General features: G+C 41.3%; 50 protein-coding genes and 1 tRNA gene (1 of these 51 running past the window's edge). 31 read left to right on the forward strand and 20 right to left on the reverse strand.

The window, feature by feature from the left end; all coding sequences use genetic code 11:
- Positions 1-359: 359 nt before the first annotated feature.
- The 8 genes from U3A58_RS16145 (at position 360) to U3A58_RS16180 (ending at position 8,938) form a co-directional block, all read left to right on the forward strand.
- Positions 360-2,786, forward strand: a complete 2,427-nt coding sequence (locus U3A58_RS16145) for a heavy metal translocating P-type ATPase (RefSeq protein WP_323825115.1) — start codon at positions 360-362, stop codon at positions 2,784-2,786.
- A 1-nt stretch (position 2,787) separates the two neighbouring features.
- On the forward strand, positions 2,788-2,976 hold the full coding sequence (gene ccoS / locus U3A58_RS16150; RefSeq protein WP_323825117.1) for a cbb3-type cytochrome oxidase assembly protein CcoS: 189 nt from the start codon (positions 2,788-2,790) through the stop codon (positions 2,974-2,976).
- A complete protein-coding gene (gene ccoN, locus U3A58_RS16155) occupies positions 2,969-5,095 on the forward strand; it encodes a cytochrome-c oxidase, cbb3-type subunit I (RefSeq protein WP_323825119.1) in 2,127 nt (708 codons plus the stop codon). The genes ccoS and ccoN overlap by 8 nt, the downstream gene beginning before the upstream one ends.
- Before the next feature lie 11 nt (positions 5,096-5,106).
- Positions 5,107-5,292, forward strand: coding sequence for a cbb3-type cytochrome c oxidase subunit 3 (locus U3A58_RS16160; RefSeq protein WP_323825121.1), 186 nt, complete (start codon positions 5,107-5,109; stop codon positions 5,290-5,292).
- An 88-nt stretch (positions 5,293-5,380) separates the two neighbouring features.
- Positions 5,381-6,322 (forward strand): cbb3-type cytochrome c oxidase N-terminal domain-containing protein, encoded by a 942-nt coding sequence (locus tag U3A58_RS16165; protein WP_323825123.1) that lies wholly within the window; start codon positions 5,381-5,383, stop codon positions 6,320-6,322.
- 51 nt (positions 6,323-6,373) lie between these two features.
- Positions 6,374-7,786, forward strand: a complete 1,413-nt coding sequence (gene ccoG, locus U3A58_RS16170) for a cytochrome c oxidase accessory protein CcoG (protein ID WP_323825125.1) — start codon at positions 6,374-6,376, stop codon at positions 7,784-7,786.
- A gap of 24 nt (positions 7,787-7,810) precedes the next feature.
- Complete coding sequence (locus tag U3A58_RS16175) at positions 7,811-8,236, forward strand: FixH family protein (protein WP_323825127.1); 426 nt, start codon at positions 7,811-7,813, stop codon at positions 8,234-8,236.
- The gene (locus tag U3A58_RS16180) at positions 8,237-8,938 is read left to right on the forward strand and encodes a sulfite exporter TauE/SafE family protein (protein WP_323825129.1); all 702 of its coding nucleotides are present in this window, start codon (positions 8,237-8,239) and stop codon (positions 8,936-8,938) included. It abuts the gene before it with no gap.
- On the opposite strand, the gene hemN is transcribed toward U3A58_RS16180, so the two are convergent.
- The 4 genes from hemN to U3A58_RS16200 all read right to left on the reverse strand — a co-directional run bounded on the left by hemN (position 8,935) and on the right by U3A58_RS16200 (position 13,205).
- Positions 8,935-10,293, reverse strand: a complete 1,359-nt coding sequence (hemN, locus tag U3A58_RS16185) for an oxygen-independent coproporphyrinogen III oxidase (protein ID WP_323825132.1) — start codon at positions 10,291-10,293, stop codon at positions 8,935-8,937. The two genes, U3A58_RS16180 and hemN, sit on opposite strands and share 4 nt — an antisense overlap.
- Positions 10,294-10,413: 120 nt before the next feature.
- Positions 10,414-11,457 (reverse strand): vWA domain-containing protein, encoded by a 1,044-nt coding sequence (locus U3A58_RS16190; protein ID WP_323825134.1) that lies wholly within the window; start codon positions 11,455-11,457, stop codon positions 10,414-10,416.
- The gene (locus tag U3A58_RS16195) at positions 11,438-12,334 is read right to left on the reverse strand and encodes a hypothetical protein (protein ID WP_323825135.1); all 897 of its coding nucleotides are present in this window, start codon (positions 12,332-12,334) and stop codon (positions 11,438-11,440) included. The genes U3A58_RS16190 and U3A58_RS16195 overlap by 20 nt, the downstream gene beginning before the upstream one ends.
- Entirely contained in the window at positions 12,327-13,205 is an 879-nt protein-coding gene (locus U3A58_RS16200; protein ID WP_323825137.1) for a DUF58 domain-containing protein, read from the reverse strand. Before U3A58_RS16200 ends, U3A58_RS16195 begins: the two co-directional genes overlap by 8 nt.
- Positions 13,206-13,311: 106 nt before the next feature.
- Between U3A58_RS16200 and U3A58_RS16205 the strand changes: the two genes are divergently transcribed.
- Together U3A58_RS16205 and U3A58_RS16210 are read left to right on the forward strand one after the other, a co-directional pair.
- Positions 13,312-13,662, forward strand: coding sequence for a DUF4296 domain-containing protein (locus U3A58_RS16205; protein ID WP_323825139.1), 351 nt, complete (start codon positions 13,312-13,314; stop codon positions 13,660-13,662).
- On the forward strand, positions 13,662-16,049 hold the full coding sequence (locus U3A58_RS16210; RefSeq protein ID WP_323825141.1) for an endonuclease MutS2: 2,388 nt from the start codon (positions 13,662-13,664) through the stop codon (positions 16,047-16,049). Before U3A58_RS16205 ends, U3A58_RS16210 begins: the two co-directional genes overlap by 1 nt.
- Positions 16,050-16,096: 47 nt before the next feature.
- Here U3A58_RS16210 and U3A58_RS16215 read toward each other — a convergent pair whose 3' ends face one another.
- The 6 genes from U3A58_RS16215 to U3A58_RS16240 are packed head-to-tail and all read right to left on the reverse strand — an operon-like array spanning position 16,097 to position 21,748.
- On the reverse strand, positions 16,097-16,585 hold the full coding sequence (locus U3A58_RS16215) for a hypothetical protein (RefSeq protein WP_323825143.1): 489 nt from the start codon (positions 16,583-16,585) through the stop codon (positions 16,097-16,099).
- A 57-nt stretch (positions 16,586-16,642) separates the two neighbouring features.
- Positions 16,643-17,263: an ABC transporter ATP-binding protein gene (locus U3A58_RS16220; protein WP_323825145.1), complete on the reverse strand. Its 621-nt coding sequence runs from the start codon at positions 17,261-17,263 to the stop codon at positions 16,643-16,645.
- Positions 17,264-17,265: 2 nt separating this feature from the next.
- Entirely contained in the window at positions 17,266-18,045 is a 780-nt protein-coding gene (lpxA, locus tag U3A58_RS16225; protein WP_323825147.1) for an acyl-ACP--UDP-N-acetylglucosamine O-acyltransferase, read from the reverse strand.
- Positions 18,042-19,436, reverse strand: a complete 1,395-nt coding sequence (locus U3A58_RS16230) for a bifunctional UDP-3-O-[3-hydroxymyristoyl] N-acetylglucosamine deacetylase/3-hydroxyacyl-ACP dehydratase (RefSeq protein ID WP_323825149.1) — start codon at positions 19,434-19,436, stop codon at positions 18,042-18,044. Before U3A58_RS16230 ends, lpxA begins: the two co-directional genes overlap by 4 nt.
- A 39-nt stretch (positions 19,437-19,475) precedes the next feature.
- A complete protein-coding gene (lpxD, locus tag U3A58_RS16235) occupies positions 19,476-20,498 on the reverse strand; it encodes a UDP-3-O-(3-hydroxymyristoyl)glucosamine N-acyltransferase (RefSeq protein ID WP_323825151.1) in 1,023 nt (340 codons plus the stop codon).
- 17 nt (positions 20,499-20,515) lie between these two features.
- Positions 20,516-21,748 carry an HD domain-containing protein gene (locus tag U3A58_RS16240; RefSeq protein ID WP_323825153.1) on the reverse strand — a complete coding sequence of 411 codons (1,233 nt, stop codon included), beginning with the start codon at positions 21,746-21,748 and terminating at the stop codon, positions 20,516-20,518.
- 59 nt (positions 21,749-21,807) lie between these two features.
- Here U3A58_RS16240 and porX point away from each other — a divergent pair, with 59 nt between their 5' ends.
- The 3 genes from porX to U3A58_RS16255 are packed head-to-tail and all read left to right on the forward strand — an operon-like array spanning position 21,808 to position 25,005.
- Positions 21,808-23,364 carry a T9SS response regulator signal transducer PorX gene (gene porX, locus U3A58_RS16245; RefSeq protein WP_323825155.1) on the forward strand — a complete coding sequence of 519 codons (1,557 nt, stop codon included), beginning with the start codon at positions 21,808-21,810 and terminating at the stop codon, positions 23,362-23,364.
- An 8-nt stretch (positions 23,365-23,372) separates the two neighbouring features.
- Positions 23,373-23,804: a tRNA (adenosine(37)-N6)-threonylcarbamoyltransferase complex ATPase subunit type 1 TsaE gene (tsaE, locus tag U3A58_RS16250; RefSeq protein WP_323825157.1), complete on the forward strand. Its 432-nt coding sequence runs from the start codon at positions 23,373-23,375 to the stop codon at positions 23,802-23,804.
- Positions 23,794-25,005 (forward strand): alanine dehydrogenase, encoded by a 1,212-nt coding sequence (locus U3A58_RS16255; protein ID WP_323825159.1) that lies wholly within the window; start codon positions 23,794-23,796, stop codon positions 25,003-25,005. Before tsaE ends, U3A58_RS16255 begins: the two co-directional genes overlap by 11 nt.
- A gap of 2 nt (positions 25,006-25,007) precedes the next feature.
- Here U3A58_RS16255 and U3A58_RS16260 read toward each other — a convergent pair whose 3' ends face one another.
- Positions 25,008-25,481 carry a response regulator gene (locus U3A58_RS16260; RefSeq protein ID WP_323825161.1) on the reverse strand — a complete coding sequence of 158 codons (474 nt, stop codon included), beginning with the start codon at positions 25,479-25,481 and terminating at the stop codon, positions 25,008-25,010.
- A gap of 569 nt (positions 25,482-26,050) precedes the next feature.
- Here U3A58_RS16260 and U3A58_RS16265 point away from each other — a divergent pair.
- The 5 genes from U3A58_RS16265 (at position 26,051) to U3A58_RS16285 (ending at position 32,809) form a co-directional block, all read left to right on the forward strand.
- Entirely contained in the window at positions 26,051-28,318 is a 2,268-nt protein-coding gene (locus tag U3A58_RS16265) for an Rv1355c family protein (protein ID WP_323825164.1), read from the forward strand.
- A 1-nt stretch (position 28,319) separates the two neighbouring features.
- Entirely contained in the window at positions 28,320-29,006 is a 687-nt protein-coding gene (locus U3A58_RS16270; protein ID WP_323825165.1) for a hypothetical protein, read from the forward strand.
- Complete coding sequence (locus tag U3A58_RS16275; protein WP_323825167.1) at positions 29,003-31,102, forward strand: sensor histidine kinase; 2,100 nt, start codon at positions 29,003-29,005, stop codon at positions 31,100-31,102. The genes U3A58_RS16270 and U3A58_RS16275 overlap by 4 nt, the downstream gene beginning before the upstream one ends.
- Entirely contained in the window at positions 31,095-32,180 is a 1,086-nt protein-coding gene (locus U3A58_RS16280) for a hybrid sensor histidine kinase/response regulator (protein ID WP_323825170.1), read from the forward strand. The genes U3A58_RS16275 and U3A58_RS16280 overlap by 8 nt, the downstream gene beginning before the upstream one ends.
- Positions 32,181-32,269: 89 nt before the next feature.
- Positions 32,270-32,809, forward strand: coding sequence for an inorganic diphosphatase (locus U3A58_RS16285; RefSeq protein WP_323825171.1), 540 nt, complete (start codon positions 32,270-32,272; stop codon positions 32,807-32,809).
- 20 nt (positions 32,810-32,829) lie between these two features.
- Here U3A58_RS16285 and U3A58_RS16290 read toward each other — a convergent pair whose 3' ends face one another.
- Both U3A58_RS16290 and U3A58_RS16295 read right to left on the reverse strand, forming a co-directional pair.
- The gene (locus tag U3A58_RS16290) at positions 32,830-33,288 is read right to left on the reverse strand and encodes a hypothetical protein (protein ID WP_323825174.1); all 459 of its coding nucleotides are present in this window, start codon (positions 33,286-33,288) and stop codon (positions 32,830-32,832) included.
- Positions 33,275-33,880, reverse strand: a complete 606-nt coding sequence (locus tag U3A58_RS16295) for an acyl carrier protein phosphodiesterase (RefSeq protein WP_323825176.1) — start codon at positions 33,878-33,880, stop codon at positions 33,275-33,277. Before U3A58_RS16295 ends, U3A58_RS16290 begins: the two co-directional genes overlap by 14 nt.
- 63 nt (positions 33,881-33,943) lie before the next feature.
- Between U3A58_RS16295 and U3A58_RS16300 the strand changes: the two genes are divergently transcribed.
- The gene (locus tag U3A58_RS16300) at positions 33,944-35,875 is read left to right on the forward strand and encodes an AAA domain-containing protein (RefSeq protein WP_323825178.1); all 1,932 of its coding nucleotides are present in this window, start codon (positions 33,944-33,946) and stop codon (positions 35,873-35,875) included.
- Positions 35,876-35,890: 15 nt separating this feature from the next.
- Here U3A58_RS16300 and U3A58_RS16305 read toward each other — a convergent pair whose 3' ends face one another.
- Both U3A58_RS16305 and U3A58_RS16310 read right to left on the reverse strand, forming a co-directional pair.
- On the reverse strand, positions 35,891-36,610 hold the full coding sequence (locus U3A58_RS16305) for an endonuclease/exonuclease/phosphatase family protein (RefSeq protein ID WP_323825180.1): 720 nt from the start codon (positions 36,608-36,610) through the stop codon (positions 35,891-35,893).
- Between the two features lie 9 nt (positions 36,611-36,619).
- Positions 36,620-37,159: a DUF4924 family protein gene (locus tag U3A58_RS16310; protein WP_323825183.1), complete on the reverse strand. Its 540-nt coding sequence runs from the start codon at positions 37,157-37,159 to the stop codon at positions 36,620-36,622.
- Between the two features lie 214 nt (positions 37,160-37,373).
- Between U3A58_RS16310 and lepA the strand changes: the two genes are divergently transcribed.
- From lepA to U3A58_RS16340, 6 genes are all read left to right on the forward strand, one after another.
- Positions 37,374-39,167 (forward strand): translation elongation factor 4, encoded by a 1,794-nt coding sequence (gene lepA, locus U3A58_RS16315; protein ID WP_323825185.1) that lies wholly within the window; start codon positions 37,374-37,376, stop codon positions 39,165-39,167.
- A gap of 168 nt (positions 39,168-39,335) precedes the next feature.
- Positions 39,336-39,698 carry a four helix bundle protein gene (locus U3A58_RS16320; protein WP_323825187.1) on the forward strand — a complete coding sequence of 121 codons (363 nt, stop codon included), beginning with the start codon at positions 39,336-39,338 and terminating at the stop codon, positions 39,696-39,698.
- A gap of 86 nt (positions 39,699-39,784) precedes the next feature.
- A complete protein-coding gene (locus tag U3A58_RS16325; RefSeq protein WP_323825189.1) occupies positions 39,785-40,666 on the forward strand; it encodes a bifunctional 5,10-methylenetetrahydrofolate dehydrogenase/5,10-methenyltetrahydrofolate cyclohydrolase in 882 nt (293 codons plus the stop codon).
- A 125-nt stretch (positions 40,667-40,791) separates the two neighbouring features.
- Positions 40,792-40,875 (forward strand) — tRNA-Leu (locus tag U3A58_RS16330).
- Positions 40,876-41,209: 334 nt separating this feature from the next.
- The gene (locus U3A58_RS16335) at positions 41,210-41,752 is read left to right on the forward strand and encodes a DsrE family protein (protein WP_323825191.1); all 543 of its coding nucleotides are present in this window, start codon (positions 41,210-41,212) and stop codon (positions 41,750-41,752) included.
- 45 nt (positions 41,753-41,797) lie between these two features.
- Positions 41,798-44,314 (forward strand): hybrid sensor histidine kinase/response regulator, encoded by a 2,517-nt coding sequence (locus U3A58_RS16340; protein WP_323825193.1) that lies wholly within the window; start codon positions 41,798-41,800, stop codon positions 44,312-44,314.
- Here the strand turns inward: U3A58_RS16340 and U3A58_RS16345 are convergent.
- Positions 44,311-45,714 (reverse strand): sigma-54-dependent transcriptional regulator, encoded by a 1,404-nt coding sequence (locus U3A58_RS16345; protein WP_323825195.1) that lies wholly within the window; start codon positions 45,712-45,714, stop codon positions 44,311-44,313. The two genes, U3A58_RS16340 and U3A58_RS16345, sit on opposite strands and share 4 nt — an antisense overlap.
- Positions 45,715-46,342: 628 nt before the next feature.
- On the opposite strand from U3A58_RS16345, the gene U3A58_RS16350 reads away from it, so the two are divergent.
- The 5 genes from U3A58_RS16350 (at position 46,343) to U3A58_RS16370 (ending at position 52,467) form a co-directional block, all read left to right on the forward strand.
- Positions 46,343-48,226: an amidophosphoribosyltransferase gene (locus tag U3A58_RS16350; RefSeq protein ID WP_323825197.1), complete on the forward strand. Its 1,884-nt coding sequence runs from the start codon at positions 46,343-46,345 to the stop codon at positions 48,224-48,226.
- Positions 48,227-48,536: 310 nt separating this feature from the next.
- Complete coding sequence (locus tag U3A58_RS16355; RefSeq protein WP_323825199.1) at positions 48,537-49,589, forward strand: M42 family metallopeptidase; 1,053 nt, start codon at positions 48,537-48,539, stop codon at positions 49,587-49,589.
- 111 nt (positions 49,590-49,700) lie between these two features.
- A complete protein-coding gene (locus U3A58_RS16360) occupies positions 49,701-50,666 on the forward strand; it encodes a phosphatase domain-containing protein (protein ID WP_323825201.1) in 966 nt (321 codons plus the stop codon).
- 13 nt (positions 50,667-50,679) lie between these two features.
- Positions 50,680-51,582: a diacylglycerol/lipid kinase family protein gene (locus U3A58_RS16365; protein WP_323825202.1), complete on the forward strand. Its 903-nt coding sequence runs from the start codon at positions 50,680-50,682 to the stop codon at positions 51,580-51,582.
- An 81-nt stretch (positions 51,583-51,663) separates the two neighbouring features.
- Positions 51,664-52,467, forward strand: a complete 804-nt coding sequence (locus tag U3A58_RS16370; RefSeq protein ID WP_323825204.1) for a 3-keto-disaccharide hydrolase — start codon at positions 51,664-51,666, stop codon at positions 52,465-52,467.
- A gap of 101 nt (positions 52,468-52,568) precedes the next feature.
- Here the strand turns inward: U3A58_RS16370 and U3A58_RS16375 are convergent, their stop codons facing one another.
- Complete coding sequence (locus U3A58_RS16375; RefSeq protein WP_323825206.1) at positions 52,569-53,672, reverse strand: Gfo/Idh/MocA family protein; 1,104 nt, start codon at positions 53,670-53,672, stop codon at positions 52,569-52,571.
- Between the two features lie 138 nt (positions 53,673-53,810).
- Between U3A58_RS16375 and U3A58_RS16380 the strand changes: the two genes are divergently transcribed.
- The gene (locus tag U3A58_RS16380; RefSeq protein ID WP_323825208.1) at positions 53,811-54,368 is read left to right on the forward strand and encodes an aspartyl/asparaginyl beta-hydroxylase domain-containing protein; all 558 of its coding nucleotides are present in this window, start codon (positions 53,811-53,813) and stop codon (positions 54,366-54,368) included.
- 4 nt (positions 54,369-54,372) lie between these two features.
- Here U3A58_RS16380 and U3A58_RS16385 read toward each other — a convergent pair whose 3' ends face one another.
- The 3 genes in view from U3A58_RS16385 to U3A58_RS16395 are tightly spaced (each overlapping or abutting the next) and all read right to left on the reverse strand, a layout consistent with a single transcriptional unit that may run on beyond the window.
- Positions 54,373-55,143 carry a 3-ketoacyl-ACP reductase gene (locus tag U3A58_RS16385; protein WP_323825210.1) on the reverse strand — a complete coding sequence of 257 codons (771 nt, stop codon included), beginning with the start codon at positions 55,141-55,143 and terminating at the stop codon, positions 54,373-54,375.
- On the reverse strand, positions 55,140-56,585 hold the full coding sequence (locus U3A58_RS16390; protein WP_323825212.1) for an oxidoreductase: 1,446 nt from the start codon (positions 56,583-56,585) through the stop codon (positions 55,140-55,142). Before U3A58_RS16390 ends, U3A58_RS16385 begins: the two co-directional genes overlap by 4 nt.
- A protein-coding gene (locus U3A58_RS16395) for a glycoside hydrolase family 88 protein (protein ID WP_323825214.1) crosses the window boundary here: on the reverse strand, positions 56,582-57,671 show its 3' portion. It continues 290 nt past the right edge of the window; the window shows 1,090 of its 1,380 coding nt (coding positions 291-1,380); its start codon lies beyond the right edge, outside the window; the stop codon is at positions 56,582-56,584. The genes U3A58_RS16390 and U3A58_RS16395 overlap by 4 nt, the downstream gene beginning before the upstream one ends.

Raw genomic sequence — 57,671 nt, forward strand, 5'->3', positions numbered from 1 at the left:
AAGCATAAAAATCGGTCAGTACGCATAGGAAAAGAATCAATGAAGTTTACTTCTCTCATCTGTACTCTTAATACCTTTATTTTTTTTGAATGAACTTGATGAAGCGTTTAACAGCCCTTGGATGGTTAGTTTGTTATCAATTCAAAGTTAAATTCTATCTAATAAACCTGATTTTTGTCAGCTTTTTATATGCATTTGCTCAGTTGGTGGGCTTTTCCATTAGTATAGTTTTGCGGTCGGAAATGAGAGGCAAATATGAGTTAGTGAATGTTGACTTAATCTCCTATTAATAGGAAACCTCTGCAATCTAAAATCCTTTCTCCTAACTTATTGATAGAAAATTTAGTAAAATTTAAGGTATGAAGCCTGAAATAACTCCAACGCGCGATGTATCATGTTTTCACTGTGGTGAAGACTGCAATGAGTTGGTGATTCTAACTGATGATAAGAATTTTTGCTGCCAAGGCTGCAAATTGGTTTATGAGGTGCTTTCAGAGAATGATCTGTGCAATTACTATGATATTGCTAATCATCCTGGAGAAAGTCAACGGAGAAAGGGGCTCCAATCCAATCGATTTGACTACCTAGATGATACAGAGACTGTTAAGAGTCTTTTGGATTTTCAAAATAAGTCTGAATGTCATCTTACCTTTTATATTCCAATCATTCATTGTGCATCCTGTATTTGGCTGCTAGAGAATCTCCATCAAATACATTCAGGCATTTTTTATAGTCGTGTTGATTTTCTTAAGAAGAAGGTTCAGGTTAAGCTCGTTCCTGATAAGATCAGCATAAAGGAATTGGTGAGCCTTCTCTCTACGATAGGCTATGAGCCCCAAATCAACCTTTCTAATCTTGATGAAAAGCAAGTGGTGGGGCTGGATAAGCGCTTAATCCAACGGCTAGCCGTAGCTGGATTTTCCTTTGGGAATATGATGCTATTCAGTATTCCTGAGTATTTCTCTGAGGCGAATCTTCTTGATTCATCTTTTCGTGGATTGTTTAGTTATCTAAATGTGATTTTGGCGATTCCAGTAGTTGTTTATTCAGCAAGTGACTACTATCTCTCGGCATGGAATTCACTAAAGCAAAAGCAAATTAACATGGATGTTCCTATCGTTCTGGGAATCTTCGCGCTTTTTGTTTATTCACTTTGGGAGATATTTGCATTTCAACGTTCCGGCTATATGGACAGCCTTGGCGGACTTTTGTTTTTTCTATTGCTAGGGAAAATTTATCAACAAAAAACCTTTTCAACACTTGAATTTGATAGGGATTACAAGTCTTATTTCCCAATAGCTGTTACCAAAATTGTAAAAGACCAAGAGGCTGTAGTTCCTCTGGCAAAGCTCCAGGTTGGGGATGTGATTCTGGTTAGGGATGAGGAATTGATTCCCGCAGATTCTCTTTTGATGAGTTCCTTGGCAAATATTGACTATAGTTTTGTGACGGGGGAGGAAGTTCCTGTGCCAAAGCAAAAGGGTGAATTGGTCTACGCAGGAGGCCGCCAAAAAGGAGATGCTGTGTTATTGTCTGTTCAAAAACTTCCGTCTCAAGGGTATCTAACTGATTTATGGAATAGTGAGTCTTTTGCAAAAGGAGAAGGAAGATTACTGGAATCTTTGTCTACCAAAATTAGCTCGGTATTTACATGGTCTGTGCTTACTATTGCGCTGGTAGCATTTTCTTATTGGGCGTTAGTAGATTTTTCTATTGCGATTAAAGTATTTGCCTCAGTTCTCATAGTGGCTTGTCCCTGTGCACTGGCCATGTCTACTCCTTTTACATTAGGAAACGCACTTCGTATTTTTGGTAAGAGTAAGTTTTATCTAAAGAATGCAAGTGTAGTTGAGCGGCTAGCTTTGATTGATACCGTGGTATTTGATAAAACCGGCACACTTACAGATCCTGCAAATGCCAAGATTAGCTATAGGGGAGAAGAGCTATCTGAAGAAACTATAGCGCTGTTGAAAACTATGGTAGAGCGATCCACTCATCCGCTCAGTAATCGAATTAATCATTGGCTTGGTAATCAAAAAGGAAGAAAGCTTGAACAAGTGAGCGAAATCCAGGGTGCTGGAATTAGTGCGATTTTTAAAAATCAAGAATTTAGACTAGGTTCTAAAGGGTTCACGGGGTTTACAAGTAGCATCGAAAGCAGTAATGGTAACATCGTTTGCCTGACTGTGGAAGGTCAGGAGTTAGGATATTTCCTGATCGAATCCGGTCTTCGCGACAAGGCCGCTGAAGTCATGGATCAGCTTAAAGCGGATTATGAGCTTCATGTTTTATCTGGTGATTTTTCACATGAGCAGTCATACCTTGAGAGAAAACTTGGAAAGGGCATTAAATTTAATTTCAAACAAAGTCCCGGTAATAAACTCTCCTATTTAAAGGAATTGAATACTACCCACCATACCTTAATGATTGGAGATGGTCTCAATGACGCTGGAGCCTTACAAGAGAGCGAAGTAGGTGTAGCTATTTCGGATCGAGTAAGTCACTTCTCACCAGCTAGTGATGCTATTATGGATGCTGCAGTATTTGGGATGATTCCTGATTTTTTAAGTTTTGCAAGATCCAGCAGGCTTATAATTAAAGCCAGTTTTATATTAAGTTTATTATATAACTTACTTGGGCTTGGGCTTGCAGTCCAAGGACTGTTGAGTCCTGTGATATGCGCTATATTGATGCCGCTAAGTAGTGTCTCTGTGGTTCTCTTTACCACGCTGACCACGAATTTTGTAGCCTGGAAAAAAGGTCTGTTAACTTCAAAAGTAGTATAGTGTGGAGGTTATTTTTCTATTAATTGCAATTAGTCTGATACTGGCAAGTACGTTTTTGTTTCTGTTTTTCAAGGCAATGAAGGATGGCCAATTTGATGATAATTATACTCCTTCAATAAGGATTCTATTCGAAAACACTCCGAAAAAACCAAAAAAAGATCAACCATCAAAACCTAAATCCAATGAATGACACTACTCTGGAGAGGTTCCAATATGACAATAAAATTGTCAAGTATTTTGGAGCAGCGACGATTATCTGGGGCGTAATAGGGATGCTAGTAGGTGTACTTGCAGCGACACAGCTTTTCTTACCTGAAGCCAATTTGGGCAATCCCTACACTACATTTGGGCGAATAAGACCACTTCATACAAACGCGGTAATTTTCGCTTTTGTGGGAAACGCAATCTTTGCAGGGGTGTATTATTCCATGCCAAGGCTGCTGAAGGCTCCAATGTGGAATAAATCACTTAGCTGGTTTCACTTCTACGGCTGGCAATTGATAATTCTTTCAGCAGTTTTGACTTTGCCGCTAGGGCTAACTAGCTCTAAGGAATATGCGGAATTAGAATGGCCAATTGATATTGCAATTGCAATTGTCTGGGTGGCCTTTGGAGTCAATATGATTGGCACTATTCTCACCAGAAGAGAGCGTCACATGTATGTGGCTATTTGGTTTTATCTCGCATCATTTATTACGGTTGCCGTTTTGCACATTGTGAACTCCTTTGCACTTCCGGTTTCTTTCTTGAAAAGTTATTCTGCTTATGCAGGTGTGCAAGATGCCTTAGTTCAATGGTGGTATGGTCATAATGCAGTGGCCTTTTTTCTTACCACACCCTTTCTCGGATTGATGTATTATTTCCTCCCAAAAGCAGCAAATAGACCGGTTTATTCTTATAAACTCTCCATCATTCACTTTTGGTCTCTAATTTTCCTCTACATGTGGGCGGGTCCCCATCACTTACTTTATACTGCCTTGCCGGAATGGGCTCAAGTTTTGGGGACTGTTTTCTCTGTGATGCTCTTAGCTCCTTCTTGGGGCGGTATGGTGAATGGGTTACTGACTTTGCGCGGTGCATGGGATAAAGTGACTACTGACCCCGTTCTGAAATTCATGGTAGTAGCAATCACTGCTTACGGTATGGCTACTTTTGAAGGCCCTATGCTTTCTTTTAAGAATGTAAGTGCTATAGCCCACTACACTGATTGGATCATAGCTCACGTTCACATAGGAGGACTGGGGTGGAATGGTTTCTTGACTTTCGGTATGCTTTACTGGATGTGGCCAAGATTATTTAAAACCACAATTTATTCGACTAAGCTGGCGAATACGCACTTCTGGCTCGGGGTGATGGGAATCATTTTCTATGCATTGCCGATGTATGTGGCGGCATTGACTCAGTTCTTGATGTTGAGAGAATTTGACGAGATGGGTAAATTGGCCTACGGTAACTTTCTGCAAACTGTAGTGGAATTAGTACCAATGTACATGTTGAGAGCATTTGGAGGATTGTTGTACGTAAGTGGTGCTATTCTGATGATGTACAATATGTTTAAAACTGCTCAGCAAGGGGTGTTTCAGGAAACTGAAGAAGATGCTGCACCTGCATTGGCTAAGAGCTATAATCCTGTGGGAGAATACTGGCACCGTGCATGGGAAAGAAAGCCAGTATTCTTCGCTGTATTGGCTACTATAGCCATTCTGATTGGTGGGGTAGTGGAGATTATTCCGACTATTTTGGTAAAGTCAAATGTGCCAACAATAAGCTCAGTCAAGCCCTACACAGCTCTTGAGCTTGAAGGGAGAGATATTTATATTCAAAACGGTTGTGTTGGCTGTCACTCCCAGATGATTCGTCCATTTAGATTTGAGACTGAGCGATACGGGGAATATTCCAAGGCCGGTGAGTATGTCTATGATCACCCATTCTTATGGGGTTCCAAACGAACAGGTCCAGATCTTCATCGAGTTGGGGGGAAATACCCGGACAGCTGGCATTATTTCCATATGGAAGATCCTCGCAGTATGTCGCCCGGCTCATTGATGCCTCCATATCCATGGCTTGCCACCACTGAATTAGATTATTCTGATTTGCCGGCAAAAATCAGGACTATGCAAAAGCTGGGCGTTCCATATCCTGATGGCTATGATCAGCAAGCCGCAGCCGACCTGGAAGCTCAAGCAGCACAGATAGCTACAAACTTGGAAGACGCTGGGGTAGCCGTCAAGCCAACTACAGAAATCGTGGCGTTAATTGCTTATTTGCAACGATTAGGAACTGATATTAAAGTCTCATCATCTAACTAACCGGAGAAACCATGTACAAAGAAGTATTAAGATCAATGGAAAATGTAGAGATATTCCCGATGATATCTCTGGTAATATTTGTCCTGTTTTTTATAGGGGTTGCTATTTGGGCGATGAGAGTTCCAAAGGAATATATTGACCACATGAGTTCTCTGCCAATGGATGATGACAATAAATTAACCGACTATCAGCCATGAAATCGAGCATGACGCAGACGTCACACGGTGAGATGATTATCCAATATGCGAGATTCCATGTGGCCTTTAAAAATCAAATTTTAAACACATGAAAAAATATTTATCATTTCTTGCTTTAAGTAGTCTTTTGATTTCTACTCCAGTTTTGGCCCAGGACGAATCTGTGACAGGAGGATTAAGCGATTTAGATTCTAATCAAATGGCACTTTTAATTATTATGGGTGTCATTATCGGAGTGATTATTTTGCTCTTGATTCTTATGATTTATCTGATGTCCTTTATTTCAGCCATTTTCCGAAAAGACAATCCTGAATTGGCAGAAGTACCAAGTTGGTGGGAATCGTTTAAGCAGCGGTTTGTAACTGGAGACATCAAAAAGGAGCAGGCAAAAGACAAGCTAATGACAGACCATTCGTATGATGGGATTCACGAGCTTGACAACTTTATGCCACCCTGGCTTCAATATGTCTTTACAGGGACGATTATTATTGCGCTGGTCTATTTTGGATATTACACCGTTTTGGGTCTTGGAAAGACAGGGGTAGAAGAATATCAAGAAGAAATTCGTGTCGCTGCAAATGAAGCAGAAGCACGAGGTGCTAGTGAGCTGACTTCTATAGATGAAACTAATGTGGAATTTGATGAGTCTGACGCAGCATTGAGTGCAGGAAAAACGATTTTTGAAGGGAATTGTGCCGCCTGCCATGCTGCCGATGGTGGTGGCGGAGTAGGTCCAAACCTAACAGATCCCTATTGGATACATGGTGGTGATATCAAGGATATCTTCAAAGTGATTAAATATGGCGTAATTGAGAAAGGAATGGTGCCATGGGAAGATCAATTGAACCCACAGGAAATTCAAGAGGTCGCTAGTTACATTCTAAGCCTTCAGGGAACGAGCCCCGCAGTGCCTAAGGATCCTCAGGGTGAATCGGTTACCGGAGATGGAAACGCTTCTACCTCTGGAGAATCTGAAGACTCAGATGACAGCACAACAGTGAAGGCAGATACCACAGCTGTTGCTGAATAAGTTCACCCTACCGGGAATCTTCTGATTCCCAGTAGAAAATAGCCTAGTATTATGGCAAAGAAGAACCCACATTTAAATCCTGATACTTTCAGAGATGCTCTAGCTACCGTCCAAGATGATGGGAAGCGGAATTGGGTTTATCCCAAGAAAGTCAAAGGTTTTTTTTACAAATACAGGACGTATGTATCCTGGATTTTATTGGCCATATTATTTGCTGGGCCATTTATCAAAGTAGATGGAAGGCCATGGCTTTTATTCAATATTTTTGAGCGAAAATTCATCATTTTTGGTGCTATTTTCTGGCCTCAGGATACGTATTTACTTATTTTTTTACTACTTATTTTCTTTGTTTTTATTATACTCTTTACGGTAGCTTTTGGGAGGGTTTGGTGTGGCTGGGCATGTCCTCAGACTTTATTTATGGAAATGGTCTTTCGCAAGATTGAATACCTTATCGAAGGAGATGCCAATCAGCAACGAGCACTAAACGAACAGTCTTGGAATCAAGAGAAAATCACAAAGAAAACAATCAAGATCACCATTTTCGCTTTAATCTCTCTCTTGATCGGTCATCTGGTAATGGCGTATCTGATAGGAATAGATCAAGTAATACAGATCGTTTCCTCTCCGCCTTTTGAGCATATGGCTGGCTTTGTTGGGCTTTTGGCATTTTCCGGCGTTTTCATGTTTGTGTTCACGTGGTTTCGTGAGCAAGCGTGCCTGGTAGTGTGCCCTTATGGCAGACTCCAAGGAGTAATGCTGGACAATAACTCCATCAATGTGATGTATGATTACATACGGGGAGAGCCTAGGGCACCAATTCGTAAGAATGCGGCTGAGAATATTGACAAGGGAGATTGTGTGGATTGTAGTCTTTGTGTACAGGTCTGCCCAACCGGCATAGATATTCGGAATGGGATTCAGATGGAATGTGTGAACTGTACAGCCTGTATAGATGCCTGTGATGAAGTCATGATTAAAGTAGATAGACCTATAGGTCTAATCCGATATGCATCAGAGAATAGCATCAAGCAGGGCTTTGAAAAGCTACTCACCAGTCGGGTCAAGGCTTATATAGCTGTTTTGATTTTGTTGACAGCAATTTTTGTCTCCCTGATTGCGACGCGGGATGATATTTCCGCCACGATCACTAGATTTCCCGGAATCACCTACCAAGAGCGGGAGGATGGTATGGTTACTAATCTGTATCAAATTACCCTGATCAATAAAACCTTTGAGTCGCAGGAAGTTGAGCTGAAGTCATTGACCGAAGGTATGGGAGTTGAGATAGTAGGGCAGCAGCATTTGGTGTTAGATGCACAGTCTAAATTTGAAGGTAGATTCTTTCTGGTAAAAAATCAGAATGAAGTAAGGGTAAATCAGGAAAAAGTGGCACTAGTACTTTTTCATAATGGAGAGGAAATTGACCAAATAGAGACAAATTTCACTGCACCTATAAAATAAAGCTAATTTCTAAAAACAGAAAAGATGGATTGGGGAAAAGGAATAGTACTTACGATTATAGGATTTGTGGCACTGATCATGACTATGGTGGTAATATCGGTGCGTATGGATGGGATTGAGTTGGTGACTGAAAATTACTATGAGGAAGAAATCAAATATCAAGACAGAATCGATGAATCGAATTCAGCTCTGGAGTTAGACAGAGAAGTGATCTTTTACGATGCTCCATCCAAAGTGATGCAACTTGACCTTCCGAATGGAACAATAGGTTCATTGCAGCTTTTTCGCCCTTCTGATTCGTCCTTGGATCAGAAAATCAACGTGGAAGTCACCCATTCAGGAAAGACGGAGGTATCACTAAAGGAGCTGAAAACAGGCTACTGGAAGATTCAGCTTAGTTGGACTGAAGATGGAGTTGATCATTATCAAGAGGAAGAAATCACTATCTAAATGCTTTGGACTGCCTTTTTACTTGGTTTTCTAGGCTCGTTTCATTGTGTTGGGATGTGTGGCCCGATTGCTATGGCAGTAGGAGGCAAAGGGAAATCATCATTCTTTTATCATAAAATACTCTATAATATTGGCCGTAGTATCACCTATGCCATTCTTGGTCTACTTGTGGGAAGTTTAGGTTTTTCATTATCATTAGTAGGAGTGCAGCAAAGTTTTTCAATTGCTATTGGATTACTGATCCTGATTTTGGCACTTAGTTATAAAAAAGCCGATCGATTCTTAACTATGCCAGCTCTTTCCGGAATCGTAAGTAGGGTAAAAAGACAGTTGAGCCGGTTTCTCAAAGCTGGTGGATCTTTTGCCTTTCTCGCCACAGGATTAGCCAATGGCCTTCTTCCCTGCGGCATGGTTTATATGGCTTTGGTGGCTGCTTTAGGTCTGCAAAGTCCGCTATTAGGAGCAACATACATGTTCTTTTTCGGGATAGGGACGATTCCGCTACTGCTCGGCCTGATGTACTCAGGCGCTTTGGTCTCCTTTCAATTGAGACAAAAATTTCAGAAAGCTATTCCTTATATCGGCGCGCTTATAGGCATCCTTTTTATTGTTAGAGGCCTAGGATTAGGAATATTTTTCAGTCCAGACCTTCAAGTGTTTGATTATGGGAATAAGCAGATTGAGATCACGATGTGTCGCTAAATCGTTTTGCTGAATAAAACTTTTTTGGTTCGATTTTCTGCCAGTCTGATATCGATTTGAGCGCAAATATGACGAACGAAACTCATTCCTTCTTCGCTCACTTTGATACTGGAATTACCTATTGATATCAGCCGATCCTGCTCCATTTCCTGTAGATTCCAAATCTGAGTTTCAGTAAACTTTTCCCAGATTTCAACGGGTATTTCAGCTTGCTTTTTACAGATTAGATCTAGAATGATCCGTCTTATCTGAATATCCAGTGCTGAAAGTTTATGTCCTTTTTGTAATGTCCAATTGGTTTTCAATGCTTCCGATTGATATTTTCCTATTCCTTTTTCATTTTGAGCATAGGCATAATAGATATCACTAATGCTGCTTGCTCCCAGCCCGATTAATAGTTTTGCAGGTAAGGTGGTATATCCCATAAAATTACGATGAAGGGTGCCTTCTATTTTAGCCGTACACAAGGGGTCATTTGGTAAGGCAAAGTGATCCATCCCAACTTCTTCATATCCCATTTCTATAAGCAAAGTTTTGCCCCTTTCGTATAATTCCCGCTTTCCTTCCTCTGAGGGGAGGAACTGTTCAAAGCTCTTTTGGGATGGAAATGCACTTGGCAAATGTGCATAAGAGTAAAATGCAATTCGATCCGGTCTTAATTCCCGGACCTTGCTGAACGTGTCATCCATGGTTTCCAGCGTCTGATGCGGTAGTCCATAAATCAAATCAAAATTGATCGAGGTATAACCTAGAATCCTGGCAGAATCGGTAGCGTATTTAACATTTTCCAACGGCTGAATACGGTGTATTGCTTTCTGAACTAGCAGATCAAAATCCTGAATACCGTAACTGACACGATCGAACCCCAAGTCTTTGAGTGTCTGGAGATGGGCATAGCTAGTATTGTTTGGATGACCTTCAAAGCTAAATTCTGCATGAGGCATACGTTCAGAGTCCTTGAGGATGCTTGAGATCAAATCATAGAGATGGTTAGGATCAAAGAAAGTGGGGGTGCCGCCTCCGAGATGGATGCCGGCGATTTTCGGCTTCTCATGGAATAAGTCAGTATATTTTTTCCACTCAGCCAATAGCGCCTGGATATAGGGAGCTTTTACGTTATTGTTTTTGGTTATCCGCTTATTGCAGCCACAATAAGTACAAAGGCTTTCGCAAAAAGGCAAGTGAATGTAAATAGATATGCCTTCTCCTACTCCGAAATCCTGAAAGGCCTTCTTTACAAGATCATCCCAATCATTCGTCTCCAAGTTGTTTTCCCATAGTGGAACGGTAGGATAGGAAGTGTATCTGGGGGCTTGGTGGTTGTACTTTTTAATTAATTCGGCTGAGATTTGCATAGAATTTTGCTTTGTGCAAATTAAGCCTGAATTGTAATTTCAGTAGATGATGATTGAAAGCCCAAAAGATGACAAAAATCATCCCCTTAGTATCCTAAAGCCTTGCGTGCTACATAGCAGTTAATCGAGCAAAAAGTTATTCAGAAAGCTGCTTTTCAGACCAAGCCAACCGAAGAATAGTATCATTCCCCAAAAGAGATAAATTCTATAGTAATCTGCGGTTTCCTTGTAGCGGTTTTCAATCACTTCAGTTTTTTCCAGCGTGTCAATTCGTTCGAATATAGACTCTAAAGTCCCGCCATCAGCTGCTCTAAAAAACTCTCCATTTCCGATTTTTGCAATTTCTCGTAGGGTAGATTCGTCCAAATAACTCTCTACCATTTGTGGTCTGCCAAAGAAGTCTGTGCCATAAGGCACTAAACCGTCTTTTCCCATGGCGATGGTATAAATCTTAATATCCAAGGCTGAAGCAAGGTTTGCAGCAAATAGTGGATCTACGTTGCCCGCATTGCTTTCTCCATCACTCAAAAGTATCATTACTTTGGAAGTTGACTCTGATTCTTTCATCCGGTTTGTACCCGCTGCCAGGGCTGAGCCTATCGCAGTTCCTTTGGCTTCCATCATGCTGAAGGAAATTTCTTTTACAAGGTCGGTGAGCAATTCATAATCATTAGTCAACGGGGCCAAAGAATAGGCCTCTCCAGCGAATACGACTATTCCTATTCGATCACCCACACGTCCATTGATAAATTCAATGGCTTTAACTTTTGCAGCTTCTAACCGGTTGGGGGTGAAATCTTGCAGGTCCATGGATTCCGAAATATCCAGTACAAGCATGATGTCTATGCCTTCGGTATATTGCTCTACGCGTTCATTACTTCGCTGCGGGCGAGCAAGTGCGACCACGAGCATAATCAGAAAGAGGTAAAAAAAGCCTGCAGGGATAAGTCTTAAATACGTCCAAGGATTGTTATTAGCCACTCGCTTGGGAAGGGAAAGCTCCAAAACCGGGTTTTTCAGGAACTTTACAAAGGTTCTGAAAAGTATGACAAGCGGAATTATCCAGATTAAATTGAGTAAAATCGGATTTTCCCATTCGTAGCTTTTGAAGGTCTCAGGCAGAAACCAGGACCAGCTAAAGAATTCAGACAGCTGCTCTCTCATGCTTGATTTTGGTTTGTTTTTCCTGGTAGTTGTGTCTTGCCACGTCTAGTAGATACGTAGTTGCTTCTTCACTTCTAGAAGACTCTCCTGCGTAGATGATCAAATCTATAGCTCGAAGTGCCTTGAAGATTTCTTGATTATCTAGTCGAATCCCTATTTCACTAGATGTCCATTCTTTTACGGGGAGCTTGGTGATGCTCTCCATATAGCCTTTCCAAAGTCCTATCACTTCATCGGCAGATTCAATTGATGGAGTTTCCGAAAGAATGGCCGTTTGGATTTTCCATCTTTTTTCAAACTGAGACCAGCGTCTCTTCTCTCGTCTTTCTTTCCAGTACTCTTGGATTTTGTCAGCAAATAAGAAGTAAAGCACTCCTGACAAAAGAAGAATTCCGCCAAGAATAATACCAGTGATTATCCAGTTGAAAGACTTTTCGAGTGGTTGGTAAATGTTATTCTCCTGAAATACAGGCGCTTCAGGGATACTGTCTAGCGTAAGGTTTAGCTTCAATTCCGCCTCAAGCGGGTAATGAACTATGCTATCGTATCTAGCTAGTTCATATACCGGCAAAGTCAAGTAAGAACTTGGATCCAGAGAGAAATTTGAGAGGTAATAGATGGCACTATCCTGAGTAACACTGTCCAGCGTATGGGATATGAATGTTTTCTTTTCCAATAAAACCAACGGAGCAAAATCGAATGTAGAATCCGGGAAGATGAGTTGTTTCGATGCTGGGTAAGTTGCTTTCAGTACATAGCCTACCCGCTCTCCTAGCTTAGCAGAATCTTGCATGAAATAGCCATCCACCCTGATCTGCTGCGCATTGCTCAGGAATGGTAGTATAAGAAAGAAAAGGAGTTTGAGCGTTTTAGCCACGTTTCATACTTTTGTTTCGGTACTTAAATAGCTCGAGAAGCGGCCCTATGATATCTTGAGTGGTATCTATAGCCAGGTAGTTTATTTGGTTCTTTTTGCAGATGTCCTTTAGATGCTCCCGCTCGGAGGTAAAGGTATCTGCTATTTTTTTAGAGAAACTTCCAAAGGCGGTGTTCACCCAGGTAGTTTTACCTTTTTCTTTGTCGAAGACAGGAATAATCCCCAAAGAAGGCAAAGCGGATTCGCGGGGGTCAGTGAGCTGAATAGCGACCACATCATGCCGCTCTGCAAGGGCTCTGAATGGACGCTCGTATCCTTCATCAATGAAATCGGAAATTATGACGATCACTGCTCTTTTCTTGATGAGATTCAGAGCAAACATAAACATGGAGTTCAGGTCTGTTTTCAGAGAGATGTTCTCGTGATCAAAGATTCCGCGGATCATTTTCACACCTTGCTTGGTACCTTTAGATGGAAGAATCATTTTTTCCCTTTGATCTGAATAACTGATCAGACCAACCTGACTTCCTTCAAACACTGCCGCAAGAGTCAATACACCGGCAATGACCTTGCCCTGATCGATTTTTTTATTGCCAGGCTGACCGATATCTTGGCTACCACTTATATCTAGGAGAAAGAAAACAGACTGTTCTTTGTCTTCACGAAAAGTTTTTACAAAAGTCCCGTGTCCCTTAGCAGATACTTTCCACTCAATCGTCCGGATATCGTCTCCATACTGGTATGGGCGGAGATCATCAAACTCCAATCCTGACCCTTTGAAAAGCGACTGGTATTCTCCTTGCAGGTGATTATTAGCCACCTTCCGGATCATGATTTCGTATTTTCTGAGCTTGCTGAATAATTCGTTCATGAATGGTGATTTGAACGTCCTAAGTTATGCTTCTAAGCTGGATTATAAAATTTCACTTACATGGAGGGTGAAGAGATTTTCCGTTAAAAAAACCTAATTTTGAACTGTGAAAAGATTACTGTTACTAAGTTTTTACATCCTCGCACTGGCAAGTTGTGGTGCTAGCAATAAACCGGAGGGGTTATTGCCTCGGGATAAGATGGTGGAAGTGCTGATAGATATCCATCTTACTGAGGGGCTTACGAGTGCCTTGCCTGTCGCTTATGATTCATCTAAAGTGTTGTATAATCTGCTGGAAAAAGATGTTTTTCTCAAGCATGATGTGAGCGATTCCGTTTTCACTCAAAGCATGTTGTATTACCTCCGCGATCCTGCAGAAATGGAGCGGATTTATTCCCGAGTGGTGGATTCTCTTATGGTGAGAGAGTCTTCCGACGGGTCGCTAGACCAATTCTAATGCTATACCCACGTAATCTCGAACAAAAAGTAAATTTTCTTAAAGTCAAAGAACTGCTCAAAGGGGAGTGCTCTTCTCCGCTTGGAATGCAGTATGTAGATCGTCTGGCGTTTTCCTCAGATTATAATTTGGTCACCAAATTACTTGATCAGACCGAGGAATTCCGCCAGATTTTGATTTCTGGTGAGTTTTTCCCCTCTTCCAATTTTACCAATCTCAATCCCTATTTAGAGAAAGCCAAGTTGGAGAATGCTTTTCTGGATGTTGCCGATTTTTATGAGATAAAACTTTCGCTGGATACACTCAGAGGCTGTATTTCTTTTTTTCAGAAAAGAGAAGAACAATATCCTGTTCTGAGCCAATTGCTTGGTCTGCTGATGGATCTTGACATGAGCCTGCTCAAATACATTGAGCTGATTATCGATGAGAAAGGCAAGATGAGAAGTAATGCAAGTAAGGAATTGCAGCTGATTCGAACTCAGATTCTATATGAAGAAAGCCGCTTGCGCAAAGTCATGGAGCGGGTATTCAAAGAAGCCAGAGCCAAAGGACTTACACCAGAGGATTCTGCGATTACGATCCGATCAGGAAGACTGGTGATACCTGTAGCAGCTGAAAATAAGCGTAAACTCCGTGGTTTTATCCATGATGAGTCTGCCACAGGGCAGACTGTATTCATGGAGCCAGAGGAAGCTTTGGATATCAATAATGAGATCCGGGATCTAGAATACATGGAGCGTAGGGAGATTATCAAGATCCTGATTCAATTGACTGATAAAATCCGTCCAGCTATTCCAGCGCTGAGAAAGGCTACCAATTTTCTGGGTTTGATGGATTTTATTCGTGCCAAAGCAAAATATGCGCAGAAAACAGATAGCTGCCGACCCGAGATCACTAAGGAAAGACAGTTAAACTGGACTAAGGCCAGACATCCAATTTTGGAAATGGCGCTGAAGTCTCAAGGGAAGAATATCGTACCGCTAGACGTCAAGCTGGGCGGTCACGAGCGCTTGCTAGTCATATCGGGGCCAAATGCTGGAGGGAAGTCAGTCACGCTGAAAACTGTGGCACTACTTCAGTACATGCTTCAATGTGGTATTTTGATTCCAGTTCACCCCGATTCTAAAAGCTCGCTCTTTGATAATTTTTTTATTGATATAGGAGATGAGCAGAACCTAGAAAATGACCTAAGTACCTATAGCTCTCACTTGATGAGCATGAAGTTTTTTTCGCTTTTTGCGAATAAAAAAACCATCCTCTTCATCGATGAATTCGGTACGGGTACAGAGCCGCAGTTTGGTGGAGCGATTGCCGAATCCATTCTTTTGGCACTTAATAGACTGGGCGCTTATGGTGTATTAACTACGCACTATGGGAATTTGAAGCAAATCGCAAACAAAAACCAAGGAATGGTGAATGGCGCCATGCGCTATGATGTGGACAAGTTGGAGCCACTTTATCAGCTTGAAATAGGTAAGCCGGGTTCTTCCTTTGCATTAGAGATTGCTTCCAAAATCGGTATTCCCAAAGAGATTTTGAAGTATGCCAAAGAGCAAATCGGGGAGGAGCGTGTGCGATATGACAGATTGCTGACGCAGGTAGAAAATGAGAAAAACCAATACTCCACCTTATTGGCAGATGTGAAAGCCAAAGAGCGTTTGCTGAAAACCCGCCTTCAGGAATATAATGAACTGAAAGAGACGATGGAGACGACCAAAAAGCGCTACCTCCAAGAGGCTAAACAAGAAGCGAAGCAATTGCTAGACCAGGCCAATAAAAGAATTGAGGCCACCATTCGTGAGATCAAAGAAGGCAAGGCGGAGAAGGAAGCTACGAAGCAGGTTCGTAAGGATCTGGAGGAATTCAAAGAAAAAGTCAAACCGGAGAAGAACATCTTCAAAAGTCCTGAGATAAAGGTTTTGGGAGGTAAGATTGCTGTAGGGGACTGGGTGAGAGTAAAAGACAATGGTGCAATAGCTGAAGTGCTTCAGGTCAAAGGCAGTGAAATTGAAGTTTCTATCGGAGAGCTCAAGTCAAAAGTGAAACTTTCCAGATTGGAGAAAATATCTCAAAGTGAAGTCAAAAAAGAAAAGAAAACAGCTGTCGCCAGAAGTGGATATAACACCAATGAAAAGATGATGGACTATTCGCCTAATCTAGATTTAAGAGGGATGCGAGGCGAAGAGATTCTCTCATTGATCCAGACTTTTATTGATGAGGGTTTTATGCTTGGACTGAAAGATCTGAGGATTGTCCATGGTAAGGGCAATGGGATTCTAAGAGATTTGACTCGTAATTTCTTAAGAGAAATGAGCCAAGTCCGGCATATGGAGGATGAGCATGCAGACCGTGGCGGAGCAGGAGTTACGCTAGTGACATTAAAATAAAAGGGGAGCGATTTCGCTCCCCTTTTTAGTTCAAGTGGTTTTTTGATCTATTGCTTTAGCAAGTTGAAAGTATAGCTACCGGCTACAGCCAAAATGCCATTAATTCTAGCTCCCGGAGCTGGAATAGTAAAGGTGAGGGTTAAATTATCATTGTTTTGAGTAAAAGAAATTTCTCTCCCAGCGGCTGGTTTGACGCCAGATAACATAAACTTATCGAAGTTGCTTCCCACAAAACTCCAGGTTCCAGAAGAATCGAAAAGGTCATTGTTGTTTTTAGAGGAGTAGGTTTTTGCTGATCCTGATTTCAATACCAATTCAAATCCAGCATACAAATCTGTAACCGCCACTCCGTCGCGCAATACAGAACCTCCTCCTGCTGTGCCCCAGGCTTGGGAGCCATTACCAGTCAAAGCCTCAGTTGCAACTTCCTGGGCGGTTTTTACAGGTGGATCTGGGTCTGGGTCGTCTCCACCACAGCTTTGCATTGCAATTAGGCCGAAAGCCAGAAGGAATAATCTAAAAAAAAGTGATTTCATGTGTTTACTAATTAATGCCAGACCTATTAAAGGTAGATATTTAAGTTTAAAGCTGTTTCACTTATAGTCTTCCAAGGCTATTTTTTGTTTACAAAAGTCATATTCCCGAGGCTCATTCGAGCAAACCACTATAATTCTACTCTTGCTATATTGGTCCATCATCTCTTGATACCATGCTATTCCTTTGCGATCAAGATTGGATGTGGGCTCATCTAACAGAATAAAAGGTACATCTGAGAAAAGGGCCAGACCGAGTTTTAGTCGCTGCTTCATTCCCGATGAAAATTGTCCTACTGGCTTAGAGCTATGCTGCGTAAGGTAAAGCTGTTCGATGATTTCCTTTGAGGAAATCCCCTGCAGCGGTTTTTTGAATTTGAAATGGAAATTGAGCAATTCTTCTAGGCTGAATTCTTCAGGAACTTCCATGTAGGGTGCAGAAATACACAAGTATGAAAACCAATCTGTTTCTGAGATTGATTTCCCACTTACTGTATAATCTATCTTTCCTGAAGTAATAGGAATTGCTCCACTCAGACATTTCAGTAGCGTGGATTTTCCTGAACCATTACTTCCGGTTATAGCTAAAGAATTGCCCTGAGATAGTTCAAGGTTTAGATTTTTAAAAACCCATTCGTATTGGAAGCGTTTTGAAGCTTCTTCTAAGTGGATTTTTAGCATAGTTAATTGATGTAGCCTTTCATCACGCCGCGTTCGGAAGAGCGAATGAAATTCAGAATTTCATCTCTTTCCTTTGTCGCAGGTAGGTTCACTTCGATTTCTTCCAGTGCCCGACTGTTGTTCATGCTATTGAGGAAAAGGTATCTATATACTTCTTGGATGTGGGCAATAGATTCACTTGAAAATCCTCGTCTTCTCAGTCCTAAAGAATTTACACCTGCGTAAGAAAGAGGTTCGCGGGCTGCTTTGGTGAAAGGAGGGACGTCTTTTCTGACCAAAGAACCACCTGAAACCATGGCATGCATTCCTATTTTTACAAATTGATGAACAGCACTGGATCCGCCGACAATCGCCCAATCATCAATGGATACATGTCCGGCGATTTGTACAGAATTAGCAATGATAACATGACTTCCGATCACACAGTCGTGAGCCACGTGCACGTAAGCCATTAGTAAGCAGTGACTTCCGATGACAGTAGTCTGCTTTTCTACCGTACCTCGGCTGATCGTAACGCACTCTCTGATCGTAGTATTATCTCCGATCATGACAGTAGAATCTTCCCCTTGGAATTTCAAATCCTGAGGAATTCCAGCTATTACAGCTCCAGGGAAAATCTTGCAGTTTTTTCCTATCGTTGCTCCTGAAAAAATGGTGACGTTTGGCCCGATCCAAGTATTGTCACCAATAGTGACATTCTCACCGATCATAGTGAAAGGATCTATGTGAACATTTTCTCCTATGGTTGCCTTTGGGTCAATATGGGCTAAAGTGCTGATCATGATTCTTTTCGAGTTATGCTTGCTGTCATTACGGCCTCACATACGAGTGTATTTCCGACATAAGCTTCACCACGCATTTTTGCTATACCTCTTCTTATTGGGGCCAAAAGTTCACATTTAAAAATGAGAGTATCACCAGGAAGCACCATTTTTCTAAACTTACAGTTTTCGATTCCCAGAAAATAAGTCCAGTAATTTTCCGGATCATCCACTGTACTCAACACTAAAATCCCACCGGTCTGAGCCATCGCCTCTACCTGCAATACGCCAGGCATCACCGGATTGGCAGGGAAATGCCCCATAAAGAAAGGTTCGTTGATTGTTACATTTTTTACTCCTGCTACTACAGTACTGTCTAGATAAATAATTTTGTCTAGTAACTGAAACGGATATCTATGAGGTAAAATGCTGCTAATCTGATTGATATCCATGACAGGAGGGAGTCTGGGATCGTAATATGGAATATGCGAAGTCCCTGACTTCTCCATAGCACGTTTTAATTTTTTTGCGAAAGCTACATTGGCTGCATGACCTGGTCTGGCTGCCAAAATCTGCGCTTTTAGCGGACGGCCAACTAGTGCCAAATCTCCGACTACATCTAGTAACTTATGTCTAGCTGGCTCATTGCGGTAGCGTAGATCAACATTGTTCAATATGCCTTCTTTCCTTACTTCTACTTTTGGCTTGTTAAACATCTTAGCCAAATTAACCAATTCTTTTTCTTCCACTATTCTGTCCACCACTACGATGGCATTGTTCAAATCCCCCCCTTTTATCAAGTTAGAGTTGTAAAGCATTTCTAACTCATGCAAAAAACAAAAAGTACGACAAGAAGCTATTTCTGATTTAAATTGGCCAATATCTGTGATAGAAGCATGCTGACTTCCCAAAACTGGTGAATTGTAATCCACCATCACGGTTACTCGATAGTTATCGGTAGGTAAAGCTACCATCTCTACTTCGCGGGCAGAGTCTTTGTATTGAATGCTTTCTTGGACTTCAAAAAATCTCCGAAGGGCATTCTGTTCTTCGAGTCCTGCTTCTTCCAGGACTTCGATAAACTGAATAGATGACCCATCCATTATAGGGGGCTCAGGGCCATCTAATTGGATCAGCACATTGTCTATCTCTAATCCCACCAAAGCGGCCAATACATGCTCTACTGTATATACCCTAGCACCATTTTGCTCCAAAGTAGTTCCTCGGGATACATCTACCACCAAGTCGCAATCTGCATCTACAGTTGGCCTGCCTTCCAGGTCAACACGTTGGAATTTATATCCGTGATTTGGAGGGGCAGGAAGAAATGTCATGTTAGAAATCACACCGGTATGGAGACCCACTCCGGATAATTCCACCTGTTTCTTAATGGTGTGTTGTTTTACTTTCATCTAATTTTTTGACCGTTCAGCAAGCTAAAGGCTGCAAATTTACTGCTTTTTTTCTAGTTCTCTTATGCGGTCTTCTATAGTACTTAGCTTTCTGAAAATAGAATAAGATTTAAGGAAGGTTTTCATATCGAAGCCAATGTATCCAAATAAGGTGGTGCCTGGTTTTGTAATGGACTTGCTTACACCAGTATTGGCGCCCACTGTTGTGTTATCTGCGATTTTTATATGTCCCACAATTCCTGCTTTACCCGCTATTACGCAGTTTTTTCCGATTATGGTGGAGCCTGAAATGCCAGTTTGTGAGGCGATGACAGTATTCTCACCTATGACCACATTGTGTGCGATTTGTACCAGGTTGTCTATTTTCGCTCCTTTTTTGATCAAGGTAGATCCCATCGTAGCGCAATCAATAGTCGTATTAGCTCCCACACTTACGTTGTCTTCCAGCATCACATTCCCAATTTGCGGGATAGCCTTGTAGCTACCGTCTTCTTGTGGCGCAAAGCCAAATCCATCTGAACCGATTACAGCTCCAGGATGAATTTCACAATTGTGACCTATAATACTGTCGGCATAGATTTTTGCACCGGCATGAATAATAGTATTGTCTCCTATCTGCACACGATCTCCTATGTATGCATGGGGATAGATCTTTACGGAATCACCGATGGTACAGCTTTTCCCGATATACGAAAATGCTCCTCGATAGGCTTGCTCCCCCATCTGAGAGCTTGGATCCATATAAGACGGTTCTTCGACACCAACAAGGCTACTTTTCATCATCATAGCATAAGCCTCAAGCAGCTTCGTAAAACCGATATATGCATCCGCTACACGGATTAGATTGGTTTTAAGCGTTTTGGTAGGATTAAAGTTATCAGAGACAATGACAGCGGTAGCCTCCGTGTCATAGATATAAGGGGTGTATTTTTCATTGGCCAAAAAACTTATACCTCCCTGCTTGCCCTCTTGGATTTTATCCAACCGGGATACTTTTTGCTTTTCGTCACCTTCTACTTTTCCCTGTAGGATTGCAGCAACTTGTCCGAGGGTAAATTCCATAAACAATATAAACGGAGTTAATAAGTTAAATTTAGGCTTTTGGCCTTACATACATAGTGTTTCTCTACGATTTTACTCATGACTTTTATATTCGGTAAGTCAGCTGCCTGAGCTACATCAATTACCTTTCCTTTTTTTGTGAGGATATTGATCCGATCTTTGGCTAGGTATCCATAGTTGCTCACAGCACCATGAGAAAAGAAATAATCCAAGTCTTCTGGGGGTATCTGTAGTCTGGAAATGGTCTTTTCTTTTAAATGCGCAATTTCCTCTACAGAAAATGGCTCGTTTGTTAAGGTGATCTTAAAAAGATTTCTAGTCAAAAACATCTGCGAAATATTTCTCAAGACATAATCCGGATGGTTTTTCCAAAACTTGACAGCACCCCAGATATCCAAATCGTCCATTTCGAGAAATAAGCGCAAAAGGTCTGGAGTAGTTTCGAAATCAGACAAAGCAGGGTCATTTTTCAAGAAGTAGTCAAATTCATCAGTCACTGTAAATTGATCTCCGGATTGCCGAAGGAATTTAGCTCGCTGAATAAGCTTAATCAGCATTTTCTCTGCACTGACGGTGGTCTTGTGAAGATAAACTTGCCAATACATTAGCCTCCGAGCGCTCAGGAAATTTTCGATAGAATAGATTCCTTTTTCTTCGATGACCACTTGATCATTTTTCACATCCATCATTTTGATGATGCGGTCCGCCCCGATAGTTCCTTCGGATACACCAGTGAAAAAACAATCCCGCTGTAAGTAGTCTAAGCGGTCAATGTCCAACTGACTGGAAACCAGTTGATGAAAGAATTTTCGCTCGTATTGATTCTTAAATATTCTTAAAGAAAGGTTGAGTTTGCCACCAAACTCCTGATTCAAGAGTTCTATAATCAATAGGGAAAGTGCTTCATGGGGCACGCCCTTGAGTAGGCTATATTCCAAGGCATGTGAAAAAGGTCCATGCCCAATGTCGTGCAAAAGAATGGCGATTAGTGCCGCTTCATATTCATCATCTGAGATTTCGGTGCCTTTTATTCGTAGATTGTCTAGCGTTATGCTCATCAAGTGCATTGCTCCTATCGCATGATGAAAGCGGGTATGAAGCGCACCTGGATAGACAAAATCAGTCAGGCCCAGTTGTTTTATTCTCCGCAATCGTTGAAAATAAGGATGGTCGATAATTGTAAAAATCAACTCGCTTGGGATGGTGATAAATCCGTAAACCGGGTCGTTTAGTATCTTCTGGCTTTTCAAGGAGGCCTTTTTTGTTTGGCTCAAAAGTAATTATAATTTTAAAAGAAACGGAATCTGATATGTCTCAAAAATTCAACATACTCTGGGCGGACGATGAAATCGACTTGCTCAAACCACATATTCTCTTTCTCGAACAGAAAGGATATGCCATCACCACGGTGAACTCTGGCGTGGATGCAATCGAAGAGGTAGAGCAAAAAAACTTCGATGTGATCTTTCTGGATGAAATGATGCCGGGGATGACTGGCCTAGAAACATTGCAGCAAATCAAGCAAATCAAACCTCAAGTGCCCGTGGTGATGATCACCAAAAGTGAGGAAGAGCATATCATGGATGATGCGATTGGAGGTAAGATCGCAGATTATCTGATCAAGCCGATTAACCCCAGCCAGATTTTGCTTTCAGTGAAGAAGCTTCTACAAAATAAGCAGTTGATAGACGAACGCACCACCCAGAGTTACCAGCAAGATTTCATGAATATCAGTATGGCTTTCGACGACGCTGAGGATCATCAAGATTGGGCCGATATCTACAGGAAGTTGACGTATTGGGAAATTCAAATTGATGATACTGAAAACAAAAACATGCTTCCTGTATTAGAATCGCAGAAAATTGAAGCAAATGCAAATTTCTCCAAATTTATCAAGGAGAATTACTTAGACTGGATGGATGAGAAGAATCCCGTCAAACCTCTGCTCTCTCATCAGGTGATGAAGAAAAAAGTTTTCCCTCAGCTCCAGGAGAAAAAGCCTCTTTTCTTTATTGTAATTGATAATTTCAGATTAGACCAATGGGAAGATATAGAGTCAATCATTGCACCTTATTTCAATATCAAGGACAAGGATACTTATTATAGTATTTTGCCTACTACTACGGCTTTTGCTCGAAATGCGCTTTTCAGTGGTATGATGCCCATGGATATGGCGAGGTTATATCCCAATTTCTGGGAAGACGAGGATACAGATGAGGGAAAAAATAATTTCGAGTACGAATGGGTGAAGATCAACTTAGAGAAAAACCGACTATCAATCAAGTCTAGCTATAACAAGATCATTCAAGCCCATCAGGGCAAGTCCGTTTTGGAGCAATTCCATACTTTTCTGCAAAATGACTTGAATGTATTGGTTTACAACTTTGTGGATATGGTTTCGCATGCTAGGACGGATATGAAAATGATCCGGGAATTAGCCCCTGATGAGTCCGCCTACAGATCGTTGACCACAAGTTGGTTTGAGCATTCCTCCTTGTTTGAACTGCTGAAAAAGATCCATGGTGCTGGCGCAGAAGTGATCATCACTACGGATCATGGTACGAAGCGGGTGAATAGACCCTATAGAATCATTGGTGATAAAAATGTGACCACCAATCTCCGGTATAAGCAAGGCAAAAATCTGAATTTTGAACAAGGGAAAGTTTTTGAGATCAAAAAACCTGAAGATGCCAAGTTACCTAGATTGAATGTCTCTTCTACCTATGTATTTGCCGTTGAAGATTATTTCTTTGCATACCCCAATAATTACAATTATTATGTGAACTTCTATAAGGATACCTTTCAGCATGGAGGTGTATCTTTGGAGGAAATGATCATTCCGATCGTTCATTTGTCACCAAAATAATTGAACATTTGTCCCAGTTTACCTACGAGCTTACTGATATTGAGAAGGCAGCGCAAGTTGTGATAAAAGTAGCAGCTGATAAAAAAGTATGGGTGTTTCAAGGCGATATGGGAGCTGGGAAAACCACGCTCATTAAAGCCTTGGCTAAAGCTTTTTCAGTCACAGATCAAGTGAGTAGCCCTACTTTTGGGATTGTCAATCATTATGAAAATCATGGTGGTGAGCTTTTTTATCACTTTGATTTTTACAGAATAGATGATCCCACTGAAGCCTTGGATATCGGAATAGAAGAGTATTTTTATAGTGGAAATTATTGTTGGCTAGAATGGGCAGAAAAAATTGCAGCATTTTTGCCTGAGAATTTTCTCCTTGTTCGGATCCACAATGATTCCGAAACACAACGAACCCTAACCTTACAACACGTCGAGAATGCCAGCTGAAATTGATCAACTTACTGCCGTGGGACTGATCCCAAAAGAAGCACCAGCCAAAGTGAGGAATAGAGATCACTCCTTGGTGATAGGATTGCCAAAGGAAGTCTCATCGCAAGAGAAACGAATAGTAATCACTCCTGAATCTATTGGATTGCTCTCAAACAACGGTATTCATGTGGTAGTGGAGGCAGGGGCTGGCTTACACTCCAAGTTCACAGATCAGGATTTTTCGGATGCCGGGGCTAAAGTCACTACTTCCAAAAAAGAGGTTTTTGAGTCAGAGGTAGTGCTGAAAATTGATCCGCCTACAGCGGAGGAGTTGAGCTATATGAGTACAGGGAGTTGTTTGATGTCTGCCTTACAGCTAGAAAACCAAAGTCAGGAGTTTATCCAAACGCTCAATCAAAAGAAAATTACCGCTGTGGCATTCGAATATCTGGAAGATAAAGTAGGAGGTATGCCCGTAGTTCGCGCCATGTCAGAGATAGCAGGGAGTACCGTGATGCTTATTGCAGCAGAATATCTTTCGAGCGAAAATGATGGAAAGGGATTGATAATGGGTGGGGTGACAGGAGTGCCACCTACTCAGGTTGTAATTATCGGAGCAGGTACTGTAGCTGAATATGCTGCGAGGACAGCATTAGGATTAGGAGCAAATATTAAAGTCTTTGACAATCATATTTACAAATTGCGAAGGCTCAAGCAACTACTTGGCCAGCAGATATACACTTCTACCATTGACAATTTTAGTCTGAATCAGGCACTATCAGAAGCAGATGTGGTAATCGGTGCCTTGAGAGCAGAAAAGGGTCGGAATAAAATTGTAGTATCCGAAGAAATGGTAGCCAATATGATGCATGGAAGTATCATTATTGACGTAGCCATCGATCAAGGTGGTTGTATTGAGACAGGAAGGATGACGTCTCATGATGCCCCAGTGTATCAGGTTCATGACATTACGCATTATTGTGTTCCTAATATTCCTTCGCGAGTAGCTAGAACGGCCTCTTATTCTTTAAGTAATATTTTCACTCCTATCATCCTTCAAATGGCAGACTTGGGTGGTGCCGAAGAAATGATTTTTAACTACAAATGGTTTTTGCGTGGCGTATATACTTACCGGGGAAGTTTGACCAATGCCTATATGGGAAGGAAGTTTGGTATCAGCCATAAAGAGCTACAATTATTATTGGCCGCCCGGTACTAGGATTACGAGAGAAGATTTTGTCGGAGGATAAACTCTAACTGATCATTAGCTTTGATTAGAGCTTTGGTTAATTTCTCGTTTTCTCGGCGAAGCTGATAGATTTCGTAAGCATTTTTGATGACAGTCCGTAGGTAATCTTCCTCCCAAGGCTTTGTTAAATAGTGATATACCTGCCCCTTATTGATCGCATCTATTACCGCTTGAATATCAGTGTATCCTGTAAGTAATATTCTAATTGGGCTTGGGTAAGTGGGAATAATTGACTCTAAAAATTCAACGCCGGTTTCCCCGGGCATTCTCTGATCCGTAATAATAATGTCAATATCCTCTTTCGAAAGAATTTCCCGAGCTATTGGAGCTTCAATTGCGAGGAAAATTTGATAGTCTCTTCTAAAAGTAGCCTTGAATGCCTGAAGATTATTTTCTTCATCATCGACATAAAGTATTTTGATTTTTTCTTGTGGCTTGGTTTCCATCTAACAAATTTGTCTAAAAACTATCGATACGCTACAATCAAATAATTTTTTTTCATAAAAAAAACTACTATCGTCCGTGATCAAAAGTTGGTGTAACAATATACTCTAAGAATTGCACAATGCGAAAGGGAGGAAGCTAACAAAGCTATCTCATTTTTCTGAGTTGTAGATTCGGCTATAAATCAACAACATAAAGCAATTTAAAGATAATTTTTTTGTCCTGACACCCGATTATACCATAGCATTTATCTTTAGTCCCGCAGGAGAGCAATTAGGAAGAAACAGTACGGGAAGGACAGGACTGTACCTGTTCTACCCACCGGTTAGTATTTGTGCAAACTTATCCTAGGGCTTGACAGAAATACGGTAACCCTACATCCTGGCATTTGAGGCTTATTAATATATTTCCTTAAATTAGTCGGACAACCGTAAAAACCACTACCTAATTCCGTTTTATGAGACTATGTGAAGGGCATTTCAAAAAGATATACTATAAAAGGTATTAAAAAATTGGACTTATAGTTGAAAAAATTAACTTTACTTAGTTTTATCACCCCCGATATTTAAAAATGTTTAATCGTACACAGTTTCATCTTGAAGATCAGGTGGTTCCATTAATCTTTCATCCTTCAGATTTTAGGGATTCAGTGATTTTCAAGGAGTTATACCATAATAATGAGGTTGGCTTAGTTGATGAGTTGGACAATCAAGTAGGTGAATTGATTAAGGCAATTAACCCCTCCAGCTCATTTTCAAAAAGGGAATTGTCCACTTTGGTCGAACAGTTTTTTCTTGATCAAGAAAGGGATAGCTATGGTAATTGGGTTTATTTCCCCTGGAAAAAGGTCCTTGTAAGATTACTTCCCGAAGAAGATTTTATTAGAGTAAGGACAATCAGAAATAATTACAAAATCACCCCCTCTGAACAAGACGAACTTGCCACCAAAAAAGTGGGTATTGTCGGACTATCGGTTGGTCAAAGTGTAGCCTTGGCCATGGCTCTGGAAAGAAGTTGTGGTGAAATGCGACTTGCTGATTTTGATACGCTGGAGCTAAGTAATTTGAATAGACTTAAGGCTGGTGTGACCAGTCTGGGCGAGGAAAAAATCATTATTGCTGCTCGGGAGATTTCCGAAATAGATCCTTATCTGAAATTGACTTTATATAGGGAAGGGATTACGCCTGATAATATTGATGATTTTATCAACAAAGGAGGAAAACTTGATCTATTAGTAGATGAGTGTGATAGTCTGGACATCAAAGTCCTCCTTCGAGAGAAGGCAAAGGCTAATCAGGTTCCGGTGATGATGGATACTTCAGACAGGGGAATGCTGGATGTTGAGCGATTCGATTTGGAGCCTGAAAGAGAATTATTCCATGGCGCCATGGGTAATGTCGACGTTGGAACATTAAAAGATCTAACCACTACACAAAAAGTCGCAATTGGTCTTAAAATAACGGGTTTGGAATCGCTTTCCCCGAGAATGAAAGCATCGCTTTTGGAGGTTGGGCAAACAATTACATCTTGGCCTCAGCTCGCCTCAGCAGTTTTCTTGGGAGGGGGGACTGTTGCACATAGTGCAAGAAAATTATTTTTAGGTGACTCAGTAAATTCTGGTCGATACTATGTTGACCTTGATCAAATTCTCGATTCGGAATCGACGGATTTGGTCCAAAAGCAAAATGAATTAGTTGTCAACAAAGACGCGTTTTCATTTAATATTCCAGGGGATGTATTGCCTTCGGGTTACCTCTTGAATCAGGAAGAGGTTCACCAACTAGTCGAATCAGCAAATCTTGCGCCTTCGGGAGGGAATGTTCAGCCATGGATTTGGATTTTTGACCGAAAGGGAGTTCTGCATCTTTTTCATGATCAGGCTAGAAGTCATTCATTACTTGATTTCTTGGGAACAGGATCTTTGATAGCCTTTGGAGCAGCTCTTGAAAACTTAAGATTGGCCTCAGCTGAAATGGGGATTGAAATCGAAATTATTGATCAGATAAATGTTTTTGAGGATGATTGTATTGCCAGTATTCGATTCATTTCAAAAAGTAAAGAACCTTTGATCGTGCCTTTTGGAGAATTAGTGGAAGGAATAGGAATCAGGTGTACCAACCGAAAAAATGGGGAAAAACAGTATTTGACCTCAGATCAAGTAAATGAATTTATAAATATTGCAACCCATTCCGGATTTGAACTCGAAATGCTGGAACAAGAATCTGACCTTGAAAAGCTATCTGAGATATTAGGCGGGATGGATCGAATGAGATTATTCCATGAACAAGGGCTTAAAGATTTTATCCATGAAGTGAGATGGTCTGACAAGGAAGCAAAAGAGACCAAGGATGGGATTGACATCGCCACATTGGAGCTTTCCGGTACCGAAAGAGCAGCCATGGGTCTGCTTAAAGATCCCCGAACTGTAAGTTTTTTCAGGAAATTTTTGATGGGATTTGGACTTACAAAAATATCCAAACAAACCCTGACAAGTTCCTCTGCAGTCTTTTTGTTGAACGGGAAAGAAAATAGTCCTGAAACCTACCTCAAAGCCGGGGAAGCCATCCAGCGTATCTGGATTAATTCTAATTTGCAAGGTTTAAGTTTCCAACCTGTGACAGCTTCCTTGTTTATTTTCAATAAAATCCTGAAAGATAAAAACCATGGATTTACCCGGGATGAAGAGAGAATTATCAAAGAATTGAAGACTTCTTTCAATACACTGTTGAATAAGAATCAAAAAATGGAAGAAATCTTTATGTTTAGGATAAATATGGCAGGAGAACCAAGTATGAGATCATATCGCCGTGATGTATCAGAATCCCTAATGATTCTTTAATATGTTTAAGTTAATCGCGTTTAAGGCTATTAATGATCCTGAAAGGTGTCAAAAATTTATAGAAGGACACCGACAAGTTTTAGAAAGCATAGGGGTGAAGAAAGTTACTTCTGCAAATGACACTTGGGTAAACAATCCTGATGTCATAGTAGTCATAGTGGAATCCGATGAAGACGGTTTGATCTACGGAGGAGCTAGAATTCATCGAGCTAATTCTAATTTTCCGTTGCCTATGGTAGAAGCGATCGAGGAATTGGATAGTAGTATTAAAGGTGTAATAGAAAAAGATATCGATGCAGGTACCGGGGAGATTTGTGGTATGTGGAATTCCAGAAAAATCACTGGTATGGGAATAGGTGCGATTTTTATGTCAAAAGCATGTTTGGCACTTACCCCTAAGCTAAACTTGACTTCATTATATGCGCTATTTGCTCCCGTTACAGTGAAATTAGGATTGGAAATGGGATATGAGATTTTGACACAAGTTGGAGACAATGGTACTTTTTATTATCCGAAATTAGACTTAATTGCTACCGCAATGAAGTTGTATGATGCAGTAAATTTACCTATGACAACTCAAGACCACAGAGATTCTATTTTTGAAATAAGAGAGAATGATTCTTTGGTCATTGAGGAGAATTACAGAGGAAGACATATTATATTGACTTATACTTCATACGTAAAATGAAAAAATTTTTATACTCTTTTATTATATTTATATTTTTAACTTCTTGTGCTGAGTCGAGTAATAACCAATTTGATTTTGTCGGATGGACTACAGAATCTCATGAAATTCAAAATATTCAAGATTTCTTAAATATTCCAGATTCGGATCTTACCTTTTCTGAAGGGGCCTACTTATCTTTAGGATATTCAGATTCGAGTTTTTGGGTGAGAATCAAGCTCAAAGAAAAGCAAAGAAACTATGAAAATCTTATGCTTTCTCTTAGCAATCCTATGTTAAACGAGATTGAAGTTTACAATCAGGCTGGAGAATTGGTAGAAAAGATGGGACGGGTTAATGTCAGTAATAAGGATTTTAACTCAATTTTTAATTTTTCAGACCTTTCAGGAGATAATTCAGTGATCTACAATATTAGAATCAAAAGTTTTGGTAATGTAAATGTGCCTATTAGTTTACTTTCTGATACGCATAATTATCTGACGCTAAATGAACGTAATCTGATTTTTGGGGCTTATTTTGGAATTGTGTTGGCCATGTTTTTTTACAATTTATTTCTATGGGTTTCTACTAGGGATAACTTGTATGGATTATATATCACTTACATCTTTTTTGTAGGTGTGACCCAAGGAGTTTTAGGAGGTTATATTGATGCTTTTTTATGGCCTACTAATACGTTTCTAAAGGAATATGGCTTTTATCTCAGTACTGCCTTAGTAAATATTGTTGGTATTTATTACTCCTTAAGATTTCTAAAAATCAAGACTTTTAATCCTAAATTATATACTGCGGGGATTAGTATTATTGTTGTTTACATTTTAATATTATTTGCGTTTATCTTCGATTTTGGAATTGGACAATTGAAGTTTAGGTTTTTGCAGGTCTTTCTCGGTGTTGTACCATTCTATTTATTATTTATTTCTTCTTATAGCCTCCGCAAAGGATATAGACCTGCTAAATTCTTTTTGATATCGTGGTCTTTGTTGATCTGTAGTATGATCATATTTTTATTAAGTGATTTAAATATTTTACCCAATAGTTTTTTCACTAGTTATGTATTCACGTTTGGTTCTGTATTCGAGGTATTGTTACTTTCCTTTGCCCTGGCAGATAAAATTAATATCCTTAAGAAGGAAAAGGAAAAAGAACAGGCTGAACGTCTAATTGCTCTAGCAGAAAATGAACAACTTGTTCGCCAACAAAACTTTATGCTTGAAGAAAAGGTCAAAATCAGAACCGATGAACTGGAGCAAGCACTTCGCAACCTGCAGAATACCCAGAGCCAGCTGGTAAATCAAGAGAAAATGGCTTCTCTCGGTCAACTGACAGCCGGGATTGCCCATGAAATCAATAATCCGATCAATTTTGTTAGTTCGAATATCATGCCGCTAAAGCGGGATATAAAGGACATTATGGAGGTGATAGAGTTTTATAGAACTACCGGGGCAAGGGAGTTCACGTTGGCTTCGAAAAAAGAAGCCAAGCAACTGGAGGAAGACTTAGAGCTGGACTATGTGCTCGATGAAGTGGATCAATTGCTCAGAGGGATGGATGATGGTGCCAGAAGAACTGTGGAAATAGTAAAGGGACTCCGGCTGTTCTCACGTGTAGATGAGCAGGATATGAAAAAGGTTGATGTACACGATGGGATCAACAGCACGGTTATCTTATTGAACAGTACTATGCCTCCCAAAATCCGCATCGTCAGGGATTTTGGGGAGTTACCGTTGGTAGAATGCCTGGCGGGCAAAATCAACCAGGTTTTTATGAATATCATCAATAATGCCGTTCATGCGTTGGCTGACCATATCGATACCATTGTTGATCCGAGAATAGAACTTAAGACCAGATCATTGGGAGAGTTTGTGACAATAGAAATAATAGATAACGGTCCCGGTATGCCAGAACAAGTGAAGCAACGAATCTTCGAACCTTTTTTTACTACAAAAGCAGTTGGAAAAGGCACAGGTTTGGGGCTTTCGATAGTTTATTCTATAATTGAAAATCACAAAGGAACGCTGGAAGTAATTACGGAAGAGAACCAGGGGACTACATTTAAAATAACCCTTCCAATATATCAAAGTACTCAACGCTATGAATGATAAAATTCATGTCCTCTATATAGATGATGAAGACAATAATCTGAAATCTTTTAGAGCTACTCTACGAAAAGACTTCAAAATTTATACAGCCATTGATGCAGATGAAGGGTTGAAAATTGCCAGAGAAGAAGAAGTCCATGTGGTAATTGCTGATCAAAGAATGCCGGGGATGACTGGTACAGAGTTCTTTGAAGAGTTGGTCAAATTCAATCCCGATCCAATCCGGATTCTGCTGACTGGCTATTCAGATATAGCCTCCGTAATAGATGCAATCAATAAGGGGGAGGTTTACAGATTTATAGATAAACCATGGAATATAGAGCAGATTAAAAACTCGATCAAGAATGCTGCTGATATCTACTTTATGCGCCGTGAGCTGAAGGACAAGAACCTAAAGCTCAAAAAACTTCATTCGGAGATGAATCAATTTGTTTACAGTTTATCCCATGAGTTGAGAGGGCCGTTGATGAGCATTTCAGGGGTGTCCAAGTTGGCCAAAATGGAGCTGAAAGATCCTGGTGCTGCTGAGTATTTTGATATGATAGATAGCGCTACCGGTAAGTTGGACGACTTCATCTACAAAATGCTGGACTTTTATAGATCTACTAAAATTGACAATAAAATATCTGAAATCAATTTCAAGGATGTAGTCGCACAACAATTAGAAGCTTACAAAGCAAAGTTTGATATAGATCATATCAAAGTGGAAATACAGATCAATCAACCCCGTGTTTTCTATTCAGATGATGCTAAAATCCGGGTCATACTCAATAACCTCTTTAGCAATTCAGTCCAATTTCAGAAAGGAGATCAAGGGGACAATAGAATTAATTTGCTTATCGATGTGGCCGAATCTGAAGCTACCATCACGTTATCAGATAATGGAATAGGTATACAGGAAAAGAATCATTTGGACATTTTCAATTTATTTTCTCGGGCTACTCAAAAGAATGTGGGAACAGGATTAGGCCTCTACATGGTCAAAGAAGCCGTGGAGCAAATGGGCGGGAAAGTTGATTTGGAGTCTATATTTGGAGAAGGGACTACCTTCAAAGTCACCTTGCCAAGTATGAAATAGCGGGGGGGTCTGGGCAATTTCGCACTAAACTGTATCTTTGCACGAGCTTTGTGAAAAGCTTAACTTTTTACTAACTAATTCAAGATATTATGATTAATCCCTGGCATGACGTCAACATTGGGAAAAATGCCCCTGAGTTCGTAACCGGAGTCATTGAAATACCTAAGGGTAGCAAAGGAAAGTACGAGTTGGATAAGAAAACCGGCATGCTGATGCTTGACCGCGTGCTCTTCTCTGCTGTTCATTATCCTGCAAATTATGGATTTATTCCACAGACTTTCTGCGAAGATCATGATCCATTGGATATTCTGATTATTTCTCAAATCGATATTCCTTCGATGTGTTTGGTAGAAGCCAAAGTGATCGGTGTGATGCGAATGATCGATGGTGGCGAGGCTGATGACAAGATTATTGCCGTAGCTGCCGGTGATCAGTCGGTAAATTATATCGATGATATTGATGACCTTCCTCCGCATTTGATGAAGGAAGTACATAGATTCTTTGAGGATTATAAGAAACTCGAAAATAAAGAAGTAAAAGTAGAAGACTTCCTTGGTAAAGAAGATGCAATGCGAATCATTAGAGAAAGCGTGGAGCTTTACGATTCAAATTTCCGAACTAGAAAATAAATGGAAGCCTGAGCTAGACCTCAGGCTTTTTTACTTTTCACCTTTTGCTTACTGGCTTTTTTAGCCAAATAAGCGACTAGGTCTGTATAGGCCTCATGCTCGTGATTGGATACTGATATAGATTGTTGGTCTGTAAAAGCTATAGTCACCTGGCGAAATTCCTTCTTATTAGCCTTTACGATTTCCTCTTCCCAAGCTAGAATTTGAGCGACAGGATATGTTTTGGTATATCCTCTCAGAGGTAATTTGACAATAATCTGATCTCTTCCTGCTGTAATAAACCGGTATCCTGCAAGCATTTTTACCAAAAGCATCAAGGTCACCAAGGTGATCAGGGTGCAGGCAATCAAGTAGAACCAAATGCCAAAACTTCCTGTATATGCAAAGTCTCTGAGGATAAATATCAACCCGGAAATGAGGATAAGCAGCACCAGGCTTAATGAAATATAAGTGGATAATTTTGGTTTAATAACCAGCATTGGAATTTTGGATTTCTATTAATTTCTGTCGTGCAAAAGTCTCCAATTCCTCGAAAAAAGCGAAGAATATCACTTGAAATTCTCCTTCTTTCTCAAGCAATGCTAAATGTGCCACTTCCATTTTAGAGTCAAAGCGAGTTCTGCGTGACATTCCAGTGAGCGTTTGCTGGATGCCTTCAATTTCCCCGTATTTTAAAAGCCAATTGTCCTGCTCCATCCATTGGAACATGCTTGTAAATCGATCCGGAAAAAACTGACGGTAGTGGTTAAGTGTACCAAATGTGTTTTGCGTAAATTCTACCAAAGGAAGATCGGAGTATTTTGACCAATTTTTTGCCAGGAAATAATCAAAGTAAATATCTGTGATCACCGTAGAATAATGTCCGAATCTTGGCCTCAAATAACTCTGTCCAGCTCTTACAAGCGGGTGAGTATCCGTGAACTTGTCTATTGCTCGGTGGAGTTTAATCCCATTCTGGACTTCCTCTGGAAAGGTATTCATCATTTTCCCCTTCACAAAATCGCCAATAAAATTACCTACCAGCACTTCATCTTGGCCAAATGAAAGATATGCATGTGCTAAGTAGTTCATAGGAATCACTAGGAGTGGACAACTCGGATAGTTTTCATTAGTTTCGGGCTAAAATACGCATTGATGGACAAAATCTCCGAGGAATTAAAGAAAGGTCTGAAACTTTTGAAATTGGAATGGCAGGAAGATCTCGCCCAATACAAACAGAAATTTCTAAATTCCTCTCTCGCAGATAAGAAAAAATCGGGCATCACCTGGCATCCTATCCAGCTCAATAAGAGCAAAATTGGAATGGGAGAGCGTCTGCTGGTGGAAGTGGAGCGATCAGATTCTACTTATGCTTCTGCATTTAATTCCGGCAAATCTGTATCATTTTTTACTACCCATGAGTCTTATGATGCTTCGGAGAACCGAGTGAATGGTGTGATCAATTTTGTAAAGCAAAATACCATGACAGTCACGTTACAAGCTGATGAATTGCCGGAATGGATGCATGGAAGTAAGTTAGGAGTGGATTTACTCTTTGATGAGGCTAGCTATCGCGAAATGGAGTTCGCACTGAAGAAAGTGATCTTGGCTGAAAACAAGCGGGTAGAAGAATTGAAGGCTATTTTGCTTGGTGAAAAAATGCCTCAGTTTACTGAAATGCGCATTTCTCCAAAATCCAATCTCAATTTCTCGCAAAATCAAGCCTGCAATCTGATCGCAAATGCGAAAGATGTGGCGGTGGTCCATGGTCCTCCTGGTACAGGAAAGACAACCACGCTGATCGAAGCTATCCAAGATGCCGTGATCGCTGGAGATTCGATTTTGGTGTGTGCGCCAAGCAATGCTGCGGTGGATTTGTTAGTAGAGAAATTGATCGAACGGGGAATAGAAACGTTGCGTCTTGGACATCCAGCTCGTGTGGAGGAAAGGATTCTTAACCAGACCTTGGACGCCAAAACGGCGTTTCATACTAGCTACCGAGATCTAAAAAAGCTGCGCAAAGAAACCGATCAATACCTGAAACTTGCCAAACAATACAAACGCAACTTTGGCCATGAGGAGCGAGCTCAGCGCAAGTTGATGTATGCAGAAGTTTCCCGGCTGAGGGAGGCATCCAAATCGCTGGAAGAATACATACAGTACGATATTTTTCAGAGAACAAAAGTCTTTGCCTGTACACTTGTAGGTGCATCATCTTACAATCTGAAAGGGATGGAATTTGATGTAGTCTTTATTGATGAAGCAGCCCAGGGATTGGAAGCCGCGACATGGATTCCGATTTTGAAGGCCAACAAGGTGGTTTTCGCAGGCGATCATTGCCAGCTTCCGCCTACGATCAAATCCTATCAAGCAGCAAAAGATGGGCTTGCCGAGACGCTTTTTGAGAAAGTGATCGCTAGAAAACCCCTAGCTGCGCAAATGCTACAGGTACAATACAGAATGCCAGAAGTGATTATGGGTTTTTCTAATGAGCAATTTTACGATGGGAAATTGCTCGCTGATGAATGTACGAAAGCTCATGTTTTTCCAACAGAAGATGCGGTAATAGAATGGATCGACACGGCCGGAGCAGGCTATACTGACCAGCAGGAAACGGAAAGTCTGAGCACCTTCAATCCTGAGGAAGCCTTATTTGCGGCTAATTATTTAAATGTTCTGGTGGAAAGAATCGGGGTAATCAATTTCCAACAAAAGGGGTGGACTATTGGACTGATTGCGCCGTATGGAGCACAGGTGCGAAGACTGAGAGGGTTGATTTATGATACGGGGGATTATCCAAGTTTGCAGGAAATTAAAGAGCTAATTACCATAGATACTGTGGATGGGTTTCAAGGTCAAGAACGTGACCTGATGATGATTTCTCTTACCCGGTCTAATGAGAAGGGTGAAATAGGATTTATGGCTGATGCACGTAGGATGAATGTGGCCTTGACCCGTGCAAGGCGCAAGTTGGTACTGATTGGTGATAGCAGCACGCTGGCTCAGCATCCATTTTTCGATAAATTACTTCAGTATTTTGAAATGCGCGAAGGGTATAGGAGTGTGTGGGAGTTTATGGATAATTGAAAAATCAGAAGATTTTTAAATTTGAAAAACGGCGCTTAGGGGAAGATGATCACTAAGCCTGATCCAATCTTGAACTCTTCCTACAGCAACTTTGTGTAGGGTATTCCTAAATGAAGAACTCCCGAAAATATAATCAATGTGGTATGGCTTGTTTAGATTCTTTTGAAGGTGAAAAGTAGGCAGGGTTTCTTTGCCTTGTATTTCATTTGTATGAAAATGGTATAAACTCTCAATGTTTTGCTGTGATAATTCTTTCACAACTTCACCATGATTCCAAGCTCTTTTTGCTTTGTCCCAAATGGAATTACTGTTTAAATCTCCAACAATCAAGCATTCTTTGTAATTGGATTTATGTAGTTGGAGGTATTTCCAGAATTGACCTATATATCCAAATGTGGGTGAATTATTATAGTGGGTCCAGACAGCGGTAAGATAAAATTGTGAGTTTACCTCGCAGGATAAAAAATGCTTCACTGGACTGCCTTGGTAATCGTTAGACCAATTTAGCAAGGCCAAATTGATATGTTCTTTTGCGAAAATCCCTAAGCCTTTATGTTTACTGTCTCCAATCCATAAGTGGTTTTTTCCCCATTCTAAGTAATTGGAATCCTTTACTTCTATTGGGTCTTCACATTCTTGAATTACATTGATATCAGCATCGAATTCGTCTATGAAGTTGAATTTTCTTCTAAATGCGCCATTGCAATTCCATGTGACAATTTTTAATTTTTTCAATTTTACAATCTAGTTTTTCGGAATAGAATTCTTCACTTTGTAATGATAGCTCAGTGTGCTGAGGACGTCTCCATAAGTGTCCGCAGACTTCAATTGCTCATCGGATACTTTTTTCCCAAGAAGCCTGCAAAGCAGTAAGCCGTAAACGCCATTTAGGCAGATTTGAATCTCATTTCCCAAGTCTTGTCCTTCAGCCTGCATCACTGCTTCGAGTATAAATGGCTTGGCTTTTCCATAAGCTTCAAAATAGGCAGGATCAGTTTTGAGTAGATTCCAGTGGATTTGAGCCAATTCCAAAACGAGTTTATTCAATTCCGCCAGATGCCCTTTTTCCAAAATATCCTGAGATTTCATTTGGGTTAGAAGTGTTAAATACCAAAGTGTTATCTCCTTTTTCTCCTCCTCCGATACGGGATATTTCTCAACTACGAAGGTTTTGATTTCATCAGCATTTCCTTGGTATGATCGGATCAGATCTTCCATTTGGTACATGTAGATAATGTATTCGGCGATATTGTTAGATTTTTTGTTTTTGGCTACTGACTGCATTTTATTTGGTTTTGAAAATGTAAATGTAGAAAATACTGCATCAGTGAGAGGGAAGAATGACCGAAGCTATCTTTATTACCTTGAGATTGCTTCGTCGTTCGTCCCTCACTTCTCGCAAAGACGCAGTTCGCCTGTCTAATTGGTTTGTCGAAACTTGATGATAGAGTTTGAAAATTCTCTTATCTACTAGATATTTACTACTTTTGCGCCAAGAATGGATATGCAAAAAATAAGGAATTTCTGTATTATAGCCCATATTGATCATGGGAAAAGTACATTGGCGGATAGGTTACTGCAGCAAACCGATACTGTCGCAGATCGCGATATGCAGAACCAGTTGTTGGATAATATGGATCTGGAGCGAGAACGTGGGATCACGATCAAGTCTCATGCGATCCAAATGAAATATACTCATGAGGGGGAGGTTTATACACTCAATCTGATTGATACGCCTGGTCACGTGGATTTTTCATACGAGGTCTCCCGATCTATTGCGGCCTGTGAGGGCGCATTGTTGATCGTGGATGCATCTCAGGGTGTGGAAGCGCAGACTATTTCTAATTTATATTTAGCCCTTGGTCATGATCTGGAAATAATTCCGGTATTGAATAAAATTGATCTTCCTGGTGCAGACCCTGAGGCAGTTGCAGACGAAGTGATTGACTTAATCGGCTGCGATAGAGAAGATATTATTTTGGCCTCCGGCAAAACAGGTGTTGGTATCGATGATATCCTAAAAGCTGTGGTGAATAGAATTCCTGCTCCAAAAGGAGATCCGGGTGCACCGCTTCAAGCCATGATTTTTGATTCAGTTTACAATCCATTCCGAGGAGTGGAGGTGATTTTTAGAATTTTCAACGGTACGTTCAGCAAAGGCGATAAAATCAAATTTGTGAACACTGGGAAGGAATACGAGGCAGATGAAATTGGGATTTTGGGTCTAAACCAAATACCTCAGCAAACCATGAGCGCCGGTAACGTAGGCTACTTGATCTCTGGGGTGAAAGTCGCTAAAGAAATCAAAGTGGGTGATACCATCACACATATCAAGAGGCCTTGCGATAAAGCTATCCAAGGTTTTGAAAACGTCAAGCCAATGGTTTTCGCAGGTATCTATCCTGTAGAGACTACGGACTATGAGGAACTTCGCTATTCCATGGAGAAGCTTCAGCTGAATGATGCTTCCCTCGTTTGGGAACCTGAGACTTCCATGGCTTTGGGCTTTGGGTTCCGTTGCGGATTCTTGGGAATGCTTCACATGGAGATTATCCAAGAGCGTCTGGAACGTGAATTTGATATGACTGTGATTACCACCGTGCCTTCGGTTCAGTTCAAAGCGCTGATGACCAATGATACCTACCAGGTAATCAATGCGCCTTCAGATATGCCTGATCCAACGCGGATGAAACATATCGAAGAGCCTTATGTGAAAGCTTCGATCATCACTGCCTCTGAATATGTAGGAGCAGTGATTACACTTTGTATGGACAAACGTGGGCAGATCAAGAATCAGGTTTATCTGACATCTGAGCGTGTGGAATTGACTTTCGATATGCCTTTGGCAGAGATTGTCTTTGACTTCTTTGATAAATTGAAAACCATTTCAAGAGGCTATGCTTCCTTGGATTATGAATTGAAAGGCTACGAAATTTCACACATGGTGAGACTGGATGTGATGCTTAACGGTGAGCCGGTCGATGCACTTTCCGCAGTAGTTCACAGAGATAAAGCATACGATTGGGGCAGAAGACTTTGTGAGAAGTTGAAGGAATTGGTGCCTCGTCAGATGTTTGAAATCGCTATTCAGGCAGCAATTGGACAAAAGATCATTGCCAGAGAAACAGTGAAAGCTTTGCGTAAAAATGTATTGGCGAAGTGTTATGGTGGTGATATCTCACGTAAGCGAAAACTCTTGGAAAAGCAGAAAAAAGGTAAGAAGCGAATGAGACAAGTCGGAAACGTCGAGGTGCCTCAGGAGGCATTTATGGCGGTATTGAAGTTAGATTAACTCGAAGATGGTTTCTGCCACTTCAACATTCAATATTCATCATTTATGCATTTTAATATCGAATGTAGAATACTGAATTTCGAATAATGAAGTAAAGTTTTATCACAGACGCTAAATATCAAATAAAGAAGTAATTGTCTAAGGACGAGCTGCTAAAAATATTTGCCCATGGAAAGGAAATATGATTTAGAGAATCGATTAATCGAGTTCGCTGCTGCTGTTATTTCTTTTACAGATTCCATGGTGAATTCCAAAGCTGGAAACCATATGGCAAATCAGCTTCTCCGAAGTGGTACTTCACCAGCTTTGAATTATGGGGAAGCACAGTCTGGAGAATCCCGAAAGGATTTTATCCATAAGATGAAAGTGATGCTCAAAGAACTGAGAGAAAGTGGTGTAGCCATCAAGATTATTGAAAAAGCTAAGCTTCATCTGGATAGTCAAGCAATAGTTGGTCTACAGAATGAATGTAATCAGTTGATTTCAATTTTTGTTAAAAGTGTGGAGACTGCTGAACGAGATAATAATTAAATAGCTTCTAAGATGCTTTATAATATAATTCAAGGGTTGGAGTTCCAGAGGATCTCGTAAATCCAAAATCGTAATTCGTAAATCAAATGATCTTAATTGACGGGAAACTCACCTCATCACAAATCAAATCAGAAATTGCTGCTCAGGTAGCGGAAATCAAGGCCGAAGGAGGCAAAACTCCCCATCTAGCGGCGATCCTTGTAGGCAGTGATGGAGCCAGCCAAACGTATGTGAATGCAAAAGTAAAGGCCTGTGGTGAATGTGGTTTTGAGTCCACTCTGGTGAGATTGGAAGATAATGTATCTGAAGAAGAACTGCTGAAAGTAGTTGCTGATATCAATGAAAATCCGTCAATCGATGGATTGATTGTTCAGCTTCCTTTGCCTAAGCATATTTCTGTGGAGAAAGTGACCGATAAGATCAAGCCTGAAAAGGATGTGGATGGTTTTACCCCTGCAAACGTAGGACGTATGGCTTTGAACTGGCCAGCTTATGTGGCGGCAACTCCTTATGGGATCATCGAATTGCTTAAGAGATACAATATTGAGACGTCAGGCAAGCATTGCGTAGTGATCGGTAGAAGTCATATCGTAGGAAGTCCGATGAGTATTCTCATGGCTAGAAATGGCTATCCTGGAAATGCAACGGTGACACTGACTCATAGCCGAACTGCCAATCTTCAAGAAATCGCGAAAACAGCTGATATCCTGATCGTAGCACTGGGCAAGGCTCATTTTGTAACTGCCGATATGGTCAAGCCTGGTGCGGTGGTAATCGATGTGGGAATCCATAGAATCGAAGATGCAAGCAAGAAGTCTGGTTTCAGATTGGTTGGAGATGTGAAGTTTGACGAAGTAGCTGAGATTGCTTCTGCGATCACCCCAGTACCGGGCGGAGTAGGGCCGATGACGATTGCTTCTTTGCTTTATAACACGTTGTTGTCGGCAGAAAAGAAAGTTTACGGGTGATAGTTAGTTCTGTTCGTGGGACACGAACAGAGGCCTAATGGTAATTCCAAAGAAAATAAACGTAAAAGGTTTGAATCGGATTTGCATGGAATAGGCAAGACTGATACTTTTGCAAACTGTTAACCGCGCACGTGGTGAAACTGGTAGACACGCCAGCTTGAGGGGCTGGTGCTTTAAGTAGTGTGGAAGTTCGAATCTTCTCGTGCGCACAATAAAGCCTTGATCGTTTATTCGGTTAAGGCTTTTTTATTTATGATTTTGGATATTTAACCGCGGTGGACGCAGAGTTTTTCGCGGAGGTCGCTGAGTTGTCCTGCTTCTTCAGAAGCTGGACTTATTAATTTCAGGTTACCTCGGTTTGTGCCTGCCTTGCCGATAGTCTGGTCTCCACAAGCCGGAACTAGATAATACCATTTGTCATTCGTCACGACACGAACAGCGGCTTTTCATTTCATCTGAACGAAAATTAAGTTCTCCTTTTTTGACCAACCTCCTCCCTTCTCCATGTTATTTTCCTTACATTTTCGGCCTAAATACACCCCTATGACTAGATTATTCGCTTCGGCTATCCTTTGCCTTGCTCTTTTTGCTACTCAGTTTTCATTTGCTCAGGAGGCTCAATACCCTCTCGTTAAGGGCTTTGGGGGGATTTATGAAGTGCCGGAGGCCACCGAAAAACCGGACGGAAGCCTGGATTATTATATCTTAGTGGATATGTCCACGGGTGCTGCGGACAATGCAGAGATCAGTCGCTGGGTGGACAATGTGGCCCGTATGATGAATCTTCATGGGCTTGCTGGCGTTTCACAGGAGCGTATGCATGTGAAAGTGGTGGTTCATGGAGGAGCCATTGCCACTCTAATGAATAATGAAGTATATCAGAAGCGCTACAACGTAGATAATCTGAATATCGCTGTATATAAAGCGCTGAAGGATGCAGGAGCAGAAATACTCGTTTGTGGCCAGTCGATGCGAGCTAGAGATTTGCAAAAAGCTGATTTGTACGATGGCGTCAATGTGGCATTTTCGGCCATGACTACGGTGACCACGTATGTACCAAAAGGCTACACGGTCTTAAAATTTTAATTCCCTCTTGGAATAATTATTGGTCTCTAGGGTAATGTGTTTTTGATGAATAAGAAATCCCCAAGTTCCAATACTGCAGGAAAAGTCGTTACCGGCTTTTTCATAGCCGCTATTTTTCTGATCGGAATGGCAGGGTTGACTTACTATACTCAGAATAGGCTCCTTGAAACTATGAAGGAACTCGCTGAGCCAAATCAGAAGCTCAATCTTCTGAATGAGCTTCAGTCTGAGATTATTCAAATCACTCAATTGGATCACTCCGGGATAGATGCCGACTTTAGAGTCCAAGATTCGAGCGTGATTTCCCTTCAGAAAAAGCTCCAAGAACTAGCCTCCTTGGCAGAAGACTCTCTAGAAAACACGTACATCCAAAGTATACAAACCAACCTAGATACACTCATCGTGGGTTACGTGAATTTGTATGAGGTGAAAACAAGTTTGGCCAGTCGGAATTTTACCCAAGAAGCGCTGAACAAGGTGGAGTTGGGTATTCGCAGACGGGCGGCTAGCTTGGAGCTGCAGCCAATAGGTAAAATTAACCCAAAGGATTACCTTTTTAATGAACTGGAGCAGGAGATATCTTCGCGTCAGGAGGGTAAGGCTAATCAGACTATCCTTACCAATGAGGAAGATAAATCCATTGCCTATCTGCGTGATTTGCAAAAGCAAAACCTTAGGGATGCCAATTTGCCTGTAGGACAGACTCTGGATAGTGTCTTGTACAATATCAAAGGAGTGATTAACAGAGTCAATCGAGAAGAGTCGTATCAGCGGCAAAAGCTCGCCACAATGGAAGCTGATATATCTATCAGTCAAAGCAAAATCATCAACACGATTCAAAGCCTGGTCAGTACGCTGCAACAGCGCGCCTTGGAAAAATCAGACAATCAAAATGACTCAGCGTATAAGCTAACCTATGACATGACCTATTTCTTGATCATGATTGTGGTCTTGGCAGTAATAGGTGCTGCAGTGATGGTGTATTCCATATTGAAGGAGATCAGAGTGACCAAGAAATATCAGGAGAATCTGGAGGTTTCCAGACAGAAATCTGAACAACTAGCAAGATCCAAGCAGGAATTTTTGGCAAATATGAGTCATGAAATTAGAAATCCTCTTCATGTGATACAGGGGTATAGGTCTGTTTTGGAGAAATCAGAACTAGATTCTAGTCAGCAATCTCATTTGAGAATGATAGGGTTTGCTTCGGATACGCTGATGGAAATCGTAGATGAAGTCTTGGATTTCTCCAAGCTAGAAGCTGGTAAATTGAAGTTGGATGCTCATCCTTTTGACCCGGAATCACTTTTCTCACGCTTACAGAATTTCTTCGAATTGCAGGCTACAGAAAAGAAAGTCGATTTTGAGTGGTCGCTAGATCTGCCCGAAAATACCTGGCTGATCGGGGATCAACTTCGGCTAAAACAAATCCTAAGCAATCTGCTAAGCAATGCCTTCAAATTCACTTCAGAGGGGTCAATTCGGGTAAGTGTGGGGTGGGGGAAAGGTGTGCTAACTGTGGAGATAAAGGACACGGGCATTGGGATGTCACCAAAGGTCCTCGAAAAGGTCTTTCAGGAATTTGATCAGGCGGATACCTCGATCTCGAGAAAATATGGAGGAACCGGGCTAGGATTAGCGATTGTGCAGCGCCTCGTATCCTTGATGGATGGAGAAATCACAGCCTCAAGTGTAGCGCATGAGGGAACTACCATGCTACTGAAACTGCCGATGACGACTACAGCATCGCAGCAAGTAGAATTCAATCCAGATGATATTGTTTCCATTGATCTGTCTGGGCTTAAAGTTCTACTCGTGGATGATGACAAGGTGGGAATCAGGTATTTGGAGACGATTCTAAGTTACTTTGGCGCTTCAGTTGTCGCCTATTCCGGCGGCACCAACTTCCGGGACGAGTTTGTGGCGCTTGATTTTGACCTAGCAATTTTGGATATACAAATGCCTGAGTTTTCAGGTTTTGATGTGGTAGAAAAACTGCGAGCCATAGGCAAGTACAAGGAAATTCCCATTCTGGCGATGACGGCAAATGTTTTTGTGGAGGAGCGAGAGAAAATGATGGAAAGTGGCTTTACCGAGATCATTTTCAAGCCTTTCCAGGAGCGGGTTTTGGTCGAATGCTTGGGTAAGTTTTTTCCAGATCATGTAGTGAAAAATACGCCTATGAGTCAAAAGATCAGCGAGTCTGACAGCACCTTATTTCAGCTGAAAGACTTGGCGAGATTCTGCATGGGAGATGAATTATTGCTACAGGACATCGTCCGTGAATTGGTAGTAGAGACACGGAAAGACCTCGGTAAGATCAAAAGGGCTCGGAAGAATGATGATTATGATCAGATACTAGAGATTTGCCATCAGCTGGGAAGTCGCTTGGGGCAAATAAAAAGTTCTGCGGGTCATACGGCCAGAAAGGTGGAAAATAGTTTGAAAATCGGAAATAAGAATGGTCTCGGAGAAACGCTAAATCAGCTAGATGAGGAAGTTGATATTTTGCTGTCAGCTCTGACCGAGAGCATCGAAAAAACAGTAAACGAAACACATTAATCCAAGCCATATTTCTCCATTTTGCTGTACAGCGTTTTACGATCCATGTTTAGAATTCGAGCTGTTTTTGACTTATTGAACTTTGTGTCCATCAGTACTTTTTGAATCAATTCCTTTTCCTGTTCTACCCATTGGGATTTATAATCCTTAGGAGAAGGTAGGTCTGCCTTTCCTGAGAAGGAGTTATTATTTCCTTTTGTCCCGGCTATACTGATAGATGGCTCATACAAGTCTGCAGGCAGCGCTTCTTTCTCTACATGAGAGTCCGAGGATAGGAGTACGGCGCGTTTGATAATATTTCGTAATTCCCTCAAATTGCCAGGCCAATCATAGCCAAGGAATATCTCCCAAACTTCCGGAGAAAAGCCTTTGATACTTTTACCGAGTCGCTCATTACTTTCTTCAAGGAATTGATCAGCGAAGTCGTCCAGGTCTTCTTTTCTACTTCGCAGGGGGATAGCACTGAGGGTAAACTCATTCAATCTATGGTATAAATCTTCTCTGAAATGTCCATCTCCTGCCTGCAATATCAGGTTGTCATTCGTAGCCGCTATAATGCGTACATCGATTTGGGTTTCTTTGTTGCCACCGATTTTCCGGATAGTTCTTTCTTGAATTGCTCTAAGTAGCTGTATTTGAACTTCATAGCTTAGGTTTCCGATTTCGTCTAGGAAAATGGTGCCACCTTTTGCCATTTCGAAGTGACCGGTTTTATTTTCTAGTGCTCCCGTAAATGCGCCTTTTACATGACCAAATAGCTCACTTCCAGCCAGTTCTTTGGGCAAAGCCCCGCAATCTATCGCGATGAAGGGGCCGTTTTTTCTGGAGGAATAATCATGAATTCTTCTTGATACAAACTCTTTCCCTGTTCCTGTTTCGCCTAGGACTAGAACACTCAGGTCAGTGGGCGCGACTAGTTGGATGTGTTTTTCTAGCTTTTCGGCTTCCAATGAGCTACCTATTACATAGCTGCTGTTGGACTTTTTGATCGGTGGTGACGAGGGCGAACTAGTAGTGTCTGCAGGGGTATGAACAGGTATTGTGGTAGAAAGAGACTCTCTTACAGTGGCCAAAAGCTCATCAGGATTGATTGGCTTGGTAATGTATTCGAAAGCTCCCAGTTTCATGGCTTTGATTGCTATGCGGATATCCGAATAGTGCGTGATCAGGATTACTTGAGTTTGCGGATAGTTGCTTTTAGCCCATTGGAGTAATTCCATACCCGTACCATCAGGCAATCTGAAATCAGCAATGATCAAATCGAATTTCGAATTGCTAAAAAGTTGTTGAGCTTCTTTGACCTTAATGGCAGTTTGAACTATGAATCCATTTTTCTCAAGAAAGGTTTTGACTATCCTTGAATAGGTCAGATCATCTTCTACTAATAATATATGCTTCATGAATTACTTTCTTTGAAATAGTAATTAACAAAAAAAGCACCAGACAAGATTCTAGGGCTTTTTTACTTAGGAATTTGACTGGCTCATCGTGATTTTATTTTCCATGTGGGTATATTTTTTGGTGATTTACACCTCTGATTTGCCGTGGTAATGAGGTAGGCCATTTTTTTGAGGTGGAAATTAAGCTTCTCTGTGAGGAATGCCGGACATCATGTTGGGTGTAGCTTTGACTACACTGAGAGATCGAACCGCGGGATAAGGCTAAAATAAATCCAGCTTTTCAAACTGCTTTCACCGGAAGTAAAATTGATTTTGGCATTGATTTCAAAGGAAAACCAGTAATTATCAGCCCGTTTTTCTTTGGTGCGTTTGGTTTGCGTTCATTGTGCCAACTTCGATTAGCGGGAGATAGGTATGATTTGGGTTGAATTCAATGATAAGTGATGACTCATTGATCCATCAAATTGTATCAAAAAACCATACAGAAGTATGTTCGTGGTGTATTTGAGATAGATCAAAATAGGGTGGATTTCCCAAACTAATTGGAAGCAAAGAGAACTTATTTAGCCCAGAATATCTTCAAAAAACAACTACCTTTGAATCTTCAAAATAACATTTGCCAGACTCTATGAGTGACGCTATCAAACACGAATGCGGCATAGCAATGATTAGATTGCGAAAACCTGCCCAATATTACATTGATAAGTACGGGACAGCTGCTTTTGCCTCTAACAGGCTCTATGTCTTGATGCAAAAACAAATCAATAGAGGTCAGGATGGCGCGGGTGTCGCCAATGTCAAGATTGACACCAAGCCTGGGACTCGGTATATCAGCAGATATAGATCGATCGAACCATCAGCAGTCAATTACATCTTTGACAAAATCAACCGAAAGTACAAGAAAGCTAAGAAACTCGGAGGTCATGATGCGCTTACGGACGGGGCTTGGTTGAAAGAAAATATTGCTTTTACAGGAGAAGTTTGGTTGGGACACCTGAGATACGGGACACATGGTGAGAACTCAATAGAAACTTGCCACCCATTCCTCAAGCAAAATAACTGGAGAAGCCGCAATCTGGTAATGGCCGGTAATTTCAACATGACCAATGTGGAGGAGCTCTTCGATAAGCTTGTGCAGATAGGTCAGCACCCAAAGGAAAAAACCGATACCGTCACCGTGATGGAGAAAATCGGACACTTTCTCGATGAGGAAAACCAACGCATTTTTGATAAATACAAGCACCAATTCTCCAATGAGCAGATCACCCAATTGATAGAAGATGAATTGGATATGGCGAGAATCCTTAGAAGATCTTGTAGGGACTTTGATGGGGGGTATGCTATGGCTGGTATCGTGGGCAATGGCTCCGCTTTCGTAGTAAGAGATCCCTCTGGTATTCGTCCTGCCTATTATTATGCTGATGATGAGGTGATTGTAGTTGCTTCGGAAAAGCCTGCCATCAAATCTGCCTTTAATATTAATTTCAATTCCATCAAGGAGATCCAGCCTGGGCATGCTTTGGTCATCAATAAGGATGGCTCGTACGCAGAATCAGAAATAATGCCTGCGAGAGAGAAGAAATCATGCTCCTTTGAGCGAATTTATTTCTCTAGAGGTACCGATCCAAATATCTACCAAGAGCGAAAAAACCTCGGTAGAGCGTTGATCCCTCAGATTTTGAAAGCGATTGATTTTGATCTTAAAAACACCGTGTTTTCCTACATCCCCAATACTGCAGAAACTGCTTTTCTCGGGATGATCGAAGGCTTGGAGGATTATTTGGCAGCGAAAAGGAGAGAAGTTTTTGTCGATGGTAAGCCTCACATGGGGGATTTGGATGAATTATTGAATTTCCGTCCCAGAGTGGAAAAACTTGTAAGTAAGGATGTGAAATTACGGACTTTCATCACCAATGACGAGGATCGAGATACGATAGTAGCCAATGTGTATGACACTACATACGAGGTTATCAAGTCAGAAATTGATACCCTTGTAGTGATCGATGATAGTATTGTAAGAGGGACTACGCTTGAGAAAAGCATTCTGACTACACTCGATAAGCTAAATCCAAAGCGTATCATAATCGTTTCTTCAGCTCCTCAGATCAGGTTCCCTGATTGCTACGGCATAGACATGTCTAAGATGAAGGAATTTATTGCTTTTAGAGCAGCTTTGGCTTTGATCAAAGAGAGGAAAATCGAAAACACCTTAGATCAAGTGTATGATTCTTGTGTGGCGTCACCCTATTCCGCTGAAAACTTTGTGAAAGGTGTGTATAGCTCCTTTACTGATGATGAGATATCTGAAAAAATCTCCGAGATCGTAACCAATGAAGGTATTAAGGCAGAAGTGAAAGTGCTATACCAGACTGTCGATAACCTTCACAAATGCTGCCCAGATCACTTAGGAGATTGGTATTTCACAGGTAATTACCCTACCACTGGTGGGATGAGGGTAGTGAATAAGTCATTCGTCAATTTCATGGAAGGCAAGACTGTAAGAGCGTATTAATAACCTTCTGGAGTAAGTCCATGTTCTTTTTGAGGCATAAAAATTCAAGAATAAAGGCACATTGAAGTTATTCTTTGTGCCTTTTTACATTCAAAACTTTTCTAATTCTTAATTTCACCCAAGAAGAAAAAACACTCATTAATTTTGACCCTTGCAAACGGGTATGAAAGTGCAAATTTGATTCTGCTTCTCCAGAAGCTGGATGACACATATTAGAAAAATAAGCCCAGGATATCAATAATCTGTGATCTCCGTGAAAACCTTAGTGCCCTTCGTGGTTAAAATAAACTTTCAGCAAGAAAAATAGAAAATGGACATAAACGTAGCCCTATTAAAGGAAATCTGTGAAATCGCCGGAGCTCCCGGTTTTGAAAAAAGAGTTCGTGATTTAGTGATTGACTTGGTCACTCCACTAGCGGATGAAGTCAAAGTAGATAACATAGGTAATGTAATAGCCCTCAAAAAAGGCAAGAGAAATCCTGATGGAAAGCGGGTAATGGTAGCTGCCCACATGGATGAGATCGGTTTTATAGTGACCCATATTGATGAAAATGGCTTTTTGAGGTTTCATACCTTAGGTGGTTTTGACCCAAAGACGCTCACTGCCCAGCGTGTGATCGTGCATGGCAAAAAGGACCTGGTAGGCGTCATGGGCAGCAAGCCAATCCATGTGATGTCAGCGGAAGAGAAAACCAAACTCCCAAAAACCACGGATTTTTTCATAGATCTTGGAATGCCAAAGGAAGAAGTGGAGAAATACATTACCGTAGGAGATCCTGTGACCAGAAATAGGGAATTGATCGAAATGGGAGACTGCGTGAACTGTAAATCTATTGACAACAGAGTAGCTGTATTTATCCTGATAGAAACACTCAAGCAATTGGAAAATCCAGCATACGATGTCTATGCCACGTTCACAGTACAAGAAGAGGTAGGTTTGCGCGGGGCAAATGTGGCTGCTCATGGGATCAACCCAGATTTCGGAATTGCCCTGGATACCACGATTGCTTTTGATGTACCGGGCGCACAGGCGCATGAGAAAGTGACTGAATTAGGTAAAGGTACAGCCATCAAAATTATGGATGCTATGACTATTTGTGATTACAGAATGGTGGAATTTATGAAGCAGACTGCTGATAAAGCGTCGATTTCTTGGCAACCGGAAATCTTGGTAGCCGGGGGCACAGATACTGCCGGGGTGCAGCGAATGGGTAAGCAAGGCGCAATAGCCGGAGCGATTTCCATCCCGACCAGACATCTACACCAGGTGATAGAAATGGCTCATAAGAAAGATATAGCTGATTCCATCGATTTGCTTAAGATTTGTCTGGAGCAAATCGATCAATACGATTGGAAACACTAAAGGGAAAAGAGCCTGCTGGAAAACAAGTATCCAAGAGGCTCTTTTCTGCTTTTTCCCTATTGCAGCCTGGTTTTTGATTTATTACCAGCGAACCAACTTTCAATTTTTATAATGGCATTAGTGAAACATGATAGAATTATTGTTGAACCATTTCTTGCGTTCGGCAATAGGGAAGTTGTTTTCTTAAAAGGTAGGGTAATCAGTGCCTACAAGGAAAAAAGGCCTTCCTCTAGAAACAACTGGCTGAAAAACATTTTGGCATCCATTAGAAGATATTCAGGTTCATCAGTTCCTTTAGCTAAAATTGAAATCACTTTTCAGGAAAAAAGCTATATCGTGTCAACTGATGAAAATGGGGTTTTTGAGTTACAAATTGGGGAATGCAAACCCAAGGAAGGCTTAAGTGAGATAGTTACTTTTCAAGTGCTAGAGCCTTCAACTAAAAAGTCTCCAATTGCTCACCTGGAAGTTAGACGGTATTCGGGTGACACAGGCGTGATATCGGATATCGACGACACCATTATTATTTCCCATTCTACAGATATAGGGAAAAAATTCTGGCTTTCGGTATCTAAAAATGCATTTACGCGAAGACCCCTGCCAGGTGTATCGGAGTTTTATAAAAAGCTAACTGAAAATGGTCTTGATCCCATATTCTACGTGTCCAGCAGTGATTGGTCCTTGTATGATCTGATCAAGGATTTCCTGCGATTCCGCCATATTCCTGATGGACCGATCTTGCTCAAAGACAAGCATATTAACCTAACCAATATATGGAAATCGGGAGGAGGCAATCATAATCACAAGTTCGATAAGATAGAATTGCTTTTCAATCTCTATCCTGAAATGTCCTTTTACTTGATTGGCGATAGTGGTCAAGAAGATCCAGAAATCTATGCTGAGGTGATCGAAAAGCATCCCGATCGTGTGAAAGGAGTTTTTATCCGCTTGGTAGATAAGCTAAAGTCAGATAGACGACAGAAATTGGATCAGGCTATTTCTCAAACGAATTTTCACTTTATTGAGAATTCGGAAGAAGCTATGCAGCTTTTTGAAAAGGAAATGAGCATCAAATAACAAACCTCTGCCTATGAAAAAGTGTCTCTTTGTGTTTAATCCAATATCCGGTTCAAACGGATTTCAAAGGTCTGAGCTTATTCAAATGTTTGAAGTTAAGCTGCCAAATTATACCCCCTTTTTGGTGGAGACCACCGGAGAAAAGGATGATGAATTGGTCTTCAGAGAATTTCAAAAACACCAACCTGAGCTCGTGCTAATAGGAGGAGGAGATGGCACAGTGAAGATGGTAGCCAAAAGTCTGCAAGAGCAAGATGTACCTTTTGTCATTGTGCCGATGGGATCGGCAAATGGATTGGCAAAATGTATGGGAATTGAAATGATTTCTGATGCCTGGGAGGCTGTGCGTGATTTCCAAGTTCACCAGATAGATGCCATTCATATCAATGGAGAACTTTGTCTGCATTTGGCGGATTTTGGCATGAATGCAAACTTGATCAAGAAGTTTGAGGAGGATGATTCTCGGGGAATGTTCGGTTACGTGAAAAATTCATTTTCGGAGATATTTACTTCGGAATCGAAAAATTTCAGATTAAAGCTGGAGAATGAAACGATAGAAATCAGGGCAAAGATGATAGTGATAGCTAATGGCGATCAATACGGGACTGGAGCCATTGTGAATTGCAAAGGTATCATGGACGACGGTAAATTTGAAGTGATATCGCTCAATCCAGAGACTGCTGAGGATTATGTGAAAATGACAATGGCTTTTATGAAGGGCGACCTAAATGAGTTGGAAACTATAAATTCCTGGAGTGTGACCACTTGCCAAATCACCAATTTGGATGGGGCAGAATTTCAGATTGATGGCGAAATGATGAATCATCCTGAATTAGTCACGGCCACGATAGAAAAACATGCATTTAAGTTTCTGACAGGCAAATCCTTTGAAGCCTGCCATATTTCCTCGGATTGAGTTCACTTATCCCAAACTGACTTTTATAATTCCAGAATTCCTTACCTTACTCTCTATCTTATTATTTCAACGTTTACCTCCATGTATAGAAAAGTACTAGTAGCAACCATTTTGGGAAGTGTCTTGATTTCCTGCAAGACAGAGAAAAATGAAATTCAAGTAGCAGAAAAACCTCAATCGGAATGGATCGAGATGTTCAACGGTGAAAATCTGGATGGATGGATTCCCAAGATCTATCATCATGAAACCGGTGAAAATTACCAAAGCACATTTCGCGCTGTGGATGGCACCATAGCCGTGAATTACGACGATTATAATGAGGGATTCAATGATCGCTATGGGCATTTATTTTACAAGAAGCCTTTTTCTGCCTTTCATATGACATGGGAATATAGATTTACTGACCAATGGCTGGAAGATGCAGCAAGCTACACCTATAGAAATAGCGGGGTCATGTTTCACTCTCAGGCTCCGGAGACCATTTTGAAGGAGCAGGATTGGCCTATCTCTGTGGAGTGGCAGATGCTGGCTGAGGAAGAGGAAGGAGTTCCTAGGCCGACTGGAAATATGTGCTCGCCAGGTACAGATGTATTCTTCGAAGGTGAAAAAGATCCGCGTCATTGCATCAATTCTACTTCCCCCACTTTCAAATGGGATGAATGGGTGAAGGCTGATCTGATTGTATATGGAGATTCACTTGTAATTCATATGGTGAATGGAGATACGGTTCTTCAGTACACCAAGCCACAGGTTGGTGGTGGGGTTGCCAATAATTTTGATCCCAAACACAAAGTGGATGGTAAAGCGTTAACCGAAGGCTATATCGGATTGCAAAGTGAAGGGCAGGGAGTGATATTTAAAAATCTGAAGATTAAGGAGCTTTAAGGAGTATTTAGTATCAAGATTCTAGAATCAAGAAATTAGAATTGAGATATAATATTTGCTGCCGTTCGTGTCCACGAACGGCTTTTTTTATTCCTGTGGCTCTACTTCAAATAAACAGTCTTTCCAGTCTTAGCACTTTCTACAGCAGCGGAGAGGATTTCTACCACGATCATATTATTTTCCAGAGAAGGAAGAGCGTACTCATCAAGGATAAGTTCACCATTGATTACTGCTAGAAATAAGGTGAATGGATCTTCGAAAGGCGTATTTTTATATTCTAAATTGAACTCTTTTTCTTCAAAACCTGAATAGCCTTCTGCCTTTAATACGCGTACATCTGTAGGGTTGTCAGCATAAATAGCACCTGTGAGACCATAGATTTCCATATCTTTTCTGCCAATTGGCCAATTCCATGAAGCTTGAATGATGGCCTGGGAATCGTCATAATTTAAGATAATTGTCGCTTCATCATCCACTTTCGGATTATTTTCGGCTTGAAGTTGCTGGGTGACGGCAGTTACTGAATTAGGTTTTTTGCCATCCTGAAGCCAAGTAGTCAAATTTGCACCGTAGCAACCAAAGTCAATGATTGCACCTCCGCCATTTAGCATGGGATCAGTCAGCCATGCTAAGAACTCATTGCTCACACCTATTTTTTTTGGGCCACGATGTCCGTCACGAACTACCACTTTTCGCAGGTCACCCACTGCTCCACTTTGGAGAATCTCCTGTGCTTTAAAAGTGCTAGGATACCAAGTTGTTTCGTAATTGGTGATGAGGTGAATGTTGTGTGTCTCCGCAAGTTCCTTCATTTTTTGGGCATGTTCTAAGCTTACAGCCAATGGCTTTTCTACCATCACATGAATGCCTTTTGGAGCACAAGCTTCTACCACAGCAAGGTGATCGTAGATATTACCAAAAGCAGTAACCGCCTCGGGCTTCGTTTTTTCTAGCATTTCCTCTAGGGAATCAAATACCAAATCCATGGAAATCCCGTGCTGTTCGGTGAGCCTTTTTGCTAATTCTCTATTCGGTTCGGCGATCCCGACGATCTCTAAATCTTCACGATCCTTTGCCTGCAAAATCCAACCCACATGTCCGTGTGTAAGACCGGCAATTCCGATCTTTGTTCGCTTCTGCTGTGCAAAAGTTTGAGTGGTGAGAAGGAGTATGAAGAAGCAGCTGAAAATAAAGTGGGTTTTCATGAGTTTTGGGGTTTGAGAACTAAAAAATCGAGAAATTGAATTGACTTTGCAAGGATGTGAGGATTTTTACTTTTTTTTGTTGAAAACATAAAGGATGGATTTAGCTTTGGTGGGACTTTTACTTATTATTTTTCCAGCATGATCAAGCAAGATAGAATTCAGCTGCCTTTTCTTTTTGAGAGCCTTTTGCTCCAGTCAGAGGTGGAAAACCTGCTAGAGGTCGAGTGGATAAATCATTTTGTGACGCAAAATTATCAGGGGAATTGGTCTGTAATACCGCTTACTGCACAGGAGGGAGTTACACATCCTATCCAAATGGCGGCTGCTATTCCAGGTGATTACAAATTTGTTCCTACGCAGTTTCTAGCTTTGTGCCCCTACATACAGTCTGTATTAGAATGCTTCAAAACAGAGAAATCATCAGTGAGATTGATGAAGCTCACGCCTGGTTCTGAGATTAAAGAGCACCGTGACTTTGATTTGGATGAGGGAGAAGTTCGGATTCACATTCCGGTGTTCACCAATGAGGGGGTGAGTTTTTTTGTGAATTATACGAAGGTGAACATGAAGGAAGGAGAGTGCTGGTACCTTCGTCTTTCTGATCCACATCGAGTATTAAACGAAGGTAATACTGACAGAATTCACTTGGTGATGGATTTGAAAGTGAACGAGTGGCTGAATACTATGCTTTTATAGGTTTCTACATCCTCGCGATAGTCATTCCCCCATCTACAGAAATAACTTGACCCGTGGAATAAGGAAGATCACCTCTGACCAACGCCGCCACCACTTTTCCTATATCCTCAGGAATTCCCATTCTAGGTTCAAGTGTCATCCCACTTTTCACCGCTTGATGATAGGTTTCTCGGACTTTTTCTATCATATCCGTCTCTATTACTCCTGGTCGAATTTCATATACAGGGATATCAAATTCTGCCATTTTCACAGCCAAAACCTTGGAAAGCATCGAAAGCGCTGCTTTTGACATGCAGTAGGATGAGCGCGTGGTGGAGGCGACGGTAGAAGATATGGAGGTGATGTTAATGATGGAGATCTCTGATTTTGGCTTTTCTTTTTTCAGTTCAGCCATCCATTTCGCGATAGCCTGAGTTAAGAAAAAAGTGCCTTTTTGATTTATATCCATGAGGTGGTCATAATCATCCTCGGTAACCTCAAAAAAGTCACTTCTAGTCCTCGGTGCCACACCGGCATTATTGACCAGAATATCGATTTTTCCAAACTTGGATTTTAAGTCGATTAGAATCGAATTCCGATCCTCTCGGGAAGCAATATTTCCCTGAAGATATTCTACTCGAACACCTAAAGCACTCAGTTCTTTCAGTGCTGCCCTTACGCTTTCCTCCTCGCGCACGCCATTTATAGCCAAATCAATGCCTTCTTCAGCCAGTTTCCGGGCTATTCCTAAACCTATCCCACGTGATCCTCCGGTGACTAATGCTACTCGACTCATGATGCTTTGATGGTTTTAAGTGTTTCGTGTATTTCCATTTTTTTGTAAAAAGGATCCAAAGGAAAACAACCTGATATCATCCCGTTTCTAGGGGCAGTAGTACAATCTGAGAAGGTACGGCATATCTTTGCTCTCTTCATAGGAGTTCCTTTTATGACATCAGCTGGCAATTCGGGATAGCTTAACACCATTCTACCTAAACCAATGGAATCTGCTTTTCCTGCTTCCAGCACATGTTGAGCTACATTTGGTAGCCATTCCTGGAGGTAAGAGTATCCTGACCCCACCACATAGAACTTGGGGAAGGCTTTCTTTACCTCGCTTACAGCTGCTATTTGGCGCGCTACTCCATGCAGCGGATCTTCTGGAGGCATGTAGCCATCAGAAGGAGGGAATAGTGCCGGACGCTGAATGTGCGGATTGTAATAGGGACTGCCGGCTGTTGTGCACAGCAATTCTATATCGAGTTTTTCAAGTTCTTTGAGAAATTGGAAAGACTCGTTGAGATCTTCTCCCTGACCAGATTCGTCTCCACCGAAGGCGTATTTATAGGGACTTTCGGTGGCTGGAATTCCAATTCCTTCTGGCCCTTGCTTGAAGGGCATCCAATCAAAAATGCTCATGCGAACACCAATTTCTAATCCTGGTGCTTCGGCTCGGATTCCCGCTACGATCTCTCGGATAAATCGCGTGCGGTTTTCGATTGACTTGCCGTATTTGCCTTCACGGTCGTAAGCGCTCAGGAACTCATGTCCTAAATAGCCATGACAGTGCTTGATATCGACGAATTTGTATCCAGTCTTCTGTGCGCGAACTGCGGCTATTACATAGGCATCGATCAATTCGGATATTTCTCCATCAGTCATGAGCGGATAATCCTCGGCTAGTCCAAATTTCTTATTCAAAACCGGATGAGAATAGAGAATCTTAGGCTCCATTTTGGTTTTGCTGTTGGGTTTGCAAAATCTGCCTGAATGGGTGAGTTGCAAGCCAGTGAGTAAATCATCCGAATTACCAAAAGCTTTTTTGTGTTCGTTCTCCACCAGTTGATACAATCCTTCGAAATCTGTCAGATTCTTCTCATTGATCATAAGCTGATTGGGATTTGCTCTGCCGGCAGGCTGAACTGCTACTGCCTCGCATCCCCAAAGTAATTTGGCTCCACTGATCGCAAAGTTCTTCCACCGTCTTTTGGTGAGTTCTGTAGGTTTGCCGTCGGTAGTTCCATCCCAGCCCTCCATCGGAAGGATGCAGAATGAATTTCCAATTCGGTTACCTGCTCTTGTGGTATATGCTTTAGCAAATGGTGAAGTTGCTCCAGACTTCAGTTCTTCGTCAAAACCCAAGGAGATACCTTCTTTTTTGAAGTGCTCACGCAGGTGTTCTCCAGTTTTTAGCTGGGCAACTCTAGGGTATTGTGGTTTGTATTTTCCAGTGCTCATTGGCCAACGCAGTTAAAGAAGCTGTAATAGTCTTCGCCTTTTTGCATGCGTTGCAGAAGTAAGGCCAGTTCCCGTGCATGATAATCACCCCACATACAGGATTCGCCATAAGGAGCTTTTGTCGGATCGGGACGATAATCCCAGCCGTTTGGCTGATGGTAGATAGAATGCAAAATTAATCCCTGATGACTTGGGTCAGTGGATAAATAAGGTTCGGAAAAAAGATTATGTGCGATCTGAATTCCTGCTTTTATGTACCTTTCTGATCGTGCAGGGTCTGAGTTTTTCATCCAATTTCCGATTCTGACCAATCCCTGAGCTGTGATACAGGCAGCAGAAGAATCGATTGGCTCGTGTGCATTAAATGGATCTGATTTCTCATTCAAATAATCACCCATTTTTACCAGACCAGGTGCTCCAGTATCCCAATATGGAATTCCATCTGTAGGGGTATTGGCTAAATAGAAATCAGCGGTAGCTTTTGCAGCTTCAGAAAGTTCTTTGATTAAATCTTTTTTGGAAATGACTGCTGAATAATCGCTTTCATTGATTTGCTCAATAATTTCCAGCGTTTCGCCCAGTCCGCAGATAGCCCAAGCTAGTCCCCTGGTCCACGTACTGAAGCCAGTATAGCCTTGCTGTGAATTTGGACAGCGGTAATTTCCGTCATTGGTGTTAAAGATAATTTCATGCGCAGTTCTGCCGGATACATCGTAGGAGTCCCTACCATTCCCATAGAAAATCGAATAGCGAACTGTACTCAGAATATGCTGGATTGCCCGTTGAATAAGTGAGATGCGCTTGTCATTTTCCCCCTGCAACACATGGCCTAAGGCATGTGAAACCACTAATGCGCGACAGGAACGAATAGTGTCCACAAATAAGGAATGTGGGCCGTTAAATGAATAAATATAGCCACCATCAGAGGTAGAAGTCCAGCGCATTGCTTGCACTGCTCCGCTAACTTTCAGCGCAAGTTTATAGAAATTTTTCTCCCAGTCTGTACCCTCTATTTTTCCTTCTTCTATAAGTCGGAGTAGATTTCCATACGTGCTCACATTGTTGAAACCATGATCATGAACCCCT

Source organism: Algoriphagus persicinus (genome assembly GCF_035156415.1).
GTDB lineage: Bacteria > Bacteroidota > Bacteroidia > Cytophagales > Cyclobacteriaceae > Algoriphagus > Algoriphagus persicinus.

Bases quoted from the DNA above. Each gene is read 5' to 3' on its own strand.
- U3A58_RS16145 (WP_323825115.1), top strand. From the start codon at position 360: ATGAAGCCTGAAATAACTCCAACGCGCGATGTATCATGTTTTCACTGT.
- ccoN (WP_323825119.1), top strand. From the start codon at position 2,969: ATGAATGACACTACTCTGGAGAGGTTCCAATATGACAATAAAATTGTC.
- U3A58_RS16160 (WP_323825121.1), top strand. From the start codon at position 5,107: ATGTACAAAGAAGTATTAAGATCAATGGAAAATGTAGAGATATTCCCG.
- U3A58_RS16165 (WP_323825123.1), top strand. From the start codon at position 5,381: ATGAAAAAATATTTATCATTTCTTGCTTTAAGTAGTCTTTTGATTTCT.
- ccoG (WP_323825125.1), top strand. From the start codon at position 6,374: ATGGCAAAGAAGAACCCACATTTAAATCCTGATACTTTCAGAGATGCT.
- U3A58_RS16175 (WP_323825127.1), top strand. From the start codon at position 7,811: ATGGATTGGGGAAAAGGAATAGTACTTACGATTATAGGATTTGTGGCA.
- U3A58_RS16180 (WP_323825129.1), top strand. From the start codon at position 8,237: ATGCTTTGGACTGCCTTTTTACTTGGTTTTCTAGGCTCGTTTCATTGT.
- hemN (WP_323825132.1), bottom strand. From the start codon at position 10,293: ATGCAAATCTCAGCCGAATTAATTAAAAAGTACAACCACCAAGCCCCC.
- U3A58_RS16190 (WP_323825134.1), bottom strand. From the start codon at position 11,457: ATGAGAGAGCAGCTGTCTGAATTCTTTAGCTGGTCCTGGTTTCTGCCT.
- U3A58_RS16200 (WP_323825137.1), bottom strand. From the start codon at position 13,205: ATGAACGAATTATTCAGCAAGCTCAGAAAATACGAAATCATGATCCGG.
- U3A58_RS16210 (WP_323825141.1), top strand. From the start codon at position 13,662: ATGCTATACCCACGTAATCTCGAACAAAAAGTAAATTTTCTTAAAGTC.
- U3A58_RS16215 (WP_323825143.1), bottom strand. From the start codon at position 16,585: ATGAAATCACTTTTTTTTAGATTATTCCTTCTGGCTTTCGGCCTAATT.
- U3A58_RS16220 (WP_323825145.1), bottom strand. From the start codon at position 17,263: ATGCTAAAAATCCACTTAGAAGAAGCTTCAAAACGCTTCCAATACGAA.
- lpxA (WP_323825147.1), bottom strand. From the start codon at position 18,045: ATGATCAGCACTTTAGCCCATATTGACCCAAAGGCAACCATAGGAGAA.
- U3A58_RS16230 (WP_323825149.1), bottom strand. From the start codon at position 19,436: ATGAAAGTAAAACAACACACCATTAAGAAACAGGTGGAATTATCCGGA.
- lpxD (WP_323825151.1), bottom strand. From the start codon at position 20,498: ATGGAATTTACCCTCGGACAAGTTGCTGCAATCCTACAGGGAAAAGTA.
- porX (WP_323825155.1), top strand. From the start codon at position 21,808: ATGTCTCAAAAATTCAACATACTCTGGGCGGACGATGAAATCGACTTG.
- U3A58_RS16255 (WP_323825159.1), top strand. From the start codon at position 23,794: ATGCCAGCTGAAATTGATCAACTTACTGCCGTGGGACTGATCCCAAAA.
- U3A58_RS16260 (WP_323825161.1), bottom strand. From the start codon at position 25,481: ATGGAAACCAAGCCACAAGAAAAAATCAAAATACTTTATGTCGATGAT.
- U3A58_RS16265 (WP_323825164.1), top strand. From the start codon at position 26,051: ATGTTTAATCGTACACAGTTTCATCTTGAAGATCAGGTGGTTCCATTA.
- U3A58_RS16270 (WP_323825165.1), top strand. From the start codon at position 28,320: ATGTTTAAGTTAATCGCGTTTAAGGCTATTAATGATCCTGAAAGGTGT.
- U3A58_RS16275 (WP_323825167.1), top strand. From the start codon at position 29,003: ATGAAAAAATTTTTATACTCTTTTATTATATTTATATTTTTAACTTCT.
- U3A58_RS16280 (WP_323825170.1), top strand. From the start codon at position 31,095: ATGAATGATAAAATTCATGTCCTCTATATAGATGATGAAGACAATAAT.
- U3A58_RS16285 (WP_323825171.1), top strand. From the start codon at position 32,270: ATGATTAATCCCTGGCATGACGTCAACATTGGGAAAAATGCCCCTGAG.
- U3A58_RS16290 (WP_323825174.1), bottom strand. From the start codon at position 33,288: ATGCTGGTTATTAAACCAAAATTATCCACTTATATTTCATTAAGCCTG.
- U3A58_RS16295 (WP_323825176.1), bottom strand. From the start codon at position 33,880: ATGAACTACTTAGCACATGCATATCTTTCATTTGGCCAAGATGAAGTG.
- U3A58_RS16300 (WP_323825178.1), top strand. From the start codon at position 33,944: ATGGACAAAATCTCCGAGGAATTAAAGAAAGGTCTGAAACTTTTGAAA.
- U3A58_RS16310 (WP_323825183.1), bottom strand. From the start codon at position 37,159: ATGCAGTCAGTAGCCAAAAACAAAAAATCTAACAATATCGCCGAATAC.
- lepA (WP_323825185.1), top strand. From the start codon at position 37,374: ATGGATATGCAAAAAATAAGGAATTTCTGTATTATAGCCCATATTGAT.
- U3A58_RS16320 (WP_323825187.1), top strand. From the start codon at position 39,336: ATGGAAAGGAAATATGATTTAGAGAATCGATTAATCGAGTTCGCTGCT.
- U3A58_RS16325 (WP_323825189.1), top strand. From the start codon at position 39,785: ATGATCTTAATTGACGGGAAACTCACCTCATCACAAATCAAATCAGAA.
- U3A58_RS16335 (WP_323825191.1), top strand. From the start codon at position 41,210: ATGACTAGATTATTCGCTTCGGCTATCCTTTGCCTTGCTCTTTTTGCT.
- U3A58_RS16340 (WP_323825193.1), top strand. From the start codon at position 41,798: ATGAATAAGAAATCCCCAAGTTCCAATACTGCAGGAAAAGTCGTTACC.
- U3A58_RS16345 (WP_323825195.1), bottom strand. From the start codon at position 45,714: ATGAAGCATATATTATTAGTAGAAGATGATCTGACCTATTCAAGGATA.
- U3A58_RS16350 (WP_323825197.1), top strand. From the start codon at position 46,343: ATGAGTGACGCTATCAAACACGAATGCGGCATAGCAATGATTAGATTG.
- U3A58_RS16355 (WP_323825199.1), top strand. From the start codon at position 48,537: ATGGACATAAACGTAGCCCTATTAAAGGAAATCTGTGAAATCGCCGGA.
- U3A58_RS16360 (WP_323825201.1), top strand. From the start codon at position 49,701: ATGGCATTAGTGAAACATGATAGAATTATTGTTGAACCATTTCTTGCG.
- U3A58_RS16365 (WP_323825202.1), top strand. From the start codon at position 50,680: ATGAAAAAGTGTCTCTTTGTGTTTAATCCAATATCCGGTTCAAACGGA.
- U3A58_RS16370 (WP_323825204.1), top strand. From the start codon at position 51,664: ATGTATAGAAAAGTACTAGTAGCAACCATTTTGGGAAGTGTCTTGATT.
- U3A58_RS16375 (WP_323825206.1), bottom strand. From the start codon at position 53,672: ATGAAAACCCACTTTATTTTCAGCTGCTTCTTCATACTCCTTCTCACC.
- U3A58_RS16380 (WP_323825208.1), top strand. From the start codon at position 53,811: ATGATCAAGCAAGATAGAATTCAGCTGCCTTTTCTTTTTGAGAGCCTT.
- U3A58_RS16385 (WP_323825210.1), bottom strand. From the start codon at position 55,143: ATGAGTCGAGTAGCATTAGTCACCGGAGGATCACGTGGGATAGGTTTA.
- U3A58_RS16390 (WP_323825212.1), bottom strand. From the start codon at position 56,585: ATGAGCACTGGAAAATACAAACCACAATACCCTAGAGTTGCCCAGCTA.